At 70.6% G+C, this 57,671-nt stretch carries 47 protein-coding genes (2 of these 47 only partly in view); 28 read left to right on the top strand and 19 right to left on the bottom strand.

Features of this window, described 5'->3' with window-relative positions; genetic code table 11:
• Together ABD793_RS26505 and ABD793_RS26500 are read right to left on the bottom strand one after the other, a co-directional pair.
• Positions 1–381: the beginning of a dihydroxyacetone kinase subunit DhaK gene (locus ABD793_RS26505; protein WP_344864667.1), read on the bottom strand. 627 nt of this gene lie to the left of the window's left edge; only the first 381 of its 1,008 coding nucleotides appear in the window; it begins with the start codon at positions 379–381; its stop codon lies off the left edge, out of view.
• On the bottom strand, positions 378–1,721 hold the full coding sequence (locus tag ABD793_RS26500; RefSeq protein ID WP_344864665.1) for an MFS transporter: 1,344 nt from the start codon (positions 1,719–1,721) through the stop codon (positions 378–380). The genes ABD793_RS26505 and ABD793_RS26500 overlap by 4 nt, the downstream gene beginning before the upstream one ends.
• A gap of 102 nt (positions 1,722–1,823) precedes the next feature.
• Here ABD793_RS26500 and ABD793_RS26495 point away from each other — a divergent pair, with 102 nt between their 5' ends.
• Genes ABD793_RS26495 through ABD793_RS26485 form a run of 3 tightly spaced genes read left to right on the top strand, consistent with a single transcriptional unit; the run spans position 1,824 to position 4,867 of the window.
• Positions 1,824–2,714: a dihydrodipicolinate synthase family protein gene (locus ABD793_RS26495; protein ID WP_344864663.1), complete on the top strand. Its 891-nt coding sequence runs from the start codon at positions 1,824–1,826 to the stop codon at positions 2,712–2,714.
• Entirely contained in the window at positions 2,711–4,132 is a 1,422-nt protein-coding gene (locus tag ABD793_RS26490; protein ID WP_344864661.1) for an aldehyde dehydrogenase (NADP(+)), read from the top strand. The genes ABD793_RS26495 and ABD793_RS26490 overlap by 4 nt, the downstream gene beginning before the upstream one ends.
• 54 nt (positions 4,133–4,186) lie before the next feature.
• Positions 4,187–4,867, top strand: a complete 681-nt coding sequence (locus ABD793_RS26485; protein ID WP_344864660.1) for a GntR family transcriptional regulator — start codon at positions 4,187–4,189, stop codon at positions 4,865–4,867.
• A 64-nt stretch (positions 4,868–4,931) separates the two neighbouring features.
• Here the strand turns inward: ABD793_RS26485 and ABD793_RS26480 are convergent, their stop codons facing one another.
• From ABD793_RS26480 to ABD793_RS26470, 3 genes are read right to left on the bottom strand one after another with little or no spacing between them, the layout of a single operon-like run.
• On the bottom strand, positions 4,932–6,239 hold the full coding sequence (locus ABD793_RS26480; RefSeq protein WP_344864658.1) for an MFS transporter: 1,308 nt from the start codon (positions 6,237–6,239) through the stop codon (positions 4,932–4,934).
• A gap of 50 nt (positions 6,240–6,289) precedes the next feature.
• Positions 6,290–7,672 (bottom strand): FAD-binding oxidoreductase, encoded by a 1,383-nt coding sequence (locus ABD793_RS26475; protein WP_344864656.1) that lies wholly within the window; start codon positions 7,670–7,672, stop codon positions 6,290–6,292.
• A 42-nt stretch (positions 7,673–7,714) separates the two neighbouring features.
• On the bottom strand, positions 7,715–8,632 hold the full coding sequence (locus tag ABD793_RS26470; protein WP_344864654.1) for a dihydrodipicolinate synthase family protein: 918 nt from the start codon (positions 8,630–8,632) through the stop codon (positions 7,715–7,717).
• Between the two features lie 84 nt (positions 8,633–8,716).
• Here ABD793_RS26470 and ABD793_RS26465 point away from each other — a divergent pair, with 84 nt between their 5' ends.
• Positions 8,717–9,400: a GntR family transcriptional regulator gene (locus ABD793_RS26465; RefSeq protein ID WP_344864652.1), complete on the top strand. Its 684-nt coding sequence runs from the start codon at positions 8,717–8,719 to the stop codon at positions 9,398–9,400.
• A 4-nt stretch (positions 9,401–9,404) separates the two neighbouring features.
• Here the strand turns inward: ABD793_RS26465 and ABD793_RS26460 are convergent, their stop codons facing one another.
• Both ABD793_RS26460 and ABD793_RS26455 read right to left on the bottom strand, forming a co-directional pair.
• A complete protein-coding gene (locus tag ABD793_RS26460) occupies positions 9,405–10,295 on the bottom strand; it encodes a dihydrodipicolinate synthase family protein (protein WP_344864650.1) in 891 nt (296 codons plus the stop codon).
• A gap of 198 nt (positions 10,296–10,493) precedes the next feature.
• Entirely contained in the window at positions 10,494–11,501 is a 1,008-nt protein-coding gene (locus ABD793_RS26455; RefSeq protein ID WP_344864648.1) for a LacI family DNA-binding transcriptional regulator, read from the bottom strand.
• A 141-nt stretch (positions 11,502–11,642) separates the two neighbouring features.
• Here ABD793_RS26455 and ABD793_RS26450 point away from each other — a divergent pair, with 141 nt between their 5' ends.
• Together ABD793_RS26450 and ABD793_RS26445 are read left to right on the top strand one after the other, a co-directional pair.
• Entirely contained in the window at positions 11,643–12,953 is a 1,311-nt protein-coding gene (locus ABD793_RS26450) for an MFS transporter (protein ID WP_344864646.1), read from the top strand.
• The gene (locus ABD793_RS26445; RefSeq protein WP_344864644.1) at positions 12,950–14,296 is read left to right on the top strand and encodes an FAD-dependent oxidoreductase; all 1,347 of its coding nucleotides are present in this window, start codon (positions 12,950–12,952) and stop codon (positions 14,294–14,296) included. The genes ABD793_RS26450 and ABD793_RS26445 overlap by 4 nt, the downstream gene beginning before the upstream one ends.
• A 63-nt stretch (positions 14,297–14,359) precedes the next feature.
• On the opposite strand, the gene ABD793_RS26440 is transcribed toward ABD793_RS26445, so the two are convergent.
• Positions 14,360–15,583, bottom strand: coding sequence for an amidohydrolase family protein (locus ABD793_RS26440; RefSeq protein ID WP_344864642.1), 1,224 nt, complete (start codon positions 15,581–15,583; stop codon positions 14,360–14,362).
• A 108-nt stretch (positions 15,584–15,691) separates the two neighbouring features.
• Between ABD793_RS26440 and ABD793_RS26435 the strand changes: the two genes are divergently transcribed.
• Positions 15,692–16,324 carry a TetR/AcrR family transcriptional regulator gene (locus ABD793_RS26435; RefSeq protein ID WP_344864640.1) on the top strand — a complete coding sequence of 211 codons (633 nt, stop codon included), beginning with the start codon at positions 15,692–15,694 and terminating at the stop codon, positions 16,322–16,324.
• A gap of 29 nt (positions 16,325–16,353) precedes the next feature.
• Here the strand turns inward: ABD793_RS26435 and mptB are convergent, their stop codons facing one another.
• Genes mptB through ABD793_RS26410 form a run of 5 tightly spaced genes read right to left on the bottom strand, consistent with a single transcriptional unit; the run spans position 16,354 to position 23,465 of the window.
• Complete coding sequence (mptB, locus tag ABD793_RS26430) at positions 16,354–17,991, bottom strand: polyprenol phosphomannose-dependent alpha 1,6 mannosyltransferase MptB (RefSeq protein ID WP_425548775.1); 1,638 nt, start codon at positions 17,989–17,991, stop codon at positions 16,354–16,356.
• A gap of 18 nt (positions 17,992–18,009) precedes the next feature.
• Positions 18,010–19,674, bottom strand: a complete 1,665-nt coding sequence (gene nikE / locus ABD793_RS26425; RefSeq protein ID WP_344864638.1) for a nickel ABC transporter ATP-binding protein NikE — start codon at positions 19,672–19,674, stop codon at positions 18,010–18,012.
• A 7-nt stretch (positions 19,675–19,681) separates the two neighbouring features.
• Positions 19,682–20,602, bottom strand: coding sequence for an ABC transporter permease (locus tag ABD793_RS26420; protein ID WP_344864636.1), 921 nt, complete (start codon positions 20,600–20,602; stop codon positions 19,682–19,684).
• Entirely contained in the window at positions 20,599–21,627 is a 1,029-nt protein-coding gene (locus ABD793_RS26415) for an ABC transporter permease (RefSeq protein ID WP_344864634.1), read from the bottom strand. The genes ABD793_RS26420 and ABD793_RS26415 overlap by 4 nt, the downstream gene beginning before the upstream one ends.
• Positions 21,628–21,632: 5 nt before the next feature.
• Positions 21,633–23,465: an ABC transporter substrate-binding protein gene (locus tag ABD793_RS26410; protein WP_344864632.1), complete on the bottom strand. Its 1,833-nt coding sequence runs from the start codon at positions 23,463–23,465 to the stop codon at positions 21,633–21,635.
• Positions 23,466–23,611: 146 nt separating this feature from the next.
• On the opposite strand from ABD793_RS26410, the gene ABD793_RS26405 reads away from it, so the two are divergent.
• Together ABD793_RS26405 and ABD793_RS26400 are read left to right on the top strand one after the other, a co-directional pair.
• Positions 23,612–24,439 carry a M55 family metallopeptidase gene (locus tag ABD793_RS26405; protein WP_344864629.1) on the top strand — a complete coding sequence of 276 codons (828 nt, stop codon included), beginning with the start codon at positions 23,612–23,614 and terminating at the stop codon, positions 24,437–24,439.
• Positions 24,432–25,730 (top strand): M20/M25/M40 family metallo-hydrolase, encoded by a 1,299-nt coding sequence (locus ABD793_RS26400; protein ID WP_344864627.1) that lies wholly within the window; start codon positions 24,432–24,434, stop codon positions 25,728–25,730. The genes ABD793_RS26405 and ABD793_RS26400 overlap by 8 nt, the downstream gene beginning before the upstream one ends.
• Before the next feature lie 135 nt (positions 25,731–25,865).
• Here the strand turns inward: ABD793_RS26400 and ABD793_RS26395 are convergent, their stop codons facing one another.
• The gene (locus ABD793_RS26395) at positions 25,866–26,525 is read right to left on the bottom strand and encodes a class I SAM-dependent methyltransferase (protein ID WP_344864625.1); all 660 of its coding nucleotides are present in this window, start codon (positions 26,523–26,525) and stop codon (positions 25,866–25,868) included.
• Positions 26,526–26,807: 282 nt separating this feature from the next.
• On the opposite strand from ABD793_RS26395, the gene ABD793_RS26390 reads away from it, so the two are divergent.
• From ABD793_RS26390 to ABD793_RS26370, 5 genes are all read left to right on the top strand, one after another.
• Positions 26,808–30,680 carry a GH92 family glycosyl hydrolase gene (locus ABD793_RS26390; RefSeq protein WP_344864623.1) on the top strand — a complete coding sequence of 1,291 codons (3,873 nt, stop codon included), beginning with the start codon at positions 26,808–26,810 and terminating at the stop codon, positions 30,678–30,680.
• 138 nt (positions 30,681–30,818) lie between these two features.
• A complete protein-coding gene (locus tag ABD793_RS26385; RefSeq protein WP_344864621.1) occupies positions 30,819–31,586 on the top strand; it encodes a DinB family protein in 768 nt (255 codons plus the stop codon).
• Between the two features lie 78 nt (positions 31,587–31,664).
• Positions 31,665–34,820, top strand: coding sequence for a GH92 family glycosyl hydrolase (locus ABD793_RS26380; protein WP_344864619.1), 3,156 nt, complete (start codon positions 31,665–31,667; stop codon positions 34,818–34,820).
• Positions 34,817–36,910 (top strand): FUSC family protein, encoded by a 2,094-nt coding sequence (locus ABD793_RS26375; protein ID WP_344864617.1) that lies wholly within the window; start codon positions 34,817–34,819, stop codon positions 36,908–36,910. Before ABD793_RS26380 ends, ABD793_RS26375 begins: the two co-directional genes overlap by 4 nt.
• 81 nt (positions 36,911–36,991) lie before the next feature.
• Positions 36,992–37,981: a malate dehydrogenase gene (locus ABD793_RS26370; protein WP_344864615.1), complete on the top strand. Its 990-nt coding sequence runs from the start codon at positions 36,992–36,994 to the stop codon at positions 37,979–37,981.
• 290 nt (positions 37,982–38,271) lie between these two features.
• On the opposite strand, the gene ABD793_RS26365 is transcribed toward ABD793_RS26370, so the two are convergent.
• From ABD793_RS26365 to ABD793_RS26355, 3 genes are all read right to left on the bottom strand, one after another.
• A complete protein-coding gene (locus ABD793_RS26365; RefSeq protein WP_344864838.1) occupies positions 38,272–40,323 on the bottom strand; it encodes a M3 family metallopeptidase in 2,052 nt (683 codons plus the stop codon).
• A gap of 86 nt (positions 40,324–40,409) precedes the next feature.
• Positions 40,410–41,120 (bottom strand): histidine phosphatase family protein, encoded by a 711-nt coding sequence (locus tag ABD793_RS26360; RefSeq protein WP_344864613.1) that lies wholly within the window; start codon positions 41,118–41,120, stop codon positions 40,410–40,412.
• A 28-nt stretch (positions 41,121–41,148) separates the two neighbouring features.
• On the bottom strand, positions 41,149–41,991 hold the full coding sequence (locus ABD793_RS26355; protein WP_344864611.1) for an undecaprenyl-diphosphate phosphatase: 843 nt from the start codon (positions 41,989–41,991) through the stop codon (positions 41,149–41,151).
• A gap of 162 nt (positions 41,992–42,153) precedes the next feature.
• On the opposite strand from ABD793_RS26355, the gene ABD793_RS26350 reads away from it, so the two are divergent.
• The 3 genes from ABD793_RS26350 to ABD793_RS26340 all read left to right on the top strand — a co-directional run bounded on the left by ABD793_RS26350 (position 42,154) and on the right by ABD793_RS26340 (position 44,458).
• Positions 42,154–43,122, top strand: a complete 969-nt coding sequence (locus ABD793_RS26350; protein WP_344864609.1) for an aldo/keto reductase — start codon at positions 42,154–42,156, stop codon at positions 43,120–43,122.
• Between the two features lie 98 nt (positions 43,123–43,220).
• Positions 43,221–44,237, top strand: a complete 1,017-nt coding sequence (locus tag ABD793_RS26345) for a YncE family protein (protein WP_344864836.1) — start codon at positions 43,221–43,223, stop codon at positions 44,235–44,237.
• On the top strand, positions 44,234–44,458 hold the full coding sequence (locus ABD793_RS26340) for a DUF5703 family protein (protein WP_344864607.1): 225 nt from the start codon (positions 44,234–44,236) through the stop codon (positions 44,456–44,458). Before ABD793_RS26345 ends, ABD793_RS26340 begins: the two co-directional genes overlap by 4 nt.
• 251 nt (positions 44,459–44,709) lie before the next feature.
• Here ABD793_RS26340 and ABD793_RS26335 read toward each other — a convergent pair whose 3' ends face one another.
• Both ABD793_RS26335 and ABD793_RS26330 read right to left on the bottom strand, forming a co-directional pair.
• Complete coding sequence (locus tag ABD793_RS26335; protein ID WP_344864605.1) at positions 44,710–45,603, bottom strand: alpha/beta fold hydrolase; 894 nt, start codon at positions 45,601–45,603, stop codon at positions 44,710–44,712.
• Positions 45,603–46,925: a M20/M25/M40 family metallo-hydrolase gene (locus tag ABD793_RS26330; RefSeq protein ID WP_344864603.1), complete on the bottom strand. Its 1,323-nt coding sequence runs from the start codon at positions 46,923–46,925 to the stop codon at positions 45,603–45,605. The genes ABD793_RS26335 and ABD793_RS26330 overlap by 1 nt, the downstream gene beginning before the upstream one ends.
• A 194-nt stretch (positions 46,926–47,119) precedes the next feature.
• Between ABD793_RS26330 and ABD793_RS26325 the strand changes: the two genes are divergently transcribed.
• The 11 genes from ABD793_RS26325 to ABD793_RS26275 form a co-directional block, all read left to right on the top strand.
• The gene (locus tag ABD793_RS26325; RefSeq protein WP_344864601.1) at positions 47,120–47,980 is read left to right on the top strand and encodes a TetR/AcrR family transcriptional regulator; all 861 of its coding nucleotides are present in this window, start codon (positions 47,120–47,122) and stop codon (positions 47,978–47,980) included.
• The gene (locus ABD793_RS26320) at positions 47,980–48,873 is read left to right on the top strand and encodes a beta-keto acid cleavage family enzyme (protein ID WP_344864599.1); all 894 of its coding nucleotides are present in this window, start codon (positions 47,980–47,982) and stop codon (positions 48,871–48,873) included. The genes ABD793_RS26325 and ABD793_RS26320 overlap by 1 nt, the downstream gene beginning before the upstream one ends.
• Positions 48,866–49,810 (top strand): 3-hydroxyacyl-CoA dehydrogenase NAD-binding domain-containing protein, encoded by a 945-nt coding sequence (locus ABD793_RS26315; RefSeq protein WP_344864597.1) that lies wholly within the window; start codon positions 48,866–48,868, stop codon positions 49,808–49,810. Before ABD793_RS26320 ends, ABD793_RS26315 begins: the two co-directional genes overlap by 8 nt.
• Positions 49,803–50,228: a thioesterase family protein gene (locus ABD793_RS26310; protein WP_344864595.1), complete on the top strand. Its 426-nt coding sequence runs from the start codon at positions 49,803–49,805 to the stop codon at positions 50,226–50,228. Before ABD793_RS26315 ends, ABD793_RS26310 begins: the two co-directional genes overlap by 8 nt.
• A gap of 43 nt (positions 50,229–50,271) precedes the next feature.
• Positions 50,272–51,873 (top strand): ABC transporter substrate-binding protein, encoded by a 1,602-nt coding sequence (locus tag ABD793_RS26305; protein ID WP_344864593.1) that lies wholly within the window; start codon positions 50,272–50,274, stop codon positions 51,871–51,873.
• Positions 51,870–52,826, top strand: a complete 957-nt coding sequence (locus ABD793_RS26300) for an ABC transporter permease (RefSeq protein ID WP_344864591.1) — start codon at positions 51,870–51,872, stop codon at positions 52,824–52,826. The genes ABD793_RS26305 and ABD793_RS26300 overlap by 4 nt, the downstream gene beginning before the upstream one ends.
• Positions 52,823–53,719 (top strand): ABC transporter permease, encoded by an 897-nt coding sequence (locus ABD793_RS26295; protein WP_344864589.1) that lies wholly within the window; start codon positions 52,823–52,825, stop codon positions 53,717–53,719. Before ABD793_RS26300 ends, ABD793_RS26295 begins: the two co-directional genes overlap by 4 nt.
• Positions 53,716–55,284: a nickel ABC transporter ATP-binding protein NikE gene (gene nikE / locus ABD793_RS26290; RefSeq protein ID WP_344864588.1), complete on the top strand. Its 1,569-nt coding sequence runs from the start codon at positions 53,716–53,718 to the stop codon at positions 55,282–55,284. Before ABD793_RS26295 ends, nikE (ABD793_RS26290) begins: the two co-directional genes overlap by 4 nt.
• The gene (locus ABD793_RS26285) at positions 55,281–56,372 is read left to right on the top strand and encodes a serine hydrolase domain-containing protein (RefSeq protein ID WP_344864586.1); all 1,092 of its coding nucleotides are present in this window, start codon (positions 55,281–55,283) and stop codon (positions 56,370–56,372) included. Before nikE (ABD793_RS26290) ends, ABD793_RS26285 begins: the two co-directional genes overlap by 4 nt.
• A 36-nt stretch (positions 56,373–56,408) precedes the next feature.
• On the top strand, positions 56,409–57,323 hold the full coding sequence (locus tag ABD793_RS26280) for a cobalamin-binding protein (protein ID WP_344864584.1): 915 nt from the start codon (positions 56,409–56,411) through the stop codon (positions 57,321–57,323).
• A 302-nt stretch (positions 57,324–57,625) separates the two neighbouring features.
• On the top strand, positions 57,626–57,671 hold the 5' portion of the coding sequence (locus ABD793_RS26275) for a hypothetical protein (protein WP_344864582.1). Its footprint extends 557 nt past the window's final position; the window shows 46 of its 603 coding nt (coding positions 1–46); it begins with the start codon at positions 57,626–57,628; its stop codon lies beyond the right edge, outside the window.

Here is a 57,671-nt window from a genome sequence, read left to right as displayed (position 1 = left end):
CGGGATGCCGTCGTGCTGCAGGCGTTCGGCGGCGATGCCGAAGTTGATCCGGTCGCCGGTGTAGTTCTTCACGATGTGCAGCACGCCACCGGGTTTGGCGACTGCGCGCGAGGCCTCGTACACCTGCCGGTTGTGCGGTGAGGCGAAGATCCGGCCGGGGCACGCGGCGTCGAGCATCCCCGGTCCGACGAAGCCGGCGTGCATCGGTTCGTGGCCCGAGCCCCCGCCGGAGACGAGCCCGACCACGCGACCCGGCTTCGGCGCGACCGTGGCCAGGTAGCCGGGGTCGGCGGTGTGAGTGACCAGGTCGGCGTGCGCGCGGGCGAAACCGGCGAGCGCGCCGTCGACGAGGTCGTCGGGCGAGTTCGCGAAGTAGCTCATCGGGTTGCTCCCAGTGGGGTGTCGAGCTGCGCCACGACGTTCTCCCCGCGGCGCAGCGGGATGGTGCACAGACTGGACAGGACCGCAACGCCCACTACGTAGGCCACCACCCAGCCCCAGCCACCGCCGCCTGCGACGATGAGTGCCGAGCCGAGCAGCGGGGACAGCCCGCCGCCGAGCGTGGCGCCGAACTGCTGGGTGATGGACAGTCCGGTGTAGCGGACGTCGACCGGGTAGAGGTTGGCGAACAGCGCGGCCTGCGCGCCGTACATCGCGCCGTGCCCCACGGCAAGGCCGAGTGCCATCGCGACGGTGATCAGCACCGGGTTCCGCGTGTCCATGAGCAGGAAGAACGGCACGGCGAGCACGACCTGGAACAGCGCGCCGCCGATGTAGAGCTTGCGCCGTCCGATCCGGTCGGACAGCCGGCCGAAGAACGGCAGCGTCAGGCATTCCAGTGCGCACGCGATGAGGATGCCGATCAGCACCGGCGTCTTCGACATGCCCAGCTGCGTGGTGGCGTAAGACAGCGCGACGACGTAGTAGACGTTGAACAGCCCGCTCTCGGCGATCTTCGCGACGATCGAGAGCAGCACGTCGCGCAGCTGCCGCTGCACCACCACGGCGGCGGGCGCCTTGTGCGAATCGGCTTCTTCGCGGAACTTCGTGAACTCCGGGCTCTCGCCGATCTTCAGCCGCAGGTACAGGCCGAGTCCGATGAGGACGGCCGAGAGCAGGAACGGAATACGCCAGCCCCAGGATTCGAACTGCGCGTCGGACATCGTGGTGTCCAGGACGGACACCACGCCGACCGGGATCAGCACCCCGGCGGGCGTCCCGATGTGCACGAGACTGGTGTAGAAGCCCTGTTTGCCGCGCGGCGCGAACTCCATCGCCATCAGCACCCCGCCGCCGTACTCCCCGCCCATGCCGAGGCCCTGCAGGAGCCGGATCACCACGAGCAGGATCGGCGCGGCCACCCCGATCTTGTCGTAGGAGGGCAGCAGGCCGATCAGCACCGTGCCCAGTCCCATGATCAGCAGCGTGGTCACGAGCATCGTCTTGCGGCCGAGCCGGTCGCCGAAGTGGCCGAACAGCACGCCGCCGAGCGGGCGCGCGAGATAGCCCACGAAGAACGTGGAGAACGACGCGAGCGCACCGACCGCCGGGGACACCGACGGGAAGAAGATCTTGTCGAACACCAGCGCTGCGGTGGTCGCATACAGCGTGAAGTCGTAGTACTCCACGGTGGTGCCGAGCGCGCTGGCCACTGCCACGCGCCGTGCGGCGGCGCGACCGGCCGGCTGCTGCCCGCTCGTCGTCGAGGCGGCCTGCGACATCGTCACTCCTTCGGTTCGGACACCAACTAGAATATCAGATCCTGTGTTTCTGATACAGTGTGCAAGGTAATCGTCCCTCGCACACCCCTCGGGAGCACCCCCATGGCACAGCTCGACCTCCACGGGATCATCGCCACCGTGGTCACACCCTTCGACGAGCGGGACGAAGTGGACCACGACCTGCTCCGCGGCGAGGTCAAGCACCTGGTGGAGCAAGGTGTCACCGCGATCTGCGCGTGCGGCAGCACCGGTGAAGGCCACACGCTCTCCGCCGAGGAAAGCGCGGCGATCTGCGCGACCGTCGTCGAGGAGGTCGCCGGCCGCGTGCCGGTGATCGGCGGGGTCATCCAGAACTCGACCGCCGAGGCCATCCGCTACGGCCATGCCCTCAAGGGCGCCGGCGTCGACGCCCTGCAGGTCACACCCGTGCACTACGTTTTCGCGCCGTCGCAGGACGAAAGTGTCGCCTACTACCGGAAGATCGCCGACGAGGTCGGGCTGCCGATCGTGCTCTACAACGTCGTGCCGTGGGCGCTGCTGGGCGTCGAGGTGATCGAGCGGCTCGCCGACGAGGTGCCCGGCGTGATTGCGGTCAAGCAGAGCGGCGGCGACATCCACCTGCTGGCCAAGATCCTGCACCGGGTCCGCGACAAGATCACCGTGCTGGCGGCTCTCGACGACCTGCACTACCCGTCGTTCGTGATGGGCGCGCACGGTGCGCTCGCCGCCATCCCGACCGTCACGCCGAAGCTGTCGGTGGACCTGTGGGATGCCGTGCAGCGCGGCGATCACGAGGAGGCCCTGCGCCTGCACCACGTGATCCTCGGGGTGTGGACGGCGATCGACGGCCCGAACCTGCCGGCACGGATCAAGGCCGCGCTGGAACTGCAGGGCCGCCGCGGCGGGTTGCCGCGTCACCCGTTCGCCCCGGCCACCGACGCCGAACGCGCGACCATCCGCGCCGCGCTCGACGCCGCCGGGCTGCTCGCATGAGCTCGACGTCCGAAGTGGACGGTTTGGCCGGTGTGGCGGCCGCGGCGGCGCGCTGGGCCGAAGACCTGCCCCGCGCCCGCCGTGCGGACTTGCTGGAGGCGATGGCTGCCGAGCTGGACGCGGATGCCGACGCCATCGTGGCCGACGCCGACCGTGAGACGTCTCTCGGCGAGCCGCGGCTGCGTGGCGAGCTGAACCGGACCGCCTACCAGCTGCGGCTGTTCGCCGAGGCGGTCCGCGACGGCGGCTACCTCGAGGCGACCATCGACCACGCCGGTGACACCCCGATGGGCCCGCGCCCCGACCTGCGGCGGCTGCTCGTCCCGTTGGGACCGGTCGCGGTGTTCGGCGCGAGCAACTTCCCGCTCGCGTTCTCGGTGCCCGGCGGTGACACCGCCGCCGCACTCGCCGCGGGGTGCCCCGTCGTGATCAAGGCGCACCCCGCGCATCCGGACACGTCGCGGCGGTGCTTCGACGCACTGGTCCGGGCCGCCGAGACCGCCGGTGCGCCGGACGGACTGCTGGGGCTGGTCTTCGGGCAGCAGGCGGGCGTCGAGCTGATCACCCACCCGGCGATCAAGGCCGCCGCGTTCACCGGCTCCCCCGCCGGTGGCCGCGCGCTCGGTGCGCTGGCCGCGAACCGGCCGGAGCCGATCCCGTTCTACGGCGAGCTGGGCAGCATCAACCCGGTGGTCGTGACCGGTTCGGCCGCGGCGGAGCGGGCCGCCGAGCTCGGCCGCGGGCTCGCCGGATCGGTACTGCTCGGCGCGGGCCAGTTCTGCACCAAACCGGGCCTGGTGTTCCTGCCGGATTCCGAGGCCGGGCAACGGATCGCCGACGGCATCGCCGCAGAGTTCCTGGCGCGTCCGCAGCAGCCGATGCTCACCCCGGGCATCCGGGAGGCCTTCGAGCGGCGGGCGGACGAGCTCACCGTCCCCGAGCTGGTGCGCGCACCCGGTGGACGGCTGTTCTCCGTCTCCGCCGGGGAGTTCACCGAGCGGATGGCCGACGAGTGCTTCGGCCCGTCGACCGTGCTGGTGCGCTACCGCGACGAGGCGGACCTGCGCGCCACGCTCGCGAAGGTGCCGGGTTCGCTCACCGCGACCCTCCACACCGGACAGTCCGAGGAGGTCGGCGAGCTGGCACGTGAGCTGCGCGAACGGGCCGGCCGGGTGCTGTTCAACGGCTATCCGACCGGGGTCGCGGTGTCCTGGGCGCAGCACCACGGCGGACCGTGGCCGTCGACGACCTCGGCCTTGCACACGTCGGTCGGGATGACGGCGCTGCGGCGGTTCCTGCGTCCGGTGACCTGGCAGGACGCACCCGAGGCCGTGCTGCCGGAGGAACTGCACGAGGTACCGGCCGACGGTGCCCGGGTGCCACGGCGCGTCGACGGACGGTGGCAGCCTCGGCACTGACCTGCCGGGCGCTAGGGTGGCGGGGGCGTTTGTGCAGAGAATCGGGGGGTGGCGATGAGCGCACCGGACGTCGGGCTCGTGACGGACAAACTGTCCGAGCAGATCTACCGGCTCTTGCGCAGCCGCATCGTGCACGGACAGCTGGCGCCGGGGCACCGGATCGATCTGCCCGCCCTCATCGCCGAGCTCGGCATCTCCAAGACCCCGCTGCGGGAGGCGCTGGCCAAGCTGGAGATCGACGGCCTGGTCAGCACCAAACCCCGCTCGGGCACCTTCGTGGCAACGCTGACCGTGAAGGACATCAGCGAGGTCTGCGACCTGCGCCGCGGCATCGAATGGGCCGCCGCGTCCGAAGCCGCACGCCGCATCCCCGAAGACCTGGTGCACGAACTGCGCGCCGAGGTCGTCGAAGCCGAACGCAAGGCCGAGGACGGTGACTACGAACCGTTCTTCGCCAGCGATCATCGGCTGCACGCGGCGATCATGACCCACTCGGGCAACGAGCGGCTCATCCGCGTCCGCGATTCGGTCGAGGCGTACGTGCAGTGGATGCGGGTGGTCGGTGCGACCGGGCCGCACCGGATTTCCGGCTCCAGCAAACGGCATCGGGAAATCCTCGACGCGTTGCTGGCCCGGAAACCGGCGGCCGTGGCTGCGAAGCTGGCCCAGCACATCGAAGAGGTCAAGGACTGGACGATCGAGGACTTCCGGAAGCTGGGGCTGGAGAAGGGGTGAGGCTCGCAGCGGCGATTCCCGAAGCGCCGCACGCGGACGTCTCCCCCGGCCCGGGTGCCCGTGCTCAACCGGCGGCATCCGGGTCGAGGCGCTCCACCTTGTCGATCAGCACCAGATAGGCGAAGAACCCCACCACCGCGAGGATCGCGACGAACAGCAGCGCCCCGTTGAACGAGCCGGTCAGGTCCAGGATCACCCCGATCACGACCGGCACGATGGCGCCGCCCAGGTTGGTGAAGAAGCCGAAGACGCCGCCGGAGAGCCCCATCATCCGCAGCGGTGCGATCTCCGAAGCGAGGGTCCAGCCGATCGCGCTCATGCCCTGCGCGAAGAACGCCACCGACATCACCGTGATCACCGCGGCCGGCGCGGACGTGTAATTGCCGAGAATGATCAGCGCCGATCCGGCGAACCCGATCATCATCGGCACTTTCCGCGCCACGGTGCGGGAAACGCCGCGCTGGAGCAGCCGGTCCGAAAGCGTGCCGCTGAACAGCACCCCCACCAGCGCAGCCAGGTAGGGCAGTGAAGCCAGGAAACCGGCCTTGACGAACGCCATGCCCTTGTCCTCGACGAGATAGCTCGGGAACCAGGTCAGGAAGAACCACATCACGCCGTTGGTGCAGAACTGCGCGAGATACATCCCCCACATGCGGCGCTTGGTCAGCAGGTACTTCAGGTCCGCGCGGGTGGCCTTGCGCTTGCGCTGCGGGGCGGCGTCGGCCTCGGTCAGCGCGCGTTCGGCGTCGTTGACCTTCGGGTGTTCGGCCGGGGTGCTCTTGGCGAAGCGGAACCACAGCATCGACACGAGCACCCCGGCGATCCCGGTGAGCAGGAAGATCGAGTGCCAGCCGTAGTTCGCCACGAGCCACGCGAGCAGCGGCAGGAACAGTGCCAGCCCGATGAAGTTCCCCGAGTTGTACACCGCGGTGGCCCGTGCGCGTTCCTTCGACGGGAACCACGCGGTGACGAGTTTGTTGTTGCCCGCGAAGGACGGTGCCTCCGCGACGCCGAGTGCGATCCGCAAGCCGAGGAACGCGGCGAAGCCACGGGCTGCCGCGATCGCGCAGGTGGCCAGCGACCAGAAGAAGATCGAGTAGCCGTAGGTCAGCTTCGCGCCGTACCGGTCGAGCAGCCAGCCACCGGGGATCTGGCACAGCACGTAGGCCCAGGAGAACGCCGAGAGCAGCGCGCCCTGCTGGGTTCCGGTGAGCCCGAACTCGTCCTTGATCGCCGGCATGGCGACCGACAGGATCGTGCGGTCCAGGTAGTTGATCGCCGTGACGACGAGGATGAGGCCCAGGATCCGGTACCGGACCGTGGTGGGGCGCAGGCCCGCCGCGAGGGCGGCGGTGCTTGGCTTCGCTGCCATGCCGTGCTCCAGGGAGGGACGGGCGGCCCGGGTGGCCGCGCCGGAGGGGGTCAGAACCGGGTGAGGACCTTGCCGGGGTTCAGGATCGAGCGGGGGTCGAAGGTGGTCTTGACCGACCGGTGCACGTCGAGACCGACGGGGCCCAGCTCACGTTCGAGCCAGTTCGCCTTGAGGGCCCCGACGCCGTGCTCGCCGGTGATGGTGCCGCCCAGGTCCAGGCCCAGCGCCATGACGGCTTCGAAGGCTTCGTTCGCGCGCCGTGTCTCGTCCGGGTCGGCGGCGTCGAACACGATGGCGGGGTGCATGTTCCCGTCCCCCGCATGCCCGGTGCACGCGATGCGGACGTCGAATTTCCGGCTGAGCTCCCCGACGCCGGCGACCAGCTCGCGCAGCCGGGTCCGCGGGACGCAGACGTCGTCGCTGAGCATCGCACCGCGCTTTTCCAGAACCAGCCCCACGGACCGGCGGGCGGCGAGGAACAGCTTGCCCTCCTCCGGGCCGTCGGCGACCAGTGCCTGCCCGCCGTTGCGTTCCGCCGCCGCGGTGAAGCCACCGAGCACCGCGGTGTTCTCCGCGGACGAATCCGACTGTGCGATGAGCACGGTGTCGGTGCCCGGGGGGAAGCCGTAGTCCCGCTCGCGCGAAACCTCGGCCAGCCCGATCGGATCGATCAGCTCCAGCATCGACGGCCGCAGCCGGCCGGTCATCACGTCGGTGACCGTCGCGCACGCCGAGCCGATGTCGCCGAAGAACGCGATCGCCGTCTGCGGTGCCCCGGCCGCGGGCCGCAGCGCGGTGACGATCTTCGTGACCACGCCGAGGGTGCCCTCGGAGCCGACGAACAGCCGGGTGAGGTCATAGCCCGCCACACCTTTGGCAGTGGGACGGCCGGTGCGCAGCACGCGACCGTCGGCCAGCACAACCTCCAGCCCACGGATCCAGTCCGCGGTCACGCCGTACTTCACACAGCACAGTCCGCCCGCGTTGGTCGCCACGTTCCCGCCGAGCGTGGACATCTCCCACGACGCCGGGTCCGGCGGATAGAACAGGCCTTTCCCGGCCACGGCGCGGGAGAAGTCCGCATTCACCACACCGGGTTCGACGGTGGCGATCTGGTTCTCCTCGTCGATCCCGAGAATCGCCGTCATCCGCTCCAGGGAAAGCAGGATCGCGCCGTCGACCGCGTTGGCCCCACCGGAAAGCCCGGTCCGCGCACCCTGCGGTACCACCGGGATGCGGTGCTCGTGCGCGTAGCGCAGCACCGCCGAGACCTGCTCGGTGGTGCGTGCCCGCACGAGACACGCCGGGACGCCGGCCGGGCAGGTGGACGCGTGGTCGCGGCTGTGCGCGGCCAGCACGTCCGGGTCGGTCAGCACCGCGCCCTCGGGCAACAACGCCGTAAGGCCGGAAGCGGGATCCGGCGGGACACCCATCAGTGAGCTCCTCGTTGGTCGGGACAGCGCGGATCAGCGCGGTCAGGAGAGTGGCGCGGCGCCCGGCGCCAACAGGCCCGCCCCGTCCAGCGCGGCGGCGATCCGGGCGCTGACCCCGGCCGTGACTGGGCTGACCGGCCGTCGCGGTACGCCGGCGTCGCGGCCCTGCAGGCGCAGCGCCTCCTTGATCGTCGCGGGCTGGTTCGGCCCGTCGATCGCCCGCCAGACGGGCAGGATCTGCCCGTGCAGCTTGCGCGCCAGCTGGAGGTCGCCGGACTGCACGGCGTCCCACAGCGCGACGCTGAGCAACGGCGTCACGGTCGGGATCGCCGCCAGCGCCCCGTGTGCACCGAGGACGAACGCGGGCAGGTGCAGGTCGTCGACCGCGGCCAGCACCGAGATCCGGTCGGACACGGTCTCGATCAGGTCGGCGAGCTTGTGCAGGTCGCCGCCGGACTGCTTGATGGCGATCACCCACCGCAGATCCGCCAGCCGCGCCACGACCGCCGGTTCGATCAGCGCCCACGGCACCACGTTGTAGATGACGATCGGCATCTCGAGCGCGGTGCCGATCTCCGCGTAGTACTCCACAGTGGACTCCGGAGTCGGCGACCACAGGTAGTGCACCGGTGTGACCTGCAGTGCCGCGACCCCGGTTCCGCTGAGCGCGCGGCCGTAGCGGAGCACCTCGTGCGTGGAGTTCTGGATGATGCCGCCGATCACCGGCACCCGGCCGGCGACCTCCTCGACGACGATCGAGCACACGAGCGCGCTCTCCTCGGCCGAGAGGGCGTTGCCCTCACCGGTCGTGCCGCACGCGCACAGTGCCGTGACCCCGGCACCCAGCAGATGGCGGACCTCTGCGCGCAGCTTCCCGGGATCGATCTCGCCGCGCTCGTCGAAGGGGGTCACGACGGTGGCGATGATCCCGTGCAGCACGGGTCCGGGCTTGTCCGGCACGGCAACTCCTTCGCAACTGGAACATCAGATGTAATACTTCAATACTCGGCGCGCAAGAGGGCCGATGGCACCGAAAGGGACACGATGACCACACCGAAGACCCCGTCGCCACTGGTCACCGACTCACTTGCGGACCAGGTCTACCGCCTGCTCCGGGACCAGATCGTGCACGGTCGTCACCCGCAGGGCGAACGCCTCGACATCCCCGCGCTCGCCGCGTCCATGGGAGTGTCCAAGACGCCGCTGCGCGAGGCGCTGGTGCGGCTCGAGGCCGATCAGCTCGTGGTCACCCGGCCCCGCTCGGGCACCTTCGTCGCCCGGATCACCGCTGCGGACATCGACGAGATGTGCGGGATGCGCAAGGCGATCGAATGGTTCGCGACCGGCGAGGCCACCGACCGGATGCCCGAGCGCACCAAACTCCGGCTCAAGGCCGAGCTCACCTCGGCCGACCGCGCTGCCGGCCGGGGCGAGTTCGAGCCGTTCTACCGCTCCGACCAGCACCTGCACCGTTCGATCGTCGAACACGCGGGCAACACCCGGGTGATCGCCGTGCGCGACGGCATCGAGGCCTACCTGGAGTGGCTCCGCATCGGCGACACCACCGATCCGGCCCAGGTCGCCACCTCGGCCGCGCGCCATCACGAGATCGTGGACGCGATGCTCGCCGGTGACGCCGCGCGGGCCCGGGACGTCGCAGTGCGGCACGTCAACGAGGTACGCGAGTTCACCCTCGCCGAGTTCCACGCCACGCATCCCGGGTCCTGACCGGTCAGGCGAGCTTGACGTCGGCGGCCACGAGCGCAGCCCGCAGCGCCTCGCGCTCGGCGTCGGACACCGGGGTCAGCGGCGACAGGCTGTGCCCACCGTTGCGGCCCTGCAACGCGAGCGCCGTCTTGATCCGCGCGGTCATGTTCGGGCCGTCGATCGCGCGCCACACCGGCAGCTGCTTGTTGTGCAGCTCCAGCGCGGCCGCGTGGTCCCCGCGCTGCACGGCGTCCCACTGTGCCAAGCACAGCTCCGGCACCACGGTGAGCGTCGCGCTGATCGCGCCCTGCGCGCCGAGCAGATAGCTGGGATAGAGCAGGTCGTCCACAGCGGTGAACACCTTGCCGCCTTCCGGCGCGAGGCGCAGCAGGTCGGCAAGCTGGTGGATGTTGCCACCGGACTGCTTCACGCCGATCACGTTCGGCACCTCGTCCAGCACGCGTGCCACGGTGGTGGCCGGGATCAGCGCGTACGGGATGACGTTGTAGATCACGACCGGCAGCCCGGTCTCGTCCGCGATGCGCCGGTAGTACCGGAGGGTGGTCTCCTCGTCGGGCTGGAACAGGTAGTGCACCGGGGTGACCTGAAGGGCGTCCACTCCGGTGGCGGCGATCTCCCTGCCGTAGCGGACGACCTCTTTCGTGCTGTCGCGGATGATGCCGGCGATCACCGGCACGCGGCCCGCGGCCTCCTGCACCGCGGTCCGGGCGATCGCCACGGAGTCCTCCAGCGAGAGCATCTGGCCGTCGCCGGTGCTGCCGGTGACGCACAGACCGTGCACGCCGAGGTCGACGTGGTAGCGGACCTCCGCGCGCAGGGCCGCCAGATCCGGTTCCTCGTCCGCGGTGAACGGGCTGACCAGCGGGGGGATGATGCCGTGGAGCTCGAGGCTCATCGGAAGTCCTTTCCGGAGAAGGAAAACGGGGCAGGCACGCACCGCGGGCCGAGAAGGCGGCGCCGGATGCCGAGCGGGGCGGACCGGTAGATGTAACCGGTGACATTTCTACCCTGAGCGACCGGGACCGGTCTGTCAAGAGGGTTTCTCCGCGGTGCCTGCGCCGATGCGCGGCGGTGGAAGAAGGTGTGCCCGGGGTCAGCGGCCCGGACGGTCGCACGATCCGCGGACGTGGAACCGGGTCGGCAGCACCACGTCGGTCCCCGCGGTTTCGGCACCGTCGATGCGCGCGAACAGCAGCTTGCCCGCCTCCGCGCCGATGTCGTAGGCGGGCTGCTCGATGGCCGTGATGGGCGGATCGACGAACGGGAACAGGTCGGTGTCGTCGAACGTGACCAATGACAGGTCCGCCGGGATCCGCACGTCGCGCTCGCGGACCGCCTCCAGCGCGCCGATGGCCAGCACATTGTTGAACGAGAACACCGCAGTGGGCCGCACCGGCAGGTCGAGCACCTCGCACATCGCGGTGTAACCGCCTTGCGTGCCGAGAAAGCCCTCGCGCACGCACTTCGGGCGCACGACCAGGCCCGCGGTCGCGCACGCTTCGCGGAAGCCGGCGAGCCGCTGCGCCGCGGTCGGCATTCCGGCCGGACCGGAGATCATCCCGAGATCGGTGTGGCCGAGGTCGATCAGGTAGCGCACAGCCTCGCGCGCGGCGCTCAGGCTGTCCGTGCGCACCAGGGGGATCTCCCCGAGATCCGGCGGGCGGCGGTCGACGAAAACGGTCGGGATGCCGTTGCGGATCAACCGCGCGACTCCTTCCCCGACTCCGCTGGAGGAAAGCAGTGCCACGGCGTCGACGGTGCGCCGCGCGAACGACGCGAGCACCTGCGCCTCGCGCTCGGAGTCGAAGTCGGAACTGGCGATGAGGACCTGGTAGCCGTGCCGGACCGCTTCGTCCTCCAGGCCGCGCGCGACCTGCGCGGTGAACGGGTTGGCGATGTCGGAGACGAGCAGTCCGAGCAGTCCGGTGCGGCCACGCGACAGGCTTGCGGCGACGCCGTTGCTGACGTAGTCCAGCTCCTGCACGGCACGCAGCACGCGTTCGGTGCGGTCCGGGCTGACCGGCGTGCCGCCGTTCAGCACCCGCGCGACCGTCGCGGTGGAGACGCCGGCCGCCTTCGCGACGTCCCTGATGCTCACCATCCGTGCCTCCTCTGCTGCCGACGATTATGGCGCCTCGGCAGTTGACAGACCGAGCGAGCCCGCTCAGACTGCTCGCGATATGTAACCGGTGACATTTTCCTGGTCCCCTCCCCCGAGCGCACAGCGAGGTGCCGGATGACAGTGGATGGCAGAACCGCCGCGCAACGTGCGGCGACACCCGCCCGCCCGCGTGGCCGCAACGTCCGGTGGGCGGTCATCAGCGCGCTCACCGTGCTGACCATCACGAGCTATCTCGACCGCGGGAACCTGTCGGTGGCCGCGCCGGTGATCCGCGAGGATCTCGGCTTCAGCGCGACGCAGATGGGGCTCGTGCTGTCCGCTTTCGTGTGGCCGTACGCGATCATGAACCTGCCCGCGGGCTGGGCGATCGACCGGTTCGGGCCGAAGGTGATCATGACCGTGGCCGCGCTCCTGTGGTCGGTTGCCGGTGCCGCGACGGGGCTGGCCAGGAACGTCGCGGCGTTCCTGGGGCTGCGGGTGGTACTCGGGATCGCCGAGGCGCCGCTGTTCCCCGGCGCGCTGAAGGCGACCGATCAGTGGTTTCCCGATCACGAGAAGGCGCGCGCGACCAGTGTGTACATCGCGGCCACGCAGGTCGGGCTCGCGATCGCACCGCCGATCACCACCGCGTTGCTGATCGCAGTCGACTGGGAGCTGATGTTCGTCCTGGTCGGCGCGCTCGGTCTGGTCGGGGTGCTGTGCTGGTGGCTGGCCTACGAGAAGCCGGGCAGGCACCGTCGCGTGAGCCGCGAGGAGCTGGCCTACATCGAGGAGAACCAGCGCAGTGCGGCCGTGGCCGGCAGTTCCGCGGGCGTCGGCAGGCAGTGGGCGCGGCTGTTCCGATATCCGACCATCTGGGCGATGATCATCGGCGGCTTCTGCCTGCAGTACGTGTTCTGGTTCTACATCACCTGGCTGCCGAGCTATCTGGAGTCGGCGCAGCATTTCTCGATCAGTGCCGCCGGGCTGCTGTCCGCGGTCCCCTATCTCGCCGGCGGGATCGCCGTGGTGCTCGGCGGCCGGTTCTCCGATGCGCTGGTGCGGCGGGGAATGCGCCCGATGGACGCCCGGCGCCGGACGATCGCCGGCGGGTCGCTGCTGACCGCGTTCGCGCTGGGGGCCACCGCGCTCAGCGCGAACGCGGCGATGGCGGTCACCCTGCTGACCGTCGGGATGTTCACCTACAGCCTCACGACCGCCTCCTACTGGGCGCTGGCGTCCGACGTCGCGGAAACGTCCACAATGGTCGGTTCGATCGGCAGTATCCAGAACTTCGGCGGGTTCCTCGGCGGCGCCTTCGCCCCGATCGCGACTGGGATGATCGTGGACCGGCTGGGCGGGTTCGTGCCCGCGCTCGTGGTCGCGGCGGTGCTGCTGCTGGTCAGCGTGGTGTCGTACGGGTTCCTGGTGCGACGGAAGCTGCCGGTATGAGTCCTGACGTGGTGGTGGTCGGGGCCGGTTCGGCAGGGGTGGCCGCCGCGGTTTCGGCTGCGGAGGAAGGCGCGCGGACCGTGCTGGTCGAGGCCTCCGGTTCGGTGGGCGGGACGCTGGCGTGGCAGTGGCTCGAGCATTCGGCCGGCTTCCACGACGTGCGCGGCGGGCAGGTGACCGGCGGTTTCGGCCAGCGTCTGGTGGATCGGCTGGTCTCGGCCGGCGCCTCACCGGGGCACGTGCGCGACGACGTCGGCTACACCGCCACCCGGACGCCGGTGGACCATGCCTCGCTCGCGATGATCGAATCGATTCTGCTCGACGAGGCCGGGGTTTCGGTGTGGTTGCAGTCCGCGCCGTGCGGGTTGCGACGGGACCATGCGGGCATCACCGAGCTCGAAGTGCAGACGCCGCAGGGCTTGCGCATCTTGCCGGCGGCCGTGGTGGTCGACACGACAGGCGACGCTGCGGTGGCCGCGTTGGCGGGTGCACCGATGCAGCCCGACACCGCGGAGACGCAGCCGGCATCGCTGTCGTTCAAGGTCGGCGGGATCGACGTGCCGGCGCTGCTCGCCTACCTGCGCGCGCATCCGGAGGAGGTCCGGCCGGGCAGCGTGCTCGCCGACGACACCGCCGAACACGTCAATGTCTGGGGCCTGGGCGGGCTGCTCGCCGAGGGCCGCGCGCGCGGGCTGCTTTCGCTGCATCGCAGCGAGTTGCACGTGGCTGCGTGGCCCCGGCGGCATGAGGCGGTGTTCAACGTGACCCGCACGCCCACGGGCACCGGTGACGCGTGGCTGGGTAACGCACACGCACGGCTCGCACGGCAGGTGCTGGAGGTCGTCGAGTGGCTGCGCGCGATGGTCCCGGGCTTCGCGCAGTGCTTCCTCACCGCGGTCGCGGACCGGGTCGGCATCCGCGAATCCCGGCGAGTTCTCGGCGCCTACACGATGACCGGTGCCGACGTGCATGGCGGGGCCGCGTTCCCGGACGCGATCGGCCGCGGTGCTTTCCCGGTCGACGTGCATTCGGCGACCAGTCCGGGGCTTTCCCACACCGACGCGGTCGGCACCGGGTACGCGATCCCGTTGCGTGCGTTGCAGGTCCCGGTCGTGCCGAACCTGCTCGTCGCCGGCCGGTGCGTGTCCTGCTCGCACGAGGCCAACGGGTCCCTCCGGATCACCGCGACCTGTTTCGTGACCGGTGAAGCCGCCGGGGTGAGCGCAGCGGTGGCCTCGGCAACCGGAACTCCGCCGTCGCAGGTCGAGGTGCGGCAGGTCCAGGCGAGGCTCCGGGAGCGAGCGGCAGTGCTGGACGACAGTCAGGTCACTCCGACCGCCTGACCGCCGAGCACGGCCAGGACGGTGCTGAGTGGGTCCGTGACCTGCCGGGTTGAGTCCGGCGGGTCAACCGGCGAGGGCTGCGGCCTCCTGGTCTCCCGTGCCGGTGGCCGGGGTCAGGCGGTGGCCCCGGCGCCATACGGCGCGGGTGTTCAGCGTCGAGGAGAGCTGCACGGTCGGATCGCCGTCCACGAGTACGAGGTCGGCCGACGCGCCGGGCTCGATGCGCCCGCGGTCGGTCAGGCCGAACCTGTCCGCGGTACGCCGGGTTGCTGCGGTGAGTGCGTCGAGCGGAGTCAGTCCGCCTGCCTCGAGCAGGCGCAGTTCGTCGTGCAGGCTGGCGCCGTGCGCGAGGCCCGGGACGCCGAGGTGGGGCGCATCGGTGCCGGCCAGGATCTCCACGCCGCCGGCGTGCAGCAACCCGACCGAGCGCAGCGCGTTGGCCAGCTGGATGTTCCAGGCGAATTCGCGGCCGAGGTTGGCGCGCCACGCCGGGTTCAGCCGGGACGCCACGCGCAGGTCGGCGGCAAGGCGCGGGCCCGCGCCGGCGGAGGCGCCGGAAGCGGTGACCGTCAGGGTGGTGATGACGAACATGCCCTGGTCGCGCATCCGGCTGATCAGGTCGTCGCTGACGACCTCGTCGTAGTGCAGGTGGGTCACGCCGTCCGCGCCTGCTTCGACGGCCGCCCGGGTGGCCGCGGAGCTGAAGGTGTGGACCACGGCCAGCACCCCGCGCTCGTGCGCCGCCTCGACGACCGCGGTCACGACCTCGGGCGGCACCTGGGGCAACGAGGTGCCGAACGTGGCGCCGTCCTCGATCATGATCTTGATGTAGTCCGCGCCCTCGGACAGGCGTCCCTCGACGAAGGCGGCCGCCTCGGCCGGGACGGTGGCGGTGGGCCATACCGGGTCGTTCAGTCCGCGCCGCAGCTGGTGCGGGTGGCCGTCGGGGTGGGCCAGGCCCCACGAGGCGGTGCGGACGTCGGCCAGGTCGAACTCGGTCTGCACCTTCTTCCGCAGTGGCGCCATCAGGTCCGGCACCGACATCATGTCCAGTTCGGTGGTCACCCCGAAACGCAGGGCGGTGCGCAGACCGTCCTCGTCGGTGTGGGTGTGGGCGTCGATCAGGCCCGGCAGCAGGGTTCCGCCCCGGCCGTCGAGCTGCTCGACACCTTCGGGGACCTCGTTGCCGACGGCGGTGATGGTGCCGTCCTCGACGACGACCGCCGAGGCGTCGGCGACGTGTGTGCCGGTGAAGACCCGGGTGTTGGTGATCGCGAACCGATCCATCATTCCTCCACTCAGACTGTATCGTGCAGTACAGAACAACCGAGACCGGACTGTATCAGGCAGTACAGAAACTCTGTACTGTGAAGTACAGAGCAGCGAGGAGGCCTGATGGGACACCTGCCGACCACTGCGCGGGGTCGTGCGACCCGGGAGCGCATCCTGGATGCGGCGGCGGACCTCATCCAGCTGCGCGGGGTCGTCGCGGTGACGCTGGACGACGTGGAACGCGCGGCAGGGGTCGGCCGGAGCCAGCTCTACCACTACTTCGACGACCGGGACGATCTCGTCCGCTCGGTGGTTCATTCCACTGTGGACAAGGTGCTGGCCGCGCAGGAGCCGTTGCTGCTGGAGGTCGGTTCCCTGGCGGGGATCGACCGGTGGTTCGCGGCGATCGTGGCCAACGGGACGCGGCAGGACGCGGTGGGCGGGTGCGCGATCGGCTCGTTGGCCGGGCAGCTCAGCGACCGGGACGATCTCACCCGGGAGGCGTTCGTGGATGCCTTCGCGCGCTGGGAGGCACCGCTCATCACGGGTTTGCGCCGGATGCAGGAGTCGGGCGAGCTGCGTCCGGACACCGACGTGACGGAGCTGGCGGATCTCACCATGGCCGCAATCCAGGGCGGCCTCCTGCTGGCGCAGATCCGGCGCAACGCAGACCAGCTCCGGCTCGCCCTGCGCGGTGCACGGGCAGCGATCGAGGACGCGCTGACCCCCGCCGCGCTGAACGCGGCCCGCGGCTGAGCTGGGCGAGCCGGTGCCCGCTCAGCCGGTCAGTTCGTGCTGGGTTCCTCCGGGAGGAACTGTTCCTTCGGCTTTCGCCAGGCGGCGATCAGGCCCAGCGGGTCCGGGCGGAGCAGGGACGCTGCCGAGTAGAGGCTGACCAGCACCACGACCGCGATGAACCACCAGTCGTACAGGGCTTGTTCGCCGGTCGGGTAGTACACCAGCGTCACGAAGACCGACACCGCGACCACCGCGGACAGGTTGCGCCGCTTCCACCGGTACGCCGAGATCAGCACGAAGCCCCAGGTCAGGTACCAGGGCAGGGTGGGTGGCATGAGGACCGCGACGGCCAGCAGGGTGATCGCGGCGCGGTACACGGCGGGTTTGCCGCCGTCGCGGGCGAGCCACCACTGGCGGATGCCGAAGGCGGCGAGGCCGAGCATGGCCAGTGCGCGGGCGACCGTGACGAACGGGGACGGCTGCACGTTCGCGATCAGGTGCACGAGGTTGTAGACGGCCTCGCCGATGCCGGTCGGGAAGTTGAGCCAGTTCGCGATCAGCTGGGGTGCGCTCAGCCCGGACCACCAGCCGAGGTTGAGCGAGCCGAGCGAGATCCAGGTGCCTGCGACGAACACCGGCAGGAACAGACCGACCGCGGCGGAGCCCGCCTTGAAGAAGTTCTTGGTCTTCGACGGGCCCTTGAGGTCCGCCGCCCACATCCAGACCAGGAACGGCAGCGCGACCGCGGCGGTCGGTTTGATCAGCATGCCGACGGTGACCAGCACGACCGCGACCACGTGCCGTCGCTCGAGCGCGGCGAGCACGCCGATGGTGAGGAAGCCGAGCATCATCAGGTCGTTGTGCGGGCCGCCGAAGAGGTGGATCACCATCATCGGGCTGGCGACCGCGAGCCACAGCGCGACCGGCAGTTTCCCGCCGAGCCGCGAGACCAGCCGCGGCAGTGCCCACAGCGTCATGCCGAGGCCGACCAGCAGCACCACCCGGGTGAGGATCACGCCCGCGATCATGTCGTCCTGGGTGATCGCCACGATGCCCTTGGAGATCAGCAGGAACAGCGGCCCGTACGGGGCGGGCGTGGTCTGCCACAGCGGGTGCACGTTCTGCACCACGTTCGGCAGTACACCCAGTTCGGCGGGCCCGTTGGCGTACGGGTCGAGCCCGTACAGCAGCTGGGCACCCTGGCCGAGGTAGGAGAACACGTCGCGGGTGAACAGCGGCGGCGACACCAGCAGCGGCGCCATCCAGCACAGCGCGGCGACCAGGATCGGCTTGCTGCCGATGCGGCCGGCCAGCACGTAGCGGCCCAGCCGCACCCACGCCCACACGACGAGCGCGAAGCCGGTGTAGAGCAGCGCGTTGGCGAGTGCGCGGCCGTGTCCGTAGCGGATCCACGACAGCGGCCCGTGGCCGAGCACGGGGTCGCGGATGAGGATGCCGCCCGCGCCGAGTGCCGCGAGCATGAGCAGGGTGCTTCCCACGGTGCCCATCGCGATGGTCCGGTACGGGAAGCGCGAGGGCGTGAGGAAGCGCCGGTCGAGGGTGCCCGCGGTCGGCTGCGCGGCGTCGGTCGTGGTGGCCATGTCGATCCTGGAGATTACCGGGTGAAGTACTGCGCTCCCGCGCGGGCTACCGGGGAAACGCCGTTCGTTCAGGTGTTCGCCCACGTCGGGGTCGGCGGAGTGTCAGCTGTCGGCGGCCGCTCGCTCCGCGGTGCCGCCGGGAAGGGCGGCGAGCAGCGCTCGGGTGTAGTCGTGCCGGGGGTCGAGCAGAACCTGCTCGACGGTACCCGTCTCGACCAGTTCGCCGCGGTACATCACCGCGACCCGGTCGGCGATGTTCCAGGCCAGGCCGAGGTCGTGGGTGATGACGAGCGCGGACAGGCCGAGCTGTCGCCGCAGCCGCAGCAGGAGCGCGAGGATTTCGCCGCGCACCGAGGCGTCGAGGGAGGCGACCGGTTCGTCGGCGACGAGGACCGCGGGTTCGAGTGCGAGCGCGCCGGCGATGACCACGCGCTGGCGCTGCCCGCCGGACAGTTCGTGCGGCAGCCGGTCGAAGAACCTCTCCGGTGGCCGCAGTTCGGCGGCTTCGAGCGCGGCGAGCACGGTCCGGCGCTCGTCGGGCAGACCGTGGATGCGGGGGCCTTCGGCGACCGCCTCGTACACCGTGTGCGCGGGGTTCAGCGCGCTGGTCGGATCTTGTAGCACGAGCTGGACCTGCTGCCGGTACGCGCGCAGTTCCCGGCCGCCGGAGGGCACCGGGTTGCCCGCGTACCGCACGGCGCCCGAATCGGCCTTCTGGAGGCCGAGCAGGGTCCGGGCGAGCGTGGTCTTGCCGGAACCGGATTGCCCGACCAGTGCGACGATCTCGTCCCGGCGGACGGCGAGGTCCACGCCGTGCACGGCGTGGATCCGTTTGCCGGTGCGGTCGCGGAAGGACACCTGCAGCTTCTCGGCGGCCAGCAGCGGTTGCTCGTCCTCCCCCGCGCGGTGCTCGGGTTCGGGTGGCAGCGGAGTGGCAGTGGCAGGCGCGAACCGGGAGACCGGGTCGCCCACGGTGGGGAACGCGGCGGCGAGTGCGCGGCTGTGTTCGTGCCGGGGGCTGGCCATCAGTTCGGCACTGGGCCGTTCTTCGACCACTTCGCCGTCGTACATGACCGCGATCCGGTCGCAGGTGGCGGCGAGCACAGAGAGGTCGTGGCTGATCATGATGAGCCCGATGCCGCGCTCGGCGACGAGTTTCGACAGCACCGACAGCACCTGTGCCTGCACGATGACGTCCAGTGCGGTGGTGGGCTCGTCCGCGATGATCAGCCGTGGCTCGCAGGCCAGTGCCATCGCGATCATCACGCGCTGTTTCTGCCCGCCGGACAGTTCGTGCGGGTAGGCGCCGGCGCGGGCGGGCGGCAGGTCCACCTGTTCCAGCAGTTCGGTGACCCTGGCCTTGACCTGCGTCTCATCGGGGGTGCCGCCCTCTGGCGGGTGCAGCCGGAGTGGCTCGGCGATCTGGTCGCCGACCCGGCGGACCGGGTTGAGCGCGTGCATCGCGCCCTGGAACACCACCGAGGCCTCGGCCCAGCGGACCGCGCGCAGCCTGCCCCAGCGCATGGTGCGGACGTCCTCGCCGTCGAGCAGGATTTCTCCGCCGACCTCGGCAGTGCGGGGCAGCAGGCGCAGCACGCTCATCGCGACGGTGGATTTGCCGGAACCGGACTCCCCCGCGACGCCGAGCGTGCCGCCCGCGTCGAGGCGCAGGTCGACGCCGCGCACCGCAGGGACCTCGACGCGGCCGGTGCGGTAGGTGACGCCGAGGTTCTTCAGTTCCAGCAGCGGGGTCTCGGGCTCGGTCATGTCGCTGTCAGTCCCGTCCTTTGAGCCGCGGGTTGAGCACCGTTTCCAGGCCTCGGCCGACCAGGGTGAACAACAGCACCACGAGCACGATCGCGATGCCCGGCGGCAGCAGGTTCCACCAGGCGCCGCGGGTGACCGCGCCGTTGTTGAGCGCGGTTTCCAGCATCGCGCCCCAGGAGATCGCGTTGGGATCGCTGACGCCGAGGAACGACAGCGTGGCGTCGGCGATCACCGAGTTGCCGACGACCAGGGTGGTGTTGGCGAGCACCAGCGGCAGCACCCCCGGCAGCACGTGCCTGCCGATCACGTGCAGGTGCCCGCCGCCGAGCGCGCGGGCGCGTTCGATGTACGGGCGGCTCTCCAGGGTGAGGGTCTGCGCGCGCACCAGCCGTGCGGTGCTGGGCCATGCGGTGACCCCGATGGCGAGCACGATCGTCCACACGCCGCGCGGCAGCACCGCGGACAGTGCGATCGCGAGGACCAGTGAGGGCAGCACGAGGAAGAAGTCGGTGAACCGCAGCAGGACCGCGGACACCCAGCCGCCGAAGTGCGCGGCGGTGATGCCGATCAGGGTGCCGATCAGCACGCTGAGCACGGTCGCGGAAAACCCGACGAGCAGCGAGATCCGGGTACCCCACACGGTCATCAGCAGTACCGAACGGCCGTCGATGTCGGTGCCGAGCCAGAACTGCCCGTCCGGCGGGCTGAGCGGGCGCCCGCTCACCCGGGTGACGTCGAGGCCGCTTTGGTCGCTGATCAGCGGGAGCGCCAGGGCGAGCACGACGGTGAGCGCGAGCAGGCAGAGTCCGGTCAGCGCGGCCTTCTGGGTGGCGAACTCGTGCCAGGTCCTGGCGATCCCGGCGCGGCGGCGGCGCCACGCGATGGCGCGGGCGCTTTCCGCAGCGGCGCTCTCCGGCGTGGCCGTCATGCGGTACGCACCCTCGGGTCGAGCACGCGGTAGAGCAGTTCCGCGAGCAGGTTCATCAGGACCACGGCGCTGGCCAGCACCACGAACACCCCTTGCAGCACCGGCAGATCGGGTCCGTTGAGGGCGTCGTAGGTGAGTTGGCCCAGCCCCGGCCAGCTGAACACCGCCTCCACCGTGACCGCACCGGAGACGACCATGCCGAACTGCATGAACACCAGCGTCACGGTGGGCAGCAGGGCGTTCGGCACCGCGTGCCGGCGGCGGACCAGATCCTCGCGCAGGCCTTTGGCACGGGCGGTGGTCAGGTAGTCGGCGTTCATCTCGCCCAGCAGCGAGGAGCGCATCACCAGCATGTACTGCGCGTAGAAGACCGCGAGCAGGGTCACGCACGGCAGCACCAGGTGGTGCAGCACGTCCGCGCTCTGCGCGAAGAACCCGGGGCCGGCGTCCGGCGAGTGCATGCCGCGGCTGGGGAACAGTCCCCCGGTGGCCACGAGCAGCAGCAGGCCGAGCCAGAACTGCGGAACCGACCAGAGGGTGAGCGCAAGGCCGGTCTGCGCACGGTCGAAGAAGCTGTCGCGCCGCCACGCCGCACGGATGCCGAGCCACAGCCCGATCGCGACGGCGAGCACGGTGGCGCTGCCGACGAGCAGCACGGTGGGCCACAGCCGTTCGCCGAGCATGTCCAGCACCGGGCGCCGCTCGATGTAGGACTCGCCGAAGTCGCCTTGGAACAGTCCGGCGAAGTAGTGCCCGAACTGCACGAGGATCGGCCGGTCGAGGCCGAGCCGGTCGCGCAGTTCGGCGATCTGCCCGGGGTCGGTGGGCCGTTCGCGGGCCATGAACGCGACCGGATCGCCGGGCAGCAGCCGGAACAGGAAGAACCCGAGCACGACCACCAGCACGATGCTGGCCAGCGCCTCGCCGACCTTGGTGAGGACGAAACCGACGGTGCCGGTGCCGCCGCGGTGCTCGTCCGGATCGGTGAGTGCGGCGGCCTGGCCGGAGGTGAGGGATTGCGTCACGCGCGCTACTCCCGGTCGTCGACGGACACGCCGCGCCGCCGGCCGATCGCGATCCCGCCGCCGACGAGCGCGACTGCCACGACGGCGCCGACCACGATCCACACCACGGTGTTCGAGCCGCCGCTGTCGCCGGACGCCGCGGACGCGTCGGCCGGGACCGCGCCGTAGACACCCCAGTAACCGGTCTGCTCCAGGATCGCGCCGTCGGGCTGCGGCTGCTTGGCAAAGGACGAGAAGTGATCGGAACGGTAGGCCTCGAGTGCGTTGTCGTAGTCGAGCACGACGTTGACCGCCTGGCTGTAGAGCCGTGCCTGCGCCTGCTTCGCGTAGCCGGCGCGGACCGCCGGGTCGGTTTCGGTGAGCTGCTTGGCGTAGAGCTGCTCGTACTGCGGGTCGCAGAAGAACGTGTCCGTGGTGCCGCCCTTGACCTGGGCATTCGGACGGGCGGCACAGGTGTGCAGAGCCAGCGCGTAGTCCGGGTCCGGGTTGGTCGCGTACCCGGAGATCGCCAGATCGTAGTTGCCCGCGTTGGTGCGGTCGTTGAGCTCGTCGTCGGACACCAGTTCCTGCTTGACCGAGATGCCGATGTCGTGCAGCCAGCCGCTGACGTACTGCGCCACCCGCTGGTCGAACGCGCGGTTCGCGTGCCCGGTCAGCCGCAGTTCGAGCCGGGCACCACCGGGGCCGGTGCGGACGCCGTCGCCGCCCTTGCGGTAGCCGGCCGCGTCGAGTGCCGCATTGGCCGCGCCGAGGTCGAACGTGCGGGCCGCAGCGGGGTCGGGATCCCAGTGGTAGGCCTGGTAGATCGGCGGGATGACGCCGCCGCCGAGCTGGCCGTAGCCGCCCATCACCTTGTCCACGATGGTTTTGGTGTCGATCGAGCGGGCGATCGCGTCGCGCACCCGCAGGTCCTTGAGCACCGGGTTGCCGTTGCCGATCGGCTTGTTCTCGTTGTTCTCCACCCCGAAGTTCATGGTGATCTCGTTGTAACGGCGCCCCGGTGCCTTGTTCGTGGCGATGTCCGGCTGGCCCTCCAGTGCGTCGAACTGGGTCGGGGTGAGCCGGTTGATCACGTCGACCTCGCCCTGTTTGAGGGCGTTGACCGCGGACTCGACGTCCTTGAACACCAGCAGCTGCAGTTCGTCGACCTTCGGCGCACCACGCCAGTAGTCCTTGTTGGCGGTGAACTTGACGTACTCGTTCTGCTTGTAGTCGGTGATCCGGTAGGGCCCGTCGTTCACGCCGACGACCGGGATGGTGTCGGTTTTCGGATCGGAGAGGTCCTTGATCGGCGCCCACACGTGCTCGGGCACGATCGGCACGTCCAGCAGGTCCATGGTGGCCTGCACGGCCTTCGTCTTGATCACCAGCGTGCTGTCGTCCGGTGCGGCGACCGAGTCGAAGTTCGCCACGTAGTTGCCGTTCGCGGTGCGGGCGGTCTCGTCGGTGAGCATCCGGTTGAAGGTGAAGGCGGCGTCCTTGGCGGTGACCGGCTGTCCGTCGGACCACTTCGCGCCCTTGCGGATCTTGAACGTCCAGGTGAGCTTGTCCGGCGAGGTGGTCCACGATTCGGCGAGCGCGGGTGCGGCCTCGGCCTTGTCCGCGGACGGCACGGTGAGGAACTCGTAGACGAACCGGCCGACCTGGGTCGAGGCGGCCAGCGCCGCGGTGAACGGGTTCAGGTGGTCGATGCCGGTGGTGAGCGCGACCCGCAGCACTTTCCCGTTCCCGTTCGCCGGCTGCTGCGCCGCGGCCGTACCGGCCAGCGGCAGCGCCACCAGCGTCGCGACCACGCCGATCGCGCCAAGGCGGCGGACACCCCGCCGAACGTGCTTCATCCGCACTGGAAGATCACCCCATCGTCAGACCCCGAGCTCCCCCGAGGACGAAAAGTAACCACATACCGCGGTAAGCCCGCAATATGTGACGGCACCGGTGCGTGTCCGATCGTTATGGACGGACGCGGCCCGGTTAGGGTGCCCGCATGCGGATCCTCATCTCGGCCGACATGGAAGGCGCCACCGGGGTCACCTGGACCGACGACGTCGTGCCGGGGACCCCGCAATGGCAGCGGTTCCGGAAGCTGTTCACCGGCGACGTCAACGCCGTGCTGGCGGGGTTGTTCGCCGCGGGGACGCCGGACGTGCTGGTGAACGAGGCGCATTCCGCACAGCGAAACCTGGTGCTGGAGGACCTCGACGCACGGTCCCGGCTGCTCACCGGCAGGCACAAGCCACTGTCCATGATGCAGGGTGTCGATTCCGGTGTGGACGGTGTGGTTTTCCTCGGTTACCACGCGGGTGCCGGGTTCGACGGCGTGCTTTCGCACACCTACCTGGAAAACCAGATCACCGGGGTGTGGCTGGACGACGTGCCCGCCAGCGAGGGCAGGCTGAACGCGGCACTGGCCGCGGAGTACGGCGTGCCGGTGCTGCTGGTCAGCGGCGACGACCGCACCTGCGACGACGCCCGCGAGTACGCGCCGGAGGCGGAGCTGGTGGCGGTGAAGGAGTGCGTGAGCCGGTACGCGGCGATCTGCCTGCCGCCCGCACGCACCGCGGACCTGCTCACCGCGGCGGCGCGGGAGGCGATCGCGCGGGCCGGCCGGGTGGAGCGTGCACCGGGCAGGCACCGGATCGAGGTGGAGTTCGACGCGAGCCATCTGGCGCAGGCCACCGCGGTGATCCCGACCGTGGAGCAGACCGGCGTACGGCGGATCGGGTTCGAGGCGCCGAGCATGACCGAGGCGATGAAAGCGTTCAAAGTGGTCACCGCGATCGCGGCCGGTGCAGTGCAGGGTATTTATGGCTGACGTCGTGCAGTTGTGTGCCGATCTGATCCGGTTCGACACCACCAACCACGGCGGCGGGAACTCGGCAGGCGAACGCGAGGCCGCCGAGTACGTCGCGGAATTCCTCGGCAGGCACGGGGTTTCCGCGCGGATCCTGGAATCGGCGCCGGGGCGGGCGAACGTGCTCGCGCGGGTCCCGGGCACCGATCCGGGACTGCCCGGGCTGCTGGTGCAGGGCCATCTGGACGTGGTGCCCGCCGACCCGGCCGACTGGTCGGTGCCGCCGTTCGCAGGCGAGGTGCGCGACGGGTTCCTGTGGGGCCGCGGCGCGGTGGACATGAAGGACTTCTGCGCGATGGTGCTCGCCGTGGTGGCCGCCGGGTTGCGCCCGCGCCGCGACGTCGTGCTGGCGTTCGTCGCGGATGAGGAGGACCGGGGCGACTTCGGGGCGCATTGGCTGGTGGAGCGGCATCCGGAGCTGTTCGCGGGCTGCGCGGCCGCGATCAGCGAGTCCGGCGGGTACTCCTACCACGTGCCTGCCGCGGACGGCCGGACCGTGCGGCTGTATCCGGTCGGCACGGCCGAACGCGGCACCGCGCACCTGCGGCTGACCTCGCGGGGCCGCGCGGGGCACGGTTCCCGGCCGAACGACGAAAACGCGATCATCCGGCTGGTCGACGCGCTGCACCGGATCGCCGCGCACCGCTGGCCGGTGCAGCTCACGCCGACCGTGCGGGCGTTCCTGGAACGCTCCGGCGCGGCGCTCGGCGTGCCGGTGGACCTGTCGTCGGGCGCGGCCGTGGATGCCACGGTGGCGCGGCTCGGCGCGGCCGGTTCCCTGGTACTGCCGACAGTCCGCAACAGCACCACGCCGACCATGCTCGAGGCCGGGTACAAGGTGAACGTGATCCCGTCGACCGCGACCGCGCAGGTGGACGTCCGGGTGCTGCCCGGTGCGGAGGACGAGCTTTTCGAGGTGCTGGACACGCTGCTCGGCCCGGGTGTGACGCGCGAGTTCGTGGCACACCAGCCGCCGGTCCAGGCCCCGGTGGACTCGCCGTGGTTCGACGCGATGGCGGACGCCCTGCGCGCCGAAGACCCCGAAGCGGTCGTGGTGCCCTACTGCATGGGCGGCGGCACGGACGCGAAGGCGTTCACCAAGCTCGGTATGGCCTGCTACGGCTTCGCCCCGCTGGCGCTGCCGGAAGGCTTCCCGTACCGGGCGATGGCACACGGCGTGGACGAACGCGTGCCGCTCGAGGGACTGCGGTTCGGGACCCGGGTACTGCAGCGGTTCCTCGAGTCCTGCTGAGTACCGGGTCCGGCCGCGAACCGGTAAAGGGGAAGCGGTGCCGATCGGACTCGGCGACCCGGCCCGCTCGCAGACGGCCATCGACCGGCTTCACGGGGCACCGCCTCGATGGGTGCTGCCGCCGGGACCTTGCCGTCATTCCCGGGTGAACTGGGCCCACCAGCGTTGGCCGTCGCGGATGCGGTCCAGGGAGGTGAGGGTGACGCCTTCGGCGGCGAAGGACTCGATCTCGGCTTGGTTGAGCGGCCACGGCGGGCCGGCCCAGGCGGTCGGGTCGATCGGCTCCTCGGCGACGGCGCTGACGATCGCGAGCCCGCCCGGGGCGAGGAAACCGGAGACCGACGCGATGGCGGTGTCGCGCACGTTCTTCGGCAAGGCCTGCACGGTCATGATTTCCACGACGAGGTCGAAGCCTTGGCGCCATTCCGGCGGCGGATCGAGCAGGTCCGCGGTGCGGTAGGCGACGCGGGTGTCCGGGAAGCGGCTGAGCACGGCCTTGATCGCGCTGGGCGAGACGTCGAAGGCAAAGGTGTCGTAGCCGCTCTCGGCGAGCAGTTCGGCGTCGTCGGCCATGCCGCAGCCGACGACGAGCGCGCGCCGGCCGTTGCCGGGGTTGTCCCGCGCCCAGCCGGCCAGTTCCGGACAGGGCTCGCCGCGGAACCACGGTAGGACGGCGTCGCCGGTCTCCGCCGCGGCATAGAGCGGCTCGAACCATCCGACGGGGTCACCGGCGGCCAGTGCGATACCGGCTCGCTGGCGGGCGTCTTCGTCGGGGTCGGGGCGATCGGCGCACATGCTTCCCTTATACCCGGGCACCGCTCGCGCGCGCCCGGCGCTCGACAGTCCGGATCGCCTGCCCGCCGTCCGGGTGTTCCGCGGGACAGGGCAGCCCGCCGCCGTCGGGGTTCTGGGCGGCCGGTCGCCGCAGCGGGGTTACCTCCGGCCTTGTCTGTTTCGAGCCAGGATCACCGGCCGGCCTTGACATCGATGTCACACTCGGGTTTCGCTTCCGGGGCGCCGCCGCCGGACCGCCGTGCGCGGGCGCGCCCGTACCGCCCCGACGACCTGGGAGCAACGATGCCCCGAAGCGCCAGATCCCTGCCTGCCGTGCTGGCCGCGGCGTTGGCGGCGGGCCTGGTCGTCCTGCCCGCGGCCATCCCGGCCGCGGCGGAGGAGGCCGCGCCGCCGGACTTCACCTCTTCGTTCGAACCGGACGATCCGCAGCCCGCGCAGGACAGCGCCGACACCGATGCCGACGGCACCCCGCGCACGGCAGGCGTCACCGGTGCCACCGTGGTGAGCGCGAGCAACGAGAACTCCGACGGCGGGGAGATCGCCGCGAACCTGATCGACGGCAAGCCCGGCACGAAGTGGCTCTCGCACGATCCGTCGGCATGGGCTCAGGTCACACTCACCGCGCCGAGCACGATCACGCACTACGCGATCACCTCGGCCGGCGACTTCGCCGGCCGCGACCCGCAGGACTGGACCCTGCAGGGCAGCGACAACGGCACCGACTGGACGGACCTGGACAAGCAGACCGGCCAGTCGTTCCCGGACCGGTTGCAGCGCAAGGACTACCAGCTCGCCGCCCCGGGCACCGGCTACCGGTACTACCGGCTGGACGTGACCCGCAACCACGGCGAGGACGCACTGCAGATCGCCGAACTGCAGTTGGGTGACGACCCGCTCCCGCCGCCGCTGCCCGCGATGCGCAGCTTCGTCGACGCCGGCCCGGCGGACGGCTACACGAACAAGAACGGCGTCGGCTTCACCGGCAAGTCGGCTTTCCGGTACGCGGGCAGCCAGTCCGCCGCCGGGCACGGCTACTCCTACAACAAGCTCTTCGACGTGCAGATCCCGGTCACCGCCACGACCGAACTGTCCTACAAGGTGCAGCCGCAGTTCATGAACGGCGACCTGAAGTACCCGAGCACGAACGTCGCGCTCGACCTCGACTTCACCGACGGCACGCACCTGCGCGACCTCGGCGCCACCGACCAGTACGGGTTCGGCCTCACCCCGGACGGCCAGGGCAAGAGCAAGGTGCTCTACACCAACCAGTGGAATCTGGTGCGCTCGGCGATCGGCCGGGTCGCGGCAGGCAAGACGATCGCCCGGATCGCGCTCGGCTACGACAATCCGGACGGGCCGGGGCCGTTCACCGGCTGGCTCGACGACGTACGGGTCTCCGCGACTCCGACGCCGCCTGCCAGCACCCGGCCCAGCGACAACGTGCTCACCACCCGCGGCACACTCGCCAACGGCGACTTCTCCCGTGGCAACAACTTCCCGGCCACCGCGGTCCCGCACGGGTTCAACTTCTGGACCCCGGTGACCGACGCCAAGGCGGACAATTGGCTCTACAACTACCATTCGCAGAACAACACGGACAATCTGCCGTCGCTGCAGGCGTTCGGCGTGAGCCATGAACCGAGCCCGTGGATGGGTGACCGGCAGACCTTCCAGGTGATGCCCTCGGCCGCGACCGGCGTGCCGGATGCGAACCGGGAGAAGCGGGCGCTGCCGTTCACCCGCGACCACGAGGTGGCGCGGGCGCACTACTACGGGGTCACGTTCCAGAACGGGATCAAGACCGAGATCGCACCGGCCGATCACGCGGCGATGATGCGGTTCTCCTTCCCCGGCGCCGATTCCAGCCTGATCTTCGACAACGTGAACAACTCCGGCGGGCTCACCCTCGACCCCGCGAACGGCACGCTCACCGGCTATTCCGACGCCAAGAGCGGCCTGTCCGCCGGGGCAGGGCGGATGTTCGTCTATGCCACGTTCGACAAGCCGGTCAGCGCGGGCGGCAAGCTCACCGGGCAGGACCGCGACAACGTGACCGGCTACCTGCGATTCGACCCGGGCGCGGACAAGACCGTGACGATGCGGATCGCGACCTCGCTGATCAGCGTGGACCAGGCGAAGAAGAACCTGGAACAGGAAATCGCCCCGGCCGAGAGCTTCGACGCGGTGCGCGACGCCGCGCAGCAGGCGTGGGACAAGCAGCTCGGCCTGATCGAGGTGGAAGGCGCGTCCAAGGACCAGACCGAAACCCTGTACTCCAACCTGTACCGGCTGTTCCTCTACCCGAACGAGGGGTTCGAGAACACCGGCACGAAGGATGCCCCGAAATACCGGTACGCCAGCCCGGTGTCCCCGAAGACCGGCACCGACACCGACACCCAGACCGGGTCGAAGGTCGTCGACGGGCAGACGTATGTCAACAACGGCTTCTGGGACACCTACCGCACCACGTGGCCTGCCTACTCGCTGTTCACACCGGACATGGCGGGCAAGATGGTCGACGGGTTCACGCAGCAGTACCGCGACGCCGGCTGGATCGCGCGCTGGTCCTCCCCCGGCTACGCCGACCTGATGACCGGCACCAGCTCCGACGTCGCGTTCGCCGACGCCTACCTCAAGGGCGTCTCGAACTTCGACGTGAAGTCGGCCTACGACGCGGCGCTCAAGAACGCGACCGTGGCCCCGCCGAACTCCGCGGTCGGCCGCAAGGGCCTGGATCAGTCGACCTTCCTCGGCTACACGCCGAACTCGACCGGTGAGGGCTTCTCCTGGGCGATCGAGGGCTACGTGAACGACTTCGGCATCGCGAACCTGTCGAAGAAGCTCTACGACCAGGCCGCGGCGAACGATCCGCGCAAGGCCGAGTACCTGGAGAACTACCACTACTTCACCAGCAGGGCGCAGCAGTACGTGAACCTGTTCGATCCGAGCACCGGATTCTTCCAGGGCAAGGACGCGAAGGGCACGTTCACCAAGACCCCGGACCAGTACGACCCGCGCGTATGGGGCGGGGACTACACCGAGACCGACGGCTGGAACATGGCGTTCACCGTGCCGCAGGACGGGCAGGGCCTGGCGAACCTCTACGGCGGCAAGGACAAACTGGGCTCGAAGCTCGACCAGTTCTTCGCCGATCAGGAGACCGCCACCTTCCCCGGCACCTACGACGGCACCATCCACGAGATGCGGGAGGCGCGGGACGTGCGGATGGGCCAGTACGGCCTGTCCAACCAGCCCTCGCACCACATCCTCTACATGTACGACTACGCGGGCCAGCCCGCCAAGACCCAGGCCAAGGTCCGGGAGGCACTCTCGCGGCTCTACACCGGCGGTGAACTCGGCCAGGGCTACCCCGGCGACGAGGACAACGGCGAGATGTCCGCCTGGTATCTCTTCAGCGCGCTGGGCTTCTACCCGCTGCAGATGGGCAGCCCGAACTACGCGGTCGGCTCTCCGCTGTTCACCAAGGCGACCGTGCACCTGCCCGGCGGCGACCTGGTGATCAACGCGCCGAAGAACTCCGCGAAGAACGTCTACGTGCAGGGCCTGAAGGTCAACGGCAAGGCGTGGACCTCCACGTCGCTGCCGCAGGACGTGCTCGCCCACGGCGCGACGCTCGACTTCGACATGGGCCCGAACCCGTCGAAGTGGGGCACCGGACCGGACGACGCACCCAAGTCGATCACCACCGGCGACGCGGTGCCCACGCCGCTGCACGACGAGACCGGCCCCGGCCTCGGCACGGTGTCCACTTCGGACGGTTCGGACGCCTCGGCGCTGGTGGACAACACCTCCGGCACCCAGGCGAACGTGACCGGTGCGGTGCAGTACCAGCTGAAGTCCACCGACGAAGCGGTCACGCACTACACGCTCACCTCCGGCACCGGCGCGAGCGATCCGAAGAGCTGGGTGCTCAAGGGCTCCAACGACGGGAAGAACTGGACGGTCGCCGATCAGCAGACCGACCAGACCTTCCCGTGGCGGCAGCAGACGCGGTCGTTCGCGGTCGAGAACCCGGCGCACTACGCCTACTACCGGCTCGAAGTCACCGCGGCCACCGGCGGCACACCGGCACTGGCCGAGTTCGAACTGCTGGGCAAGCCGGATCCGAAACCGGCTCGCCCGCCGGCCGGCTGACCGGCGCGTGAGCGTGGGCCGTCCGGTGAAGGGACGGCCCACGCTCACGCGCAGCGGGTCGCGATCTCGCCGGCCGGCCTCCGGGCCGACTCGGTACCGGACCTGGCGTGGGCGGGAAAGGTACGCGAGACTGCTTCCGTGGTGTCCGAATACGTGCAGAGCGACCGGTTCCGCGGTGCTCGTATCCACTTGTGCGACCTCGCCGGTCTCGAGATCCGCGACTGCGAGGTGAGCGGGCTGAAAATCGTCGACTGCTATGGCGGCGACGTCCAGCTCGGCGGTGATTTCGCGCGTCTGGTCGTCAACGACGTCGACGTGACCGCCTACGTCGAGGCCGAGCTCGACCGCCGGCATCCCGCACGGGCGCTGGCGCGGGAGGCGACCTCGCCCGAGGACTACCGGGCTGCTTGGGACGCCACGGAGACGCAATGGGCGGCGACGCTCAACCGGGCGAGGCTGTTGCCCGAAGCCAAGCTGCATGAGCAGGTCAACGGCGAGTGGTCGTTCGTCGAGACCCAACGGCACCTGCTGATGGCCGGCGACGCCTGGCTCGGCAACGCCGTGCTCGAGGAGGATGCGCCGTACCACCCGTTGGGCCTTCCGCACGGCGGGATGCCGCCCGCCGCAGCAGCGCAACTCGGGCTCACCCTCGAAGCCGCCCCGACCCTCGATGAGGTACTCGCGCCGCGGCTCACTCGGATGGCCACGATGCGGCGCGTCGTCGACGGGCTCACCGAGGCCGAGCTCGATCGGGTGTGCGCTCGCAAGCCCGCGGACCCGTATCCCGACCAGGAGTACGTCGTGCGCCGCTGCCTCAAGGTCGTGCTCAAGGAAGAAGCCGAGCATCACCGTTACGCAGTGCGGGACCTCGCAGTGCTCGAGGCGGCTGTGGCGGAACCGCAGTAACCGCCGCGCAGTGCCCCGGCCGCCTGCGTCCGTGTCGCGCGGCGGGTGACTCGGCCCCGCAGCGATTACCGTGGGGACGTGACCACGGCCGGATTCTTCTCCTCGTTCGAAGCGGATGATCCGCAGCCGGTCGCCCCGGGAGCAGCGGTGGACCGCGGCCCGCAGTGGTCACCGACCGCGAAGCCCGGCGTCGGATACACCGGCCTGCGGGCCCTGCGGTATTCCGCGCCGACGCGCGCCACTCTGTTCGAGGTAGACGTTCCGGTGACCGCCCACAGTGCACTGTCGTATGTGGTCTTCCCGGCCTCCGACGGCCCGGTGCCGACCTACCGCAGCACCTACGTCGCCCTCGACGTCGAATTCGACGACGGCAGCCGCGCCGGATTCGCCGCCACCGCACAGGGCGAAGCGAAGACCCTGTACGTGGACCAATGGAACCTCGTGCGCCGGCCACTGGGCGCATTCGCCGGACGCCGCGCGCGCCGGATCGTGCTGCTCGTCGACCCACCCGGAGCCGGCGAAGTGACCGGCTGGCTGGACGACGTCCGCCTCGCCGAGCGGCTGCCCGAGCCGAAAGACCTCGTCGACCACGTACGCACCACCCGCGGCACCCACTCCGGCACCGAGTTCTCCCGCGGCAACACCTTCCCCGCCACCGCGGTACCGCACGGCTTCAACTTCTGGACCCCGATCACCGACGCACGGGCACTGGGCTGGTTCTACTCCTACCACCGGCACAACGACGACCGGAACGAGCCACGGCTGCAGGCACTCGGCGTCAGCCACCAGCCGAGCCCGTGGATGGGCGACCGGCACACCTTCCACCTGATGCCCGGCACCGGCCCGGTCGAACCCGACCGCACCCGCCGCGCCCTCGCGTTCACCCACGACGACGAAACCGACCGCCCGCACCACTACGGCGTCCGGTTCCGCGGCGGGATCACCGCCGACCTCGCCCCTGCCGACCACTGCGCGATGGCCCGGTTCACCTTCCCGGACAACCAGGGCTGGGTGCTGTTCGACAACACCCGCAACCGCGGCGGCCTGCGGATCCACCCGGACACCGGTGTGGTTACCGGACACACCTGGGTCCGCAGCAGGCTCTCCACCGGCGCCCGCCGCATGTTCGTCCACGCCGAAGCCGACCAGCGCCCCACCGGAGGCGCCCGGATCCGCCGCCCGTTCCGGCGCACCGTCACCGGATACCTGCAGTTCGCCGAACCCGAGGTCACGCTGCGGATCGCCACCTCGCTGATCAGCCTCGCCCAGGCGAAACGGAACCTCGACCTGGAAATCCCCGCCGGCACCACGTTCGACCAGGTCCGCGACCGGGCCCGCGACCAGTGGCAGCGACTGCTCGGCCGAGTCGAACTCGACGGCGCCTCCGACGACGAGCTGACCACCTTCTACTCGTGCCTCTACCGACTGTTCCTCTACCCCAACCGAGCACACGAGAACACCCCGCGCGGCACTCGGCACGCAAGCCCGGTCGTACGCAGCATCCGGCCCAGCACCCGCCGACGCACCGGCGCGAAAATCGTCGACGGCGAGCTCTACGTCAACAACGGATTCTGGGACACCTACCGCACCGCATGGCCGGCGTACGCACTCCTCGCACCACACCAGTGCGGCCGGATGATCGACGGCTTCGTCCAGCAATACCGCGAAGGCGGCTGGATCGCACGCTGGTCCTCCCCCGGCTACGCCGACCTGATGACCGGCACCAGCTCCGACGCCGCCTTCGCCGACGCCTACCTCAAAGGCGTCACGAACTTCGACGTCGAAGCCGCCTACGACGCGGCCCTCAAGAACGCAACCGTCACCCCACCCCGTCCCGGTGTCGGCCGCAAAGGCCTCGACCGCTCCCCCTTCCTCGGCTACACCCCCACTTCCACCCGCGAAGGACTCTCCTGGGCCCTCGAAGGCTGCCTCAACGACTTCGCCCTCGCGAACCTCTCCGACGCACTCGCCCGCGAAAGCACCGGCGCCCGCGCCCGCCGGTTCACCGACAACGCCGTCTACCTCCGCCAGCGCGCCCAGCACTACACCCACCACTTCGACCCGGACACCGGCTTCTTCCAGGGCCGCACCCCCGACGGCGGACGGCACTTCCCCGCCGACGGCTACGACCCGCAAGCCTGGGGCGGCGACTTCGTCGAGACCAACGCCTGGAACACCGCCTTCTCCGTCCCCCACGACGGCCCCGGCCTCACCGCACTCCACGGCGGCACGCAAGCCCTCGAAGCCAAGCTCGACGAGTTCTTCCGCACCCCCGAAACCGGCCGCAAACCCGGCACCTACCGCAAACCCATCCACGAAATGACCGAAGCCCGCGACGTACGCATGGGCCAGTACGGACACTCCAACCAGCCCTCGCACCACATCCCGTTCAGCTACGCCTTCACCGGCGCACCAGCAAAACTCCAGCGCACCGTCCGCGAAGTACTCCGCCGCCTCTACCAAGGCAGCGAACTCGGCCAGGGCTACCCAGGGGACGAAGACAACGGCGAAATGTCCGCCTGGTATGTCTTCACCGCCCTCGGTCTGTACCCACTCGCCGTCGGCACGCCCCGCTACGTGACGTGCGCACCCCTGTTCCGCACCGCCACCGTGCACCTCGACAACGGGAAGGACCTGGTGATCCGAGCACCGCGCGCCGCCACCGCCGACCGCGCCACCACCGCCGACACGCCCTACGTGCACGGCCTCACCATCGACGGCGAACCCCACCACCAGGCCACCCTCCGGCACGCCACACTCACCCGCGGCGCAGTACTGGACTTCGACGTCCGCGCCGAACCCGGCACCTGGGGCACCGAACCGGTCACCCCCGCACCACCCACACCACTGACCGACCTCACCGGCACCGCACACAGCCCCGACGGCCCCACCGCCGCGCTCACCGACAACACCAGCCGCACCGAAACCACCTTCCGCACCCGCACCCCGGTCATCGAGTTCACCGCACACGGACCACTACGCGAAGTCGTGCTCTACACACTCACCTCGGGCAACCACCACGGCGACCCCCGCACCTGGACACTCGAAGGCTCCGACGACCGACAACACTGGCGAACCCTCGACGAACGCACCGGCGAACTGTTCCGCTGGCGCCGCCAGACCCGCCCGTTCACCCTCCCCGAACCCGCGGCGTGCCGGCACTACCGGATACGCATCACCGCCGCCACCCGCCGCCGCGTCACCCTCGCCCAGTGGGAGCTGCTCGCCCGATGATCGCCGACCTCCGCAACGCCTTCCTCGACCGGCTCGCCGCCGCCGACCCCGGCCTCGTCCGGCTGCGCCTCGCCGCCTCCGCAGTACTCGGCATCGCCATCGCGATCGGCGCACTCACCCCCCTGCACTTCCCCCTCACCACCTCGCTCATCGCCGCCATCGCGGCCATGATGAGCGCGTTCAGCATCAACGACGCCACCAGCGGAGGACAGGCCCTCACCCTCTGCCTCGCCGCCGTCGTCGGCAGCGCCACCATCACCGCCGCCTGCCTCGGCTCCGCCTACGCCCCGCTCGACACCGTCATCTTCGTCCTGCTCATCTTCGTCGCGGTCTACGTCCAGCGCTTCGGCCCCCGCGGCACCGCACTCGGATCGATGACGTTCTTCCTGTTCTTCTTCCCGATGTTCCTGCAAGCACACCTCTCCCAGCTCCCCCAGCTGATCATCTCGCTGCTGTTCGGCCTCGCCGCCAACGCCGTCGTCCGATTCGTCCTCCTGCGCCGCAACGCCGAGAGCGAGCTCATCCGCATCCGCCGGGCCTTCCGCGCCCGCGTCGCCGCCGCCGTACGCGCCACCGAAACCACCATCACCAACGGCGGCGGCGACCGCAGCGACCGCCAGATCCGCACCGCACTCGCCCGCCTCCACGAAGCAGTGCTGCTGATCGAAGACAACGCCACCGACGTCGTCGACGCCCGCGAAGCCGACCAGCTCCGCCGCCGCGCCATCGAAGTCGAACTCGCCGTCAACTGGCTCACCATCACCGCCCGCCGCACCAGCACCCAGCCGCTGCCCCCCGGCGTCGCCGACGACCTCGTCGCCCGGCTCGCCCGCTTCCGTTCCCTGATGGAACGCGACCCCCGAGAACTCCCGCTGATCAGCCAAACCGGCGAATACAGCCGGATGCTCGTCGAGGGCAGCCGGATCGACGACCGCGCCCGCCCCGGCGACGGCATCCGCCGCGCACTCGCCGAACTCGCCGTCGCCGACGACCGGGCCCAGCGCGTCGCCAACCGCGAATCCACAATGGACACCACCACCGAAGACGGAACCGAAGACCCCGAACCGGTCAAGGCGTTCGCCTACGACAACCAGACCCGTAGCGCCATCCAGGCCGTGCTCGGCGCCGGGCTCGCAGTACTGGCCGGCCAGTTCATCTCGCACCAGCGCTGGTACTGGGCAGTCCTGACGGTGTTCGTCGTGTTCATCGGCACCTCCAGCGCAGGCGCCCGCTTCGTGAAAGGCCTCCGCCGCACCGGCGGCACCCTGCTCGGCATCGTCGGCGGCGTCGCACTCGCCCTGCTCGTCAGCGGCAACACCCCGGCGATCCTCGCGCTCATCGGAGTCTGCGTCTTCGGCATGGTCTACACGTCCCGCGTGTCGCAGTTCCTCATGGCGTTCTTCATCACCAGCATGCTCGGCCTGCTCTACAGCCTGCTCGGCACCTTCAGCATCTCGGTGCTCTGGATCCGCGTCGCGGAAACCGCCGTCGGCGCCGCCTGCGGCCTGCTCGCCGCACTCGTCATCCTCCCCGTACGCACCCGCTCGGTGATGCTCGACGACGTCGGTGTCGCACTCGACGAACTGCACGAGTTCCTGGAATCCGCCGCCGAGGTGATGTCCGGCAGGGAAAACCTGAACATCATCGAAATGTCCCGCGACCTCGACCGCGCCGTCGAACAGGTCCGCACCACCATCGAACCGCTCACCCACCCGATCAATCTGCGCAGCGCCCGGCGCGACTACGGCTGGCACGTACTGACCACCCTCGAAGGCATCGCCTTCCGCGCCCGGCACGTCGCCGCCCGCGCCCAGCCCGGCCAGCTCACCGGCCCGGTCGCCGAACGGCTCGACCAGTTCACCGGCCGGATCGCCGCCAATGTCGACCGGATCCACGAAGCCGTCACCCACCCCGGTACCACCAAGGAGAAAAAACTCGTCCGCGACGACGGCACCCCGGTCTCCGACCGGATCGACGGAGCCGAAACCCGCGCCGTGCTCTCCAGCCTCAGCCACCTCGACGAAGGCCTCATCGCACTCGGCCGCATCTTCGGCGTCGAAGCCGCCGATCCGGTGCCCGCCGGAGAGTGACTGGACGCACCCGGACGACGACCGGCGGGGAGGCTAGCATCCAGGTACTAGCCAAAGCCGTCTCGACCTGGAGAACCCGCTATGACCCAAGCCCCTGTCAACGTCACCGTCACCGGTGCGGCCGGCCAGATCGGCTACGCGCTGCTGTTCCGCATCGCGTCCGGTCAGCTGCTCGGCCCCGACACCCCGGTGAAGCTGCGGCTCCTGGAGATCCCCCAGGCGGTCAAGGCGGCGGAGGGCACCGCGATGGAGCTCGACGACGGCGCCTTCCCCCTGCTGGCAGGCATCGACATCTTCGACGACGCCAAGCAGGCCTTCTCCGGCACCAACGTCGCACTGCTGGTCGGCGCCCGCCCGCGCAGCAAGGGCATGGAACGCGGCGACCTGCTCGAGGCCAACGGCGGTATCTTCAAGCCACAGGGCGAGGCCATCAACGCGGGCGCAGCCGACGACATCCGGGTACTGGTGGTCGGCAACCCGGCCAACACCAACGCCCTGATCGCCCAGTCGCACGCCCCCGACGTGCCCGCCGACCGGTTCACCGCGATGACCCGCCTCGACCACAACCGCGCACTGGCCCAGCTGGCCAAGAAGCTCGGCGTCAGCGTCACCGACATCAAGAAGCTGGCCATCTGGGGCAACCACTCGGCCAGCCAGTACCCGTCGATCCAGCACGCCGAGGTCAACGGCAAGAACGCCGCCGAGGCCGTGAACGACCAGGCCTGGCTCGCCGACACCTTCATCCCGACGGTCGCCAAGCGCGGCGCCGCGATCATCGAGGCCCGCGGCCTGTCCTCGGCCGCCTCGGCCGCCTCGGCCGCGATCGACCACGTGCACACCTGGGTCAACGGCACCCCCGAAGGCGACTGGACCTCGGCCGCGGTCGTGTCCGACGGCTCCTACGGCGTCCCGGAAGGCCTCATCTCGTCCTTCCCGGTCACCGCGAAGAACGGCAAGTACGAGATCGTCCAGGGTCTGGAGATCGACGAGTTCTCCCGCACCCGTATCGACGCCTCGGTCGCCGAACTCGCCGAGGAACGCGACGCGGTGCAGAAGCTCGGCCTGGTCTGAGCCACCCGCCACCCGAGGAGGGGCCGCCCCGGTGCGATACCGGGGCGGCCCCTCCTCGTCGGTGCGCGCAAGCCGAACGCACACCAGGTCAGCCTGTCCGAAGAACTTGGCCTGCATGTTCTTACACAGCGCGTCGGCGGTCAGCGTCCCGAGCACAGCGACCTTCACCGGCTTTTCGCGGGTAAGGGTTCGGTCGCTCGTTGCGGGTTCGGATTGGCAGCGGTAAGCGGTGTCCTATACGACGGAAGTTTTCACCAAACCCCCGCCGTATAGGACGTTATACACTTGAATCAACCATTGCCGAGTCCCCTGCGGGTCAGCAACGGCTCGATCTCCGGTGCCCTCCCCCGGAAGGCCTCGAAGGCCGCCATCGGGTCCACACTCCCCCCGCGGCCCAGCAGGGTGCTGCGGAAGTGGTCGCCGTTTTCGCGTTTCAGGCCGGAGTTCTCGGTGAACCACTGCACGGTGTCGGCGTCGAGGACCTCGCTCCAGATGTAGGAGTAGTAGCCCGCGCTGTACCCGCTGGCGAACACGTGGTTGAAGTAGGTCGTGCGGTAGCGCGGCGGGATGCTCGCCAGCGCCACGCCCGCCTTCTCCAGCGCCTCCGTCTCGAACCGCTGCACGTCGTCCACCCGGTCGCCGGGGCCGATCCGGTGCCAGGCGAGGTCCAGCAGCGCGGCGGCAAGGTACTCGGTGGTGGCGAAGCCCTCACCGTACTGTTCCGCGTCCTTCAGCTTCGCCACCTGCGCGGCCGGCAGCGGCTCGCCGGTGACGTGGTGCTTCGCGTAGTTGGCCAGTACTTCCGGCCACATCAGCCACATCTCGTTGACCTGCGAAGGGTATTCGACGAAGTCCCGCGGCACGTTCGTCCCGGAGAACGCCGGGAACTCCACCCCGGACAGCAGCGAGTGCAGTGCGTGCCCGAACTCGTGGAACGACGTGCGCACCTGGTCCAGCGAAAGCAGGGTCGGCTCCCCCGCCGGCGGCTTCGACACGTTGAGCACGTTCACGACCACGGTGCGCTTGCCGAGCAGCCGGGACTGGTCCACGAAGTTGTTCATCCACGCGCCGCCGCGCTTCGAATCGCGCGCGTAGTAGTCCATCAGGAACAGTCCGAGCCCGCTGCCGTCGGCGTCGAAGACCTCGAAGATCCGCACCTCGTCGCGGTACTTCGGCAGGTCGTGCCGCTCGGTGAAAGTCAAGCCGTACAACCGGTTCGCGGCGAAGAACACCCCGTCCTGCAGTACCCGGTCCAGCTCGAAGTACGGGCGCAGCGCCGCAGTGTCCACATCGTACCGTTCGCGGCGCACCTTCTCCGCGTAGAAGGCCCAGTCCCACGCCTGCAGCGTCGCACCGGGGACATCGGCTTCCAGATGCCGCTGCAGTTCCGCGGCCTCGACGTTGGCGTTGGCGACCGCTGCGGGGGCGAGCCGCTCCAGCAGGCCACTCGCCGCGTCCAGCGTCTTCGCCGTCTCGTCCTCGATCACGTACGACGCGTGGTTCGGATATCCCAGCAGGGCGGCCCGTTCCGCCCGCAGCCGGACGATCTCGGTGACCACTGCCTTGTTGTCGAACTCGTTGTCCCGGTTGCCCCGGGAGACCGAAGCGGTGAAGACCCGCTCCCGGACCGCACGGTTCTCCAGCGACTCCAGTGCCGCCTGCGCGGTCGGCAGCGTCAGGGTGAGGACGTACTTGCCGTCGAGGCCCCGCTCCGCGGCCACCGAAGCGGCTGCCGCGACGGCACCCTCGTCCAGCCCGGCCAGCTCAGCGGCGTCGTCGAGCACCACGGCGAGCTCGTTGGTGTCGCGCAACAGGTTCTGCGCGAACCGGGTCTGCAGGCTGGACAGCTGCTCGTTCAGCGCGCGAAGCTTCTCCTGCTCGGCGTCCGGCAGCCCGGCCCCCGCACGACGGAAGTCGGTGTGCCGGCGCTCCAGCAGCCGCAGTTCCTCCGGAGCCAGCCCGAGCTCGCCGCGGCGCCGGTGGAGTGCGTCGATCCGCGCGAACAGCCGCGGGTCGAGGTGGATCGCGTCGGAGTGCGCGGCCAGCCGTGGGGCCAGTTCCGCCTGGATCGCCTGGATCTCCTCGGTGGCGTCCGAGCCGACCAGGTTGAAGAACGTGCCGGACACCCGGTCCAGCAGTGCGCCTGCCCGTTCCAGCGCGGCGATCGTGTTGTCGAACGTCGGCTCGGCCTGCTCCCCGGCGATGCGCTCGATCTCCGTCGTGTGCTCGGCCAGCCCGGCCTCGAAGGCAGGCCGGTAGTGCTCTTCGGAGATGCGGTCGAAGGGCGGCAGCTCGTAGGGCAGCTCGCTGGGGACGGCAAACGGGTTGTCCGGCGAAATCATCGGGTAGCGCTCCTGGTTCTCCACGTCGGTTCCGCCCACCCTACGGGTTCGCGCACCCGCCGAAAGGACCACCGCGCAGGCCGGGGTCACCGCCCGGTGGTGCCGCCCACCACCGCGTCGCTGCTGCCCGCCTTCTTCTTCCGGCGCCGTCCCGGCTTCGGCGGCGGGGGCACCAGTCCGGCCAGGTCGCCGCCGCCGTCGTTCACGCGCAGCACGAACGGGCGGGTCTCGGTGTAGCGGACCACCGAGATCGACGCAGGGTCCACCACGATCCGCTGGAACGCGTCCAGGTGCTGGCCCAGCGCGTCGGCAAGGATCGCCTTGATCACATCCCCGTGGCTGCAGGCCACCCACACCGCGTGCTCGCCGTGCTCGGCGGTGATCCGCGCGTCGTGCGCCCGGATCGCGGCCACCGCGCGCGCCTGCATCGCGGCCAGGCCTTCCCCGCCGGGGAACACCGCGGCCGATGGATGCGCCTGCACCACCCGCCACAGCGGCTCCTTCGTGAGCGTCTTCAGCTCACGCCCGGTCCAGTCCCCGTAGTCCACTTCGGACAGCCGGGGCTCCACGGTCCGGTCGAGGCGGTACTCGGTGGCCAGCGCGGCGACCGTCTGCTTGCAACGCAGCATCGGCGACACCACCAGCTCGGCCACCGGCACCCCGGCCAGCCGCCCCGGCAGTGCCGCGGCCTGCGCCCGGCCGGTCTCGTCGAGCCCGACCTTCGGGGTGCGCCCGGCAAGGACCCCGGACCCGTTCGCGGTGGACTTCCCGTGCCGCAGCAAGATGACCGTACTCACGCCGCCACCCTATCCGGTGAGGACGGCGTCAGCTCCCCACCGGTCCCGCGTTCGGGTCCAGCACCCCGCCGAAGACCAGGCCGAACAGCAGCACGCCGAGCAGCACCCGGTAGATCACGAACGGCACGAAGCTGCGCCGCTTGATGTAGGCCATCAGCCAGGCGATCACCAGGTAACCGACGCCGAACGCGACGAGCGTGGCCAGTACGGTCGGCCCCCACTGCGCGGTCTCGCCGTTCTTCCCGATGTCGGTGAGCTTGTACAGGCCGGATCCGAACACCGCGGGCAGCGCCAGCAGGAACGAGTACTCGGCGGCTTCGGCACGGGTGTAGCCCAGCAGCAGCCCGGCGCTGGTCGTGCCGCCCGAACGGGAGACGCCGGGGATCAGCGCGAGCGCCTGGGCGAACCCGAAGCCAAGGCCGTGCGGCACGGTCAGGTGGTCGAGCGTGCGCTGCTGCTTGCCGATCCGGTCGGCGATCAGCAGGATCACGCCGAACACGATCAGCGTGGCCGCGGTGATCCGCAGATCGCGGAAGGTGGCGTCGATCTGGTCCTGCAGCAGCAGGCCGAGCACCACGATCGGGATCGAGCCGACGATGATCAGCCAGCCGAGCCGGGCGTCCGGATCACCGCGCCACTGCGGCCGGGTCAGCGAGAAGAACCAGGCCCGCAGGATCCGCCCGATCTTCTTCCCGAAATACAGGATCACCGCCAGCTCGGTGCCGATCTGGGTGACCGCGGTGAACGCCGCACCCGGATCGTCCCAGCCCGCCAGCGCGGCCACGATCCGCAGGTGCGCACTCGAGGAGATGGGCAGGAACTCCGTCAGTCCCTGCACCAGTCCCAGCACCAGGGACTCGAACCACCCCATCAAGCCGCTCCCGCCCGGCGGGCCCGCGGGCCCGCCTCCAGTCCGATGCGCACGATCCGAGAACCTAGCGACTGCATCCCGCCGTCCCCCGTCCGGGTCCGCACCCGACACGAGGTCACCTTGAGCGGGGCAGGACGCGGCCGCCCACTAGGCTCGCCGGTCGTGGAACAGCGACAACTCGGCCGCTCGGGACTGCGGGTCTCGCGCATGGCACTCGGCACCATGACGTGGGGTGGCGACACCGATCCGGACGAGGCGGCCAGTCAGCTCGTCGCGTTCGTCGACGCCGGCGGCACGCTGGTGGACACCGGGGACATCTACGCCGAGGGCGAGGCGGAACGGATGCTCGGCGCGCTGCTCGCCGACCTCGTGCCCCGCGAGGACGTGGTGCTGGCAACCAAGACCGTGGCCCGCCGCACGGACGGCCCGTTCGGCGGCGGGGCGTCGCGCGGCGCGCTGCTGTCCGCGCTGGAGGGCTCGCTGCGCCGGCTCGGCACCGACCACCTCGATCTGTGGCAGCTGCACGCATGGGACGCCGGAGTGCCCGTCGAAGAGACGCTCTCCGCACTCGACTACGCGGTCACCAGCGGCAAGGTCCGCTACGTCGGGGTCTCCAACTACGCCGGATGGCAGCTGGCGACCGCGGCCGCGCTGTCCGCACCCGCGGCCGGCGTCGTCTCCGGGCAGTTCGAGTACTCGCTGCTCGAGCGCGGCATCGAACGCGAGGTCGTGCCCGCGGCCGCGCACCACGGTGTCGGCATCCTGCCGTGGGCGCCGCTCGGCCGCGGCGTGCTCACCGGCAAGTACCGCACCGGCACCCCGGCCGACTCGCGCGGCGCCTCCGCCGAGTACGCCGGCTACGTCGAATACCACCGCACCGAACGCGCGGCGCGGATCGTGCAGGCAGTCGTCACCGCGGCCGAGGGCCTCGGCACGTCACCGCTGGCCGTCGCGCTGGCCTGGGTCCGGGACCGGCCGGGGGTGATCGCACCGGTGGTCGGCGCCCGGGACACCGGCCAGCTGACCGGCTCGCTCGCGGCCGAGGCGCTGACCCTCCCGCCTGCCATCCGCAGCGCACTCGACGACGTCAGCGGGATCGAGTTCGGCTACCCGGAGCGGGGCACGCGATGAGCCGCCGGTGTCGGGTGAGTGACAGGGACGTGACGGCTCGGGGATCGTGGGGGATGCTGGGAGTGACCACCCACCGGAACAACGTCGGAGGCCCCCAGGTGCGTCGGCTCACCTCCGTGGCGCGGATCGCGATCCCGCTGGCCGGTGCTCTCGTGCTGTCCGCCTGCTCGGCCACCGGTCAGGACAGTTCCGACTCGCTGCAGGTGGTGGCGAATCCGGTGGCCGCGAAACCGGCCGCCTCCCCCGCTCGCACCGCGCCGCCGGCCGGCCAGGTGATCGCCATGCCCGGGGTCTCCGCGATAGCCACCGACGCGCAGAGCCACACGCTCGTCGTCGCGCTCGGCCAGCCGCCGTCCGTGCGCGTCTACGACCTCGGCGCGCTCGGCTCGCCGAAGGCCACCGTGGCGCTGCCCGGCCCGGCCGAGTCACTCACCGCATCCGGCGGCGAGGCCATCGCCAGCGTCCCGGGCAAGGGCGTGCTCACCCGGATTTCGCTGCCCGGCGGCCAGGCGAAGGCGGAACCCGTGGCCGGGCAGCCCGCCGAAGGCGTGCCCGACGGCGCCAACACCCTCGTCGCGGTCCGCGACCGCAAGGCGGTCGAGGTGCTGGCAGGCGGGAAGGTCACCAAGACCATCACCGGCCAGCTCTACAGCGCGGACGGCGTGGTCAAGACCGATTCCGGCGCGGTCGTCCTCGACCGGCTCCGCACCGCGGTGTTCAGCGTCGACGTGCAGGCCGGGACGATGGACGAGGGGCTGCGCGCGGGCGACGGCGCGGCCAACGCGGTCGCGGACTCGTTCGGCCGGGTACTGGTCACCGACGCACGCGCGGGTGCGTTGCTCGCGTTTTCCACCGGGCCGTTGATCCTGCGGCAGCGGTACCCGGTGCCCGGCGGGCCGTACGGCCTCGCCTACGACCACCGGCGCAATCTGGCGTGGGTCACCCTCACCGGGCGCAACGAGGTGGTCGGGTTCGACGTCCGCGGCGGCGAGCCCGTGGAGAAGTACCGATTCCCGACCGTGCGCCAGCCGGATTCGGTGGGCGTGGACGAGCAGAGCGGCCGCGTGATCGTGGGCTCGGCCGCCGGAGAAGGGACCCAGGTGATCCAGCCATGACGACGACCGACGAGGCGGTGGTCGAAGGCGATTGGGTGTACCGCCACCTGCGCCTGCCCCCGGCAGTGTCGCGGCGCGCGGCGATGATCCAGCTCTCGATCCACGCGGAGTTCGCCGGCTGGGAACTGCGCACGGTCCGGCTCTACGCGGACGGCACGCGCCGGGTGTGGCTGCGGCGCAAGCGCACCGCAGCCGATCACGTGTCCGGACTGGCCACCTGAGCCGACCCACCGCCGCACTCCGGTGACCTGACGCCGGTCGGTGGCCGCAAGCCCGGCCGGTCAAGCGTGTGCACGGCCGACCGGCCCCGGCCGACCGCCGCGAGCCGATCCGATCCGCCGCCCTGCGCCGGCCCTGAGCCCCCGTGAGTCTCGCCCGCCGGGCCGATCCGCCGCCGCGCGCCTCGAGCCCGCCGGCCACGCTTCGCGCCTCCGTCCTGGGCCGGGGCACCGCTTCGTCGGCTGGGTTCTCGTCACGGTTGCGGGGGTGCGCGGTAGGCCTCGTGCACCACCGCGGCTATCCGGGGCACCACCTGCGCGGCCGCCTCGAGCGGGACCACGTGCCCGACGCCCGGCAGCACCACCGCGCTACCCCTCGGCAGCCCTCGGACCAGCTGTTCCACGTCGTTCGGCGCGACGATCCGGTCCCGCTCCCCCACGATCGCGGTCACCGGCAGGTCCCCGGCGAGCGCCAGTGCCGCGTCCCGCGCGTAGGCGTCCAGCGCCGGGCGGAACTGCGCCACGGTGTGCGGCCAGTTGCCCCGGATCATCCGCACGGTCAGCTCGACCAGGTCCGGCTCCGGATCGTCGCCGAAGAGCCACCAGCGCAGGCCCGCGCTCACCGCACGGCTCGTGTGCTCACGCACCAGCCCGTAGAGTTTCGCGCCCAGCACCATCTCCAGGTCCTGTGCGAGCTTCCCGAGCGCGTTCGGCCAGGCCGCGGATGCCTCGGTGGCGAGCCGGCCCGACGACGTGGCGAGCAGGACGATCCCGGCGACGCGGGTGGCGAACAGCTCGGCGTGCCGCTGCGTCAGCGCCATCACCGCCAGTCCGCCCATATCGTGCCCGACGAGCACCACCCTGCCGCGCGGCACTGCGCGTTCCAGCACCTCCGCGAGGTCGTCGCCGAGCCGGGCCATGGTCGCGGTGGACCGCGTGGCGCGGCCCGACTGCCCGTGCCCCCGGTGGTCGTAGCTCAGCACCTGCAGCGGGGCCTCGAGCACGTCCACCAGCACCGGTGCGATCCGGCCCCAGCTGCGCTGGTCGAGGGCGTACCCGTGGAGCAGGACCACGGTCACCTCCGCCGCCGCGTCGCCCCGGCGCTCGAGGTGCAGGGACGTGCCGTCGGCAAGCCGGAACGGGGCCATCAGGACGAGCGCAGGAACCGGTCCAGCACCCGGGTTCCGAACTTCAGCGCCTCCACCGGCACCCGCTCGTCGACCCCGTGGAACAGCCCGGAGAAGTCCAGCTCGGCAGGCAGCTTCAGCGGCGCGAAGCCGAAGTTGCGGATGCCCAGCTGCTGGAAGGACTTCGCGTCGGTACCACCGGAGAGCATGTAGGGCAGCGTCCGCGCGCCGGGGTCCTCGGCCAGCACCGCGGCGGTCATCGCGTCCACGAGTGCGCCGTCGAAGGTCGTCTCGACCGGCGGCAGCTCCATCCACTCCTTCTCGATGTCCGGGCCGAGCAGCTCGTCCAGCTCCCGGTCGAACGCGTCGATCCGGCCGGGCAGGATGCGGCAGTCCACCGCGGCCTCGGCGAACGACGGGATCACGTTCGATTTGTAGCCCGCAGTGAGCATCGTCGGATTCGCCGTGTCGCGCAGCGTCGCGCCGATCATCCGGGAGATGTTGCCCAGCTTCGCGACCGCGCCCTCGAGGTCGTCCTCCGGGAAGTCCCATCCGGTGATCTCGGTGACACCGGCGAGGAACTCGCGCACGGAATCGGTGAGCACCAGCGGGAACCGGTGGTTGCCGAGCTTCGCGACCGCTTCGGACAGCTTCGTGACCGCGTTGTCCCGGTGGATCATCGAGCCGTGCCCCGCGGTGCCGCGCACGCGCAGCTTCATCCAGCGGATGCCCTTCTCCGCCGTCTCGATCACGTACGCGCGCACGTTGTCCTTCAGCGTGATGGAGAATCCGCCCACCTCGCTGATCGCCTCGGTGACGCCTTCGAACAGTTCCGGGCGGTGCTCGACCAGCCACTGCGCGCCGAACTTGCCGCCGGCCTCCTCGTCGGCGACGAACGCGAACACCAGATCCCGCGGCGGCACGATGCCGTTGATCTTGTAATGCCGGGCCAGTGCCAGCATCATGCCGTCCATGTCCTTCATGTCGACCGCGCCACGGCCCCATACGTAGCCGTCCTGCACCGCGCCGGAGAACGGGTGCACCGACCACTCCGCCGGATCGGCGGGGACCACATCGAGGTGGCCGTGGATCAGCAGGGCACCACGCGAGGGATCCGCACCCGGCAGCCGGACGACGACGTTGTGCCGGTCCTTCCCGCCGGACTCGACGTAGGTGATCTCGTAGCCGGCGTCGGTGAGCTTCTCCGCGACGTACTCGGCCGCGGCCCGCTCGCCGGCGAGAGTCGCCGGGTCACCGGTGTTGGTGGTGTCGATGCGGATGAGTTCGCTGGTGAGCGTGACGGACTCGTCCGCGGCGGCGTCGATCAGGTTCGGTTCGGTCACCGGCCCTTCCTATCATCCGCGGGCGCCGGACGCGCCCGTCCCGGCCGGTGGGAGGCCGCCTTACCGTGCGCCGACTGATCAGTCAGTCAGCACACCATCGCAATTCGTTAGGAACGCGAGAAATCCGCTGTTCGCGCGGCGAATCGAGACGAATGTATTGCGATTATCGCAACCCGGCGTTAGCGTCTCCCGGCATGGACGAGACGGATCAGCTCCGGACCAGGGTCCGCGCGCTGATCCGGTCGCTGCCCGGGGCACAGCGGGAGTTCGCCGCCGCCATCGGGCTCGACGAGACGAAGCTGTCCAAGGCGCTGAACGGCACCCGCCGGTTCTCGCCGCACGAACTGGTCCGCGTCGCCGAGTACTCCGGCGTCACGGTCAACTGGCTGCTCAACGGCAGCGACGACGCGAGCACCGTGACCGCGGTGCCCGCGCCCGCCGCCCGGCCGGAGAGCGATCCCGCGCACCACACGCAGTCCGAATCCCGGCGGCGGATCCTGGAGACCGCCTGGGAGCTCATCGCCGAACGCGGCTACCACCGCGTCCGGATCTCCGACATCGCGAAGGCGTGCGGCACCAGCACCGCGGCCATCCACTACCACTTCCCCAGCAAGACCGAGGTCCTCAACGAAGCGTTGCGGCGCAACGTGAAGCTCGCCTTCGACCGGCAGGTCGCCGAGCTGCACGCGGTGCCGGGCGCGCACGACCGGCTGCTCAAGCTGGTCGAACTGCAACTGCCCGCGGCCGGTCTGCTGCGTGCCGAATGGTCGGTCTGGCTGCAGGTGTGGAACGAGGTCGCGCTGGATCCGGCGCTGCGCTCGCTCTACACCGATTCCTACGACCGCTGGCACCAGACCATCCGGATGACCATCCGCACCGGCCAGGAACAGGGCGTGTTCCGGGTGGCCGATCCGGAGGCCGCCACCGGGCAGCTCACCGCGCTGATCGACGGCCTCGGCATCCAGGTGCTGACCGGCCGTCCCGGCAGCACGGTGGCCACCATGCGCGCCCACCTGCACGACTTCATCGAACGCTCGATCGTCAAAGGAGCCTGATGAACCACGAGGTCATCGTCACCTGCGCACTCACCGGTGCGGGTGACACCGTCGGCCGGAGCCCGCACGTACCGGTCTCCCCTGCCCAGATCGCCGCGAGTGCCGTCGAGGCGGCCAATGCGGGCGCCGCCGTGGTGCACATCCACGTGCGCGAACCGGAGACCGGCGCACCCTCGCGCGAGGTCGCGCTGTACCGGGAGGCGGTGCGGCTGGTCAAGGAGTCCGGGGTGGACGTCGTGGTCAACCTGACCGCCGGAATGGGCGGGGACCTGGTACTCGACGAGGAGGACCCGCTCAAGCCGATCGACGGCACCGATCTGGTCAACGCACTCGACCGGCTGCCGCACGTCGAAGAACTGCTGCCGGACATCTGCACGCTCGACTGCGGTTCGCTCAACTTCGGCGAAGGCAGCCAGCTCTACGTGTCCACTCCGGACATGCTGCGCGCCGGTGCCCGCCGGATCCAGGAGCTGGGCGTCAAACCGGAGCTGGAGATCTTCGACACCGGGCAGCTGTGGTTCGCGAGCAAGATGGTCGAGGAGGGCCTGATCGACGCACCGCCGCTGTTCCAGCTGTGCATGGGCATCCCGTACGGCGCACCCGCCGATCCCGGATTGCTCCAGGCCATGGTGCAGCTGCTGCCCGCGGGCGCGCAGTGGGCGTCGTTCTCGATCGGCCGCGACCAGATGCCGTGGGTCGCGCAGTCGGCGCTGCTCGGCGGGCACGTGCGGGTCGGGCTGGAGGACAACCTCTACCTGGCCCGCGGGGTCAAGGCGAGCAACGGCCAGCTCGTGGAACGGGCGGTGGAGATCGTGCAGGACCTCGGCGGCACCGTCGCGAGCCCGGCTCGGGCGCGGGAGATCCTCGGGCTGAAGGAGCGGGTCGATGCCTGAAACCTCCGCTGTGCACACGGTCGCGTGCGTCGGCGCCGGGGTGATCGGTGGCGGCTGGGTAGCGCACTTCCTGGCCCGCGGATTCGACGTCCGGGCGTGGGATCCGGCGCCGGACGCGGCCGCGAAGCTCACCCGGCTCGTCGACGCCGCCTGGCCGGCGCTCACCGGCCTCGGGCTCGCCGAAGGCGCGAGCCGTGCCCGGCTCACCGTCACCGGCACGCTGGCCGAGGCGGTCGACGGTGCCGGATTCGTCCAGGAGAGCGCGCCGGAAGACCTTTCGCTGAAGCAGAAACTGCTCGCCGACATCGACGCGGTGACCCCGGACGGGGTCGTGATCGCCTCGTCCACCTCCGGTTACGGCATGACCGAGATGCAGGTGGCGGCGAAGACCCCGGAGCGGCTGGTCGTCGGGCATCCGTTCAACCCGCCGTACCTGATCCCGCTGGTCGAGGTCGTGGGCGGGAAGCTCACCGCGCCGTGGGCGGTCGAGCGGGCCGGCGAGTTCTACCGCCACGTCGGCAAGACCGTGCTGACGATGGAGCGCGAGGTGCCCGGTTTCGTGGCGAACCGGCTCCAGGAGGCGCTGTGGCGCGAGGCGCTGCACATGGTCGCGAACGGTGAGGCCACCGTCGAGCAGATCGACACCGCGATCACCGACGGCCCGGGACTGCGCTGGCCGGTGCAGGGTCCGATGCTCACCTTCCACCTCGCCGGCGGCGAAGGCGGCATGGCGCACATGCTCGACCATTTCGGACCTTCGTTGAAGTCGCCGTGGACCCGGCTGGACGCCCCGGAGCTCACCACCCAGCTGCGCGACGCCGTGGTCGAGGGCTGCGACGAGGAGGCGGGCGAACGCACGATCGCGGATCTCGTGGCCGAACGGGACCGGGCGATCATCGCCGTCCAGCGGGCGGTCGACGAGGCCCGCCGTGGCTGAATACCGTACCCGGGTCCGTCCTGAATGGATCGACTACAACGGCCACCTGTCCGAGCCGTACTACGTGCTCGTCTTCGGCGACGCGACCACCGGGCTGATGGACCTCGTCGGCATCGATCCCGGCTACCGGGAGCAGAACGACGCGTCACTGTACACAGTGGAGGCGCACGTCCGGTATCTGCGCGAGGTGGGCCCGGACGCCGAGCTGGCGGTCACCACCGCAGTGCTTTCCGTCGGTGCGAAGAAGGTCCGGCTGTGCCACGAGATGCGGGTCGGCGGTGAGCTGGTGGCCACCGAGGAGCTGCTCTGCCTGCACGTGCGCGCGGGCCGGACCAGCCCGCTGCCCGGCGCCATCGCCGACCGGCTCGCCACGCACCTGTCCCCCGCCCCCGAGTACGCCGGGCGGGCTATTGCCTGATTCCTGCTGATCCCTCCCGAAACCCTCCCACCGGAAGTCACCCATGGAAGCGCGATGTAAACCGAATTCCCTTTCCCGGCGCCGGTTCCTGACGCTCGGCGGCGCCACCGCACTGGGCGCCGCCACCCTCGGCGCCGTGCCGTTGCTCAGCGCGTGCGGCTCCACGGTCGCCGCCGCGGCACCCACCGGACCACCACGGCGCGGGGGCACCCTGCGCGTCGGCGTCACCGGCGGTGGCGCGTCGGACACGCTCGACCCGCACATTCCCGCCACGAACCCGGACATCGCCCGGGTGATCAACCTCTACGAACCGCTGCTCATGCGGGACCACGAGTACCGGCTGGAAATGCTCGTGGCCGAATCGCTGACCGCATCGCCGGACGCGCGCACCTGGACCGCGGTGCTCCGCCGCGGCGTGCGCTTCCACGACGGACGGCCGGTCACCCCCGCGGACGTGGTCGCGACCTTCCGGCGGATCACCGACCCGGACGACCCGAAAAGCGGTGCCGCCGGGCTGACCATGCTCGGCGACGTGGTCGCGACCGGCGAGGCGAGCGTGGAATTCCGGCTCACCGAGCCGAACGCCGGCTTCGACGATCTGCTGGGCCAGTACAACCTCGGCATCGTGCCCGCCGACTTCGACCTGAAACGGCCGATCGGCACCGGGCCGTTCAAGGCGGGCGCGTTCACCGCCGGACTGCAGAGCACCTTCGAGCGCCACGAACACTACTGGCGGCCCGGCCAGCCCTACCTGGACCGGCTGGTGCTGATCGACTTCGCCGACGACGACGCGCGGATCAACGCGCTGCTCTCGTCCCAGGTGGACGCGATCGACCAGGTGCCGGTGGCGTTGATCGACGTGCTCCGCAGCGATCCGCGCATCCGCGTGCTCACCTCGGAGACCGGTACCTGGCTCCCGTTCACCATGCGGGTGGACCGGCCGCCGTTCGACGACGTGCGGGTCCGGCAGGCGCTGCGGCTGGTGGTGGACCGCGAGCAGATGATCAATCAGGTGCTCAGCGGGCAGGGCCGGGTCGGCAACGACCTGTACGCGCCGTTCGACCCGGCCTACGCCGGACAGCTGCCGCAGCGCAGGCAGAACCTCGACGAGGCGCGGCGGCTGCTCGCGGCGGCCGGGAAACCGGACCTGGAGGTCGAACTGGTCACTGCGCCGATCCAGGCAGGCGCGGTCGAAGCCGCGCAGGTGTTCCAGCAGCAGGCCAAGGCGGCCGGGGTGACGGTGCGGATCCGCAAGATCGACACCACCACGTTCTACGGCGAGAACTACCTGTCCTGGGATTTCGCCCAGGACTTCTGGTACACCCGCAACTACCTCCCGCAGGTCGCGTCCGGCTCGCTGCCGAAGGCGCCGTACAACGAAACGCACTGGAACGACCCGGAGTTCACCGATCTGGTCACCCGGGCGAGCGCCACCGTCGACCCGGCGGCCCGTGCGGAGCTGCTGCGCCGGGCCCAGCAGATCGAGTACGACCGCGGCGGACTGATCGTGTGGGGCTTCGTCGACCAGGTCGACGCCTATCAGGCGTACGTGGCCGGACTGGTGCCCAACCGGACCGGCGTTTCGCTGTCGGGCTACCAGTTCCGCCAGGCGTGGCTCGGCACGGCGCAGGGAGGTGCGGCATGACGCGGCTGATCGTGAAGCGGCTCCTGGTCAGCCTCGTGGTGCTGTGGCTGGTCACGTTGCTGGTCTACGTGGCGACACTGCTGCTGCCGGGTGATCCGGCGCGCGCCATCCTGGGCCAGCAGGCGACGCCGGAGCGGATCGCCGCGCTGCAGCACCAGCTGCACCTCGACGAGCCGGTCTGGCAGCGCTACCTGACCTGGCTCGGCGGCCTGTTCACCGGCGACCTCGGCACCTCCACCTCCACCCAGGGCCCGGTCACCGCGCTGCTGGCCGACCGGGTGAGCGCTTCGCTCGTGCTGCTGGTGCTCGCCGCGGTGATCGCGACCCCGCTGGGGCTTGCGCTCGGCACGTGGAGCGCGATGCGCCGCGGCCGCGCCACCGACCAGGCGGTGTCCGGGATCAGCCTGGTGATCGCGGCGTTGCCGGAGTTCGTGATCGGCGTGGCGCTGATCGTGCTGTTCGCGACGACGGTGTTCAAGGCGCTGCCCTCGGTCACGCTCAGCCCGCCGGGGGAACCGGTGTGGCGGCAGCCCGGTCAGCTCGTGCTGCCGGTCGCCACCCTGGTCCTGGTCGTCACGCCGTACATCACGCGGATGATGCGCGCCACGATGAACGAGGTGCTCGACTCCGGTTACGTGGAAATGGCGCGGCTCAAGGGAATCCGGGAACGGACGGTGCTGGTGCGGCACGCGCTGCCGCACGCGGTCGGCCCGGTCGCACAGGTGGTCGCGCTGCAGCTGGCCTGGCTGGCAGGCGGCGTGGTCGTGGTCGAGTTCCTGTTCCGCTACCCCGGGATCGGACAGGCGCTGATCGACGCGGTCGGGAAACGCGACGTCGCGGTCGTGCAGGCCGTGACGCTGCTCATCGCCGCGGTGTACATCGTGGTGAACCTGCTGGCCGACGTGATCGGCATCCTCGCCGATCCCCGGGTGCGGACGGAGGCGCTGCGATGACCGCGGTGGAAGAAGAAGCGACTGTCCCCGCCGCCGCGGCGGCCACACCCCGCGCGGCCGGGCTGATCCGCACCGCCTGGGCGTTCCCGCAGGCCAAGGTCGGCACGGCGCTGACCGCGATCGTGGTACTGGTCGCGGTGCTGGGCCCGTGGCTCGGCCCGGTGCTGACCGGGCACAGCACCACCGATTTCGCCGGGAAACCGTTCAAACCGGACGGTCTCACCGGCACCGACGGCCTCGGCCGCGACGTGCTCACCCGGTTCCTCGCCGGAGGCAGCACGCTGCTGCTGTATGCAGTGCTCGCCACCGCGCTCGGTCTGGTGCTGGGTGCCGCGATCGGCATGATCGCCGGCTACCGGGGCGGCTGGCTCGATGCCGTCCTGATGCGCGGCAACGATGTGCTGCTTTCCTTCCCGCAGCTGGTGATCGCGCTGCTCGCGATCGCGGTGATCGGGCCGCAGGGCTGGCTGCTCGTGCTGGTGATCGGGCTGACGCACGCACCGCGGACCGCGCGGGTGGCGCGCCAGGCGACGGTGGCGGTGCGCGGTCAGGACTACATCCGCGCCGCGGAGATGTACGCGGTGCCGCGCTCGCAGATCCTCCTGCGGGAGATCCTGCCGAACATCACCGGCCCGCTGATGGTGGAGGTCGGCCTGCGGCTGACCTATTCCATCGGCTACCTGGCCTCGCTGTCCTTCCTCGGGCTCGGTATCCAGCCGCCCGCGGCCGACTGGGGCCTGATGATCAACGAGAACCGGATCGCGCTCGTGGTGCAGCCGTGGGGCGTGCTGCTGCCGGTCGTCGCGATCGCGCTGCTCGCCGTCGGCACGAACCTCGTCGCCGATTCACTCGCCTCGGCCGCGGCCGGGCGGACCAGGAAGGTGCGGTCGTGACCGATCCCGTGCTCGAGGTGACCGGGCTGGCCGTGCACACCACGGCGGGCCGGGCAGTCCTGCGTGACGTCTCGTACGCCATCGCGGCCGGGGAGGTGCTCGCACTCGTCGGGGAATCCGGCTCCGGCAAGACCACCGCCGGGCTGGCCGCCCTCGGCCACTTCCGGCGTGGCCTGGTGTGCGCAGGCGGCACGGTGACACTGCGGCCGCGTACGGGCGAGCCGGTGGACCTGCTCTCGCTCGGCACTGCCGCACAGCGCAGGCTGCGCGGCAGTGCGGTTTCCTACATTCCGCAGGATCCGGCGTTGTCGCTGAACCCGGCGTTGCGGATCGGGCTGCAGATCGCCGAGGTCCTGCGCACGCACGGTTATCCGGGTTCGGTCGAGGACCGGGTGGCCGAGGTGCTGGCCGAGGTCGGTCTGCCCGCCGACGAACGGTACCGGCGCCGCTACCCGCATCAGCTCTCCGGCGGCCAGCAGCAGCGGGTCGGGATCGCGATGGCGTTCGCCTGCCGTCCGAGTGTGGTCGTGCTCGACGAGCCGACGACCGGCCTGGACGTGATGACCCAGGCGCTGGTGCTGGAAACGGTCCGCACGCTCACCGCCGAACACGGCGTCGCGGCGCTGTACATCACGCACGACCTCGCCGTGGTGGCTCAGCTCGCCGACCGGGTGGCCGTGATGTACCAGGGAGACCTGGTCGAATGCGGTCCGGCGGACCGGGTACTGCGCACTCCGGAGCACGCCTACACGAAGCGGCTCCTCGCCGCCGTGCCGGATCTCTCCGCCCGACCGGCCCCCGCGCCGCCGCCGGACGACGCGGTGCTGGCCGCCCGCGGTATCCACGTGGCGTACGGACGGCAGAAGGTGCTGCGCGGCGTCGACCTCGCCCTCACGCGTGGCGAATGCGTACTGCTGCTCGGCGAATCCGGCTCCGGGAAAACCACGCTGTCCCAGTGCATCGCGGGCCTGAACCGGAACTTCACCGGCACCGTCGCACTGGAGGGCACGCCGCTCGCGTCGGCCACCCGCCAGCGCAGCACCGACGAACGGCGGCGCATCCAGTACGTGTTCCAAAGCCCGTTCTCGTCGCTCAACCCGCGTAAGACGATCGCGCAGTCCATCGAAGTCCCGCTGGTCCGTCTCACCGCCCTGTCACGGACGCAGCGGCGCGAGCGGGTCGCGGAGATGCTCGACCGGGTGCGGCTGCGCAGCGACCTCGCCGACCGGCTGCCCGACCAGCTCAGCGGCGGTGAACGGCAGCGGGCGGCGATCGCCCGCGCCCTCGTGACCACGCCGGACGTACTGGTGTGCGACGAGGTGACCTCGGCGCTGGACGTGTCGGTGCAGGCCGCGATCGTGGACCTGCTCGGCGAACTGCGCCGGGAACTCGGCATGGCCATGGTGTTCGTGACCCACAACATCGCGCTTGCGCCGGAGGTCGCCGACCGGATCGCGGTGCTGCGCGGCGGGGAGATCGTGGAGGAAGGACCGGTCGAAACCGTGCTCAGCGCGCCCTCGCACAGCTACACCCGCGAGCTCCTCGACACCACGCCGCGGCTGTGACCGTCCACGGTGGAGTGCGGCCCGGATTCGAGGCCGTGCGGGAAACGTTCGCCGAGGTCGTCGACGGGTCCACCGGCGGGGCTGCGTTCAGCGTGTTCCGGCGCGGTGCACCGATCGTGGCGTTACACGGTGGCCGGGCCGCACCGCAGGTGCCGTGGACCGGCGACACCCGGGTCGTGTTGTTCAGCGGTACCAAGGGAATCGTGGCGACCGTGGCCGCGGTGCTGACCGCACGGGGTCTCCTCGATCCGGATCGACCGGTCGCCCGGTACTGGCCGGAATTCGCGGCAGCGGGCAAGGCCGACGTACCGGTGTCCCAGATCCTCGCCCACACGGTGGGACTTCCCTACGTGGAAACGGATCTGCCGATGCTGGACAACGCGGCCAACGCGGCGGCACTGGCCCGGCAAAGTCCACTGTGGGCACCAGGCACGCGGGTCGCCTACCACGCACTCACTTACGGCTACCTGCTCACCGAGCTGATCCGGCGCGGCACCGGGGACGACCTCGGTTCGCTGGTGCGCACGCTGCTCGCCGAGCCGCACAACCTCGACCTGCGTCTCGGCACCCCGCCGACGGTGCCGGTCGCGACACTGCGGCGCGCTCCCGGGTACCGGATCAGCACGTTCCTCCAGGACCCGCAACGGCGCCGGGTGGTCGAGCGGATGTACCGCGGACTGCTGGATTCCACCGACACGATGAACTCGGCCGAGTACCGCGGCGCGGCGCTGGCTGCCGGCAGCGCGGTCGGGACCGCGACCGCGATGGCACGGCTGTACGACCTGCTGCTGTCCGGCGAGCTGGTCCCGCCCGACGTACTCGCCAGGGCGACCCGCACCTGGTCCGAGGGCGTCGACGCGGTCAACGACCGTCCGCTGCGCTTCGGCCTCGGGTTCGAGCTCGCCGACCCGATCGGCACGTACGGCCCGGCCGAGGTCGCCTTCGGCCATTCCGGTGCCGGCGGCGGACGGCACGGCGCGTGGCCGGAGCACGGGGTGTCGTTCTCCTTCACCACGAACGAACTCCAGGCGGAGGACGTCGACACCCGGGCGAGCAGCCTGCTGGCGGCACTGCACGAAACCCTCTGACCGCCGGTCTCGCCGAAACCGGCCTACCGTGCAGGCATGCGGATCGTGTCATTGCTGCCCGCCGCCACCGACCTCGTCGCCACGCTCGGGCGGCTGGAGGATCTCGTGGGGCGCACCCACGAATGCGACTGGCCGGCCGAGGTCGGCTCGGTCCCGGTGGTGACGGCCGCGCAGATCGACCCGGACGTCCGGTCCAGCCGGGAGATCTCCGACGCGGTCGGCGGATCGGCGCATCGCGGGTCTTCGCTGTACTCGGTCGACGTGGCACAGCTGGCCGGGCTCGCCCCGGACCTCGTACTGACCCAGGATCTCTGCGAGGTCTGCGCGGTGTCCTACACGCGGATCGCGGACGCGGTGCGGATGATGGACACCGGGCCCCGCGTGCTCAGCCTCGAACCACGGACCCTCGCCGAGGTCCTGAGCTGCGTCACGACCGTCGGCGACGCGCTCGGCGTGCCGGAGGCCGCGGCCGAACGCGTTGCCGGGCTGCGCGAACGGCTCGCCGATGTCCGGGCCCGGGTGGCCGGCCGGGCCCGGCCGCGGGTGGTGGCGCTGGAATGGCTCGATCCGCTGTGGCCTGCCGGGCACTGGGTACCGGAACAGATCACCACCGCCGGCGGCACTGCCCTGCTGGCCGCACCGGGCGAACACACCGAACCGATGCCGTGGGACGCGGTGCGGGCCGCCCGTCCGGACGTACTGCTGGTCCTGCCGTGCGGCTTCAGCCCGGACCGCACCGCCACCGAACTGGACCTGCTCACCGGCCTGCCCGGCTGGGCGGACCTGCCGGCCGTGCGTGCCGGGCGGGTCTGGGTCCTCGACGGACCTGCCTACTTCAACCGGCCCGGCCCCCGCGTCGTCCGCGGAGCGGAAATCCTGGCCGCGGTACTGCACGACGTCCCGGCCGACCCGCCCGTCACCCCGGACGAGGCACGACAGCTGCCGAGGTAGCGCCGCTCGCCGGTTGCTGTCCGCACGGGTAACTGCGCGAGACAGCAATCCGCCGGCGCAGGGAAGTACTCGCCGAGCGACCGGCCGCGACCGACGCCGGGCGCCGCACTCGGCAGCCGCGCCGGTGCCCGGAACCAGTGCCAACCCGCGCCGGACAGTGCGGAATACCGGTGCCGTCCAGTCCCGTAGATCACGATTCCGTGGAGCGCAACCCCAGACCACATCACACCCGATCAGGGAAGCGGAGTGCGCACTTCCGTGTTGGCTCAAGCAGGACCAAGACGCGAAGGGGCACGTCGCACATGGCTGTGAGCAGTTCCGAAGGCCACCCCGCGGGATACTCGCGCG

This window comes from Amycolatopsis ultiminotia (genome assembly GCF_039536925.1).
Classification (GTDB): domain Bacteria; phylum Actinomycetota; class Actinomycetes; order Mycobacteriales; family Pseudonocardiaceae; genus Amycolatopsis; species Amycolatopsis ultiminotia.
The sequence above is the reverse complement of the archived record's forward strand: the minus strand, read 5'-3'. Positions and strand labels throughout refer to the sequence as shown.

Coding starts and splice junctions, on each gene's coding strand:
- ABD793_RS26490 (WP_344864661.1), top strand. CDS start 2,711: ATGAGCTCGACGTCCGAAGTGGACGGTTTGGCCGGTGTGGCGGCCGCG.
- ABD793_RS26375 (WP_344864617.1), top strand. CDS start 34,817: ATGATCGCCGACCTCCGCAACGCCTTCCTCGACCGGCTCGCCGCCGCC.
- ABD793_RS26455 (WP_344864648.1), bottom strand. CDS start 11,501: ATGGTGAGCATCAGGGACGTCGCGAAGGCGGCCGGCGTCTCCACCGCG.
- ABD793_RS26390 (WP_344864623.1), top strand. CDS start 26,808: ATGCCCCGAAGCGCCAGATCCCTGCCTGCCGTGCTGGCCGCGGCGTTG.
- ABD793_RS26300 (WP_344864591.1), top strand. CDS start 51,870: ATGACGCGGCTGATCGTGAAGCGGCTCCTGGTCAGCCTCGTGGTGCTG.
- ABD793_RS26400 (WP_344864627.1), top strand. CDS start 24,432: ATGGCTGACGTCGTGCAGTTGTGTGCCGATCTGATCCGGTTCGACACC.
- ABD793_RS26335 (WP_344864605.1), bottom strand. CDS start 45,603: ATGGCCCCGTTCCGGCTTGCCGACGGCACGTCCCTGCACCTCGAGCGC.
- ABD793_RS26465 (WP_344864652.1), top strand. CDS start 8,717: ATGACCACACCGAAGACCCCGTCGCCACTGGTCACCGACTCACTTGCG.
- ABD793_RS26280 (WP_344864584.1), top strand. CDS start 56,409: ATGCGGATCGTGTCATTGCTGCCCGCCGCCACCGACCTCGTCGCCACG.
- ABD793_RS26435 (WP_344864640.1), top strand. CDS start 15,692: ATGGGACACCTGCCGACCACTGCGCGGGGTCGTGCGACCCGGGAGCGC.
- ABD793_RS26475 (WP_344864656.1), bottom strand. CDS start 7,672: ATGGGTGTCCCGCCGGATCCCGCTTCCGGCCTTACGGCGTTGTTGCCC.
- ABD793_RS26315 (WP_344864597.1), top strand. CDS start 48,866: ATGCCTGAAACCTCCGCTGTGCACACGGTCGCGTGCGTCGGCGCCGGG.
- ABD793_RS26500 (WP_344864665.1), bottom strand. CDS start 1,721: ATGTCGCAGGCCGCCTCGACGACGAGCGGGCAGCAGCCGGCCGGTCGC.
- ABD793_RS26365 (WP_344864838.1), bottom strand. CDS start 40,323: ATGATTTCGCCGGACAACCCGTTTGCCGTCCCCAGCGAGCTGCCCTAC.
- nikE (WP_344864638.1), bottom strand. CDS start 19,674: ATGACCGAGCCCGAGACCCCGCTGCTGGAACTGAAGAACCTCGGCGTC.
- ABD793_RS26325 (WP_344864601.1), top strand. CDS start 47,120: ATGGACGAGACGGATCAGCTCCGGACCAGGGTCCGCGCGCTGATCCGG.
- ABD793_RS26295 (WP_344864589.1), top strand. CDS start 52,823: ATGACCGCGGTGGAAGAAGAAGCGACTGTCCCCGCCGCCGCGGCGGCC.
- ABD793_RS26355 (WP_344864611.1), bottom strand. CDS start 41,991: ATGGGGTGGTTCGAGTCCCTGGTGCTGGGACTGGTGCAGGGACTGACG.
- ABD793_RS26480 (WP_344864658.1), bottom strand. CDS start 6,239: ATGGCAGCGAAGCCAAGCACCGCCGCCCTCGCGGCGGGCCTGCGCCCC.
- ABD793_RS26370 (WP_344864615.1), top strand. CDS start 36,992: ATGACCCAAGCCCCTGTCAACGTCACCGTCACCGGTGCGGCCGGCCAG.
- ABD793_RS26460 (WP_344864650.1), bottom strand. CDS start 10,295: ATGAGCCTCGAGCTCCACGGCATCATCCCCCCGCTGGTCAGCCCGTTC.
- ABD793_RS26395 (WP_344864625.1), bottom strand. CDS start 26,525: ATGTGCGCCGATCGCCCCGACCCCGACGAAGACGCCCGCCAGCGAGCC.
- ABD793_RS26440 (WP_344864642.1), bottom strand. CDS start 15,583: ATGGATCGGTTCGCGATCACCAACACCCGGGTCTTCACCGGCACACAC.
- ABD793_RS26405 (WP_344864629.1), top strand. CDS start 23,612: ATGCGGATCCTCATCTCGGCCGACATGGAAGGCGCCACCGGGGTCACC.
- ABD793_RS26410 (WP_344864632.1), bottom strand. CDS start 23,465: ATGAAGCACGTTCGGCGGGGTGTCCGCCGCCTTGGCGCGATCGGCGTG.
- ABD793_RS26320 (WP_344864599.1), top strand. CDS start 47,980: ATGAACCACGAGGTCATCGTCACCTGCGCACTCACCGGTGCGGGTGAC.
- ABD793_RS26445 (WP_344864644.1), top strand. CDS start 12,950: ATGAGTCCTGACGTGGTGGTGGTCGGGGCCGGTTCGGCAGGGGTGGCC.
- ABD793_RS26340 (WP_344864607.1), top strand. CDS start 44,234: ATGACGACGACCGACGAGGCGGTGGTCGAAGGCGATTGGGTGTACCGC.
- ABD793_RS26420 (WP_344864636.1), bottom strand. CDS start 20,602: ATGACGGCCACGCCGGAGAGCGCCGCTGCGGAAAGCGCCCGCGCCATC.
- ABD793_RS26485 (WP_344864660.1), top strand. CDS start 4,187: ATGAGCGCACCGGACGTCGGGCTCGTGACGGACAAACTGTCCGAGCAG.
- ABD793_RS26305 (WP_344864593.1), top strand. CDS start 50,272: ATGGAAGCGCGATGTAAACCGAATTCCCTTTCCCGGCGCCGGTTCCTG.
- ABD793_RS26495 (WP_344864663.1), top strand. CDS start 1,824: ATGGCACAGCTCGACCTCCACGGGATCATCGCCACCGTGGTCACACCC.